The organism is Streptomyces sp. AC558_RSS880 (assembly GCF_019049255.1).
Lineage (GTDB): Bacteria > Actinomycetota > Actinomycetes > Streptomycetales > Streptomycetaceae > Streptomyces.
Genome location: NZ_JAGMUJ010000166.1, coordinates 1 through 57,501 on the forward strand (window position 1 = coordinate 1; position 57,501 = coordinate 57,501).

Sequence of the window (57,501 nt, forward strand, 5' to 3'; positions counted from 1 at the left end):
CTCCCCCTCCCCCACACCCGCCGCCTCCTCACCGAACTGACCCGCTCCTGCCTCCTGGAACAACCCCAGCCCGGCCGGTTCGCCCTGCACGACCTGCTGCGCGACTACGCCACCGAACTCACCCACACCCACGACCACCCCGATCAACGCCACCACGCCACCCTGCGCGTCCTGGACCACTACCTGTTCACCGCCCATGCCGCCAACCGCCTCCTCAAACAGGACACGGAGCCCGGGCGCGACTTCGGCTCCCCGTGTGCGGGCGTCACCCCGGAGGACCTCACCACCGCGGAACAGGCCGACCGCTGGCTCACCGCCGAACACCCGGTGCTCGGCGGCCTGCTGCACACCGCCGTCGATCAGAGGCTGGACCGCCGGATCACCGGGCTGTCCTGGGCGCTGAAGGAGCACCTGAGCCGCCGGGAGTACTGGCCCGAGGCGATCACCGCGCTGACCCCCGGCCTGGAAGTGGCCCGGCGCCGGGGCGACCGCCTGGAGGAAGGCCGCTGCCTGCGCCACATCGGCGGTCTCCACGGCTACCTCGGCCACCAGGAACAGGCCCTGGACCACCTGCGACGCGCCGCCACGCTCTTCGAGGAGATCGACGCAGTGGGCGAACAGGCCCGCGCCCAGTACGGCACGGCGTACGCGCTGTATCTGTTCGGCCGGATCCAGGAGTCCCTGACACCCGCCGAGCGAGCGCTCGCGCTGGCTCGAGCGGCGGGGGACGAGCTGTGGACGGCCGAGTCCCTCAACGAGCTCGCCTGGCTGCACTCCAGCCTGGGCCGGCCCGAGGTGGGCCTCGTGCACTGCGAGGAGGCCCTCGCCCTGTTCCAGCGCCTGAACACCCCGTGGCGGGAGGCGCTCTGCTGGGACAGCCTGGGCTACACCCTCTACCTGCTCGGCCGGTACGAGGAGGCGATCACCTCCTACCGGCGGGCGTTGGAGGAGTTCGAGAGGCTGAGGGACCACAGGAACCTCGTGGGCGCGCTGATGCGCCTGGGCGACACCCGCCTGACCATGGGCGACCGGGAGGCCGCCCGGGCCGACTGGGTCCGCGCGCTCGCCGACGCCGAACGGCAGGCGCTGTCCCACAGCGCCGAACAGGTACGGAACCGGCTCGCCGCCCTGGACGCCGAAGCGGACCCCGCGCCCGTCGCGCCGGAGGGGGCCACCGTCGAGGGAGCGGATTCCGGCTCCGGTGGCTGACGCCGTCGCCCGGTCCGCGGGCCATCGGCGGGCCGCTGCGTCGGCCGTCCGCACACGTCCCGGCCACCGGTGCGCGCCCCCTACGGGAGACGGCATCGTGCGGGACCGCGGGAGCCGGCGGGAACACCGCTCGCCCGGGCCGTCAGCCGCCCTCGCCGGGGGGTGGACGGGGCCGACGCGGTGAGCAAGGCGGGCGGCGGGGAGAACGGCCCTTCCACCAGCGGTGACCGGCAGGACGGCACCGGCACCGGAGGCGCTGTCCCTACGCAGAAACGTACCGCCCGGTAAGCGGCACCGCGGCGGTCGTCCGGGTCACGGTGCGCGCCGTCCACCACTGACACGGGCGCGACGGTCCGTGGGAAAGGAACGCAGACAGGCACGGCAGGGCTGGACGGCGACCGGGGCGAACGGTCCGCCGACCCGGTCGCAGCCGGGGAGCGCGGTGTGCGGGTCTCGGTACGGGGTCCGCTGTTCGTGCACCGCGACGGTACGGCGGTGGATCCGGGGCGGCACAGGCAGCGGCTGCTGCTGATCCGGCTGCTGCTCGCCGGCGGTCACGCGGTGGCCCCGGAGGCTCTGTGCGAGGACCTGTGGCAGGGGCGGTCCCCGGCCCCGGCGATGCCGTCGCCGCACGCGCACGTCAGCGAACTGCGCGCGGTACTGGAGCGACGGCGCGGCTCCGGGCGGTTCGGGACGCTGGTGACCGAACCGGCCGGATACGCCCTGCGGGTACCGCCCGAGGGCCGGGACACGGTGCGTTTCGCCGAGGCGTTCGCACAGACCCGCCGGGAACTCGCCGACTCCCGGGCCGCGGACGCGCTGCGCAGCGTCGAACGGGCACGGGGGATGTGGCGCGGTGCCGTCTCGGCCGACGCCGCCGACCACCCCTTCGTCCGGCCGGAGGCCGCCCGCCTGGAGGACCTGCGGCGGAGCTCCGCCGAACCGCACGCCGCGGCCCTGCTACTGGACGGGCGGTGGCCGCGGCCGAGCGGCTGACCGCCCGTGACCCGCTGCGCGGGACCGGCTGGGCCCTGCTCCTGCGCGTCCTGTACCTGGCGGGCCGCCTCCCCGAGACGCTGCGGCGCTACGAGGAGGTGCGCCGGCTCCTCGCCGGCGCACCTGGCCTCGATCCCGGCCCCCGACTACGCGCCCTGCACGACGGCGTCCTCCGCCACGACCTGCACGGCTTCCTCACCGCCCTCGGCGTCCCCGACCGGTTCGTCCCCGAGGGCACCGCCGCCCGTACCGCCCTGTTCCGCGGTCGCCGTCGTCCCTCCCCGCCGGGACGACGGCGACCGCCGGCTCGGGGCACGCACCGCTGCGGGGACGCCCATGCGCGCGGAAGCGGGGTGCGGGCCGGGTGAACCGAACGTCCTGCTGCCTCGTAGACGTGAGTGAAGCCGGCCCGCGACCGGCTCATGACGGCCCCGGGACATGACCATGGAGCGAACGCTGCCGTAAGTAGATGATCATTTTTTTTCCTTCGGTAATGCGCCGGTGTCCCACCGAAGACGACGCGCCACCTCGACCCGGGCGGGGCAGTGGCGCACACGCACCGTGCCGGCCACCCGCACGCGCCCCGCCGAGGGGAATGGCGGTGACGGCCGCCTTCGTACGTTCGCTCCCAGAAAGACTGCGCTTTGGCCGATCACGACACGCTGAGTGATCCGGTCCGCTGGGCACTGCTCGTCGCGACGGGTGAGAACCTGGTCACGGCCAGCGAGGACGGCGCCTACAACAGCCGGGAGGCGTACGCACAACTGGGGGCCTCACTGAGGTCCCTGAGCACGGAACTGCGGGCGGGGGCCGCCACGGTCGCGGCGTCGCTGCCGGCACAGGTGCGCGACTCCTACCTGCGCACGGTCAAGTCCCTGACCGACGACGGGTCGGACGGCATCCCCGAGATGGTCCGCCACCTGGAGAACATCGCGCAGGGCCGGGTCCGGATCTCGATGGAGATCCGGGAGATGAAGCTCAACGTCTACGCCGAGGCGCTGCGCCTGCTGGCGGAGGTCTCGTTCTACCTGGCGCTGGCGTCGTTCACCGGGGGAACCTCGCTGATGGCGATCGCGGCGATGCGGGCCCGGTTCGTGCTGCGGGTCCTGATCGCCACCCAGGTGCTGACGCACCGGGTGGTGCCGCTGATCGGCGCGCCGCTGGAGGCGCTCGACGAGGCCCTGCAGGGCCTGATGGTGCGGCTGTACCACATCGCCACCGCGCCGGCCGGGCGGGCGCCGTCGGGCGTGGACTGGCGGGCCGTCGGGCAGGACGCGGTGTTCGGCGCCTTCGCCGGCCTGTTCGGCGGACTCATCGGCAGCGCCACCCACGGCGCGGTGGAGTCACTGGCGACGAAGACGTTCAAGGACAGAACCGCGCTGACGCTGCCGCTGCGCTCGCTCAACGAGGGCGTGACCGAGGGCTTCGCCGAGTCACTGGCCGAGTCGGTCTCCATGGGGGTCCTCTTCGGGGCGTGGGTCGCCCCGAGCGTGCTCACGGGCCTGCAGGCCGGCGCGAGCGGGTTCTTCGCCGAGGCCGTGATGGGGAGCGCGCTGCTGGCCGGGAAGGGCCTGCACAAGTTCCTCTTCGCCCCGCCCACCACCACCGCCGGCGCCCGGGGCGCGGCCGAGCCGGGCACCGACACGGGAGCCGTCCAGCAGCCGGACGTAGTGAACTCCCTCTCGGCCCTTCCACCCCTGCCCGACTGGCCCGGCGCCGGCCTGCTGCCCACCGTGAGCACCCCGCCCCCCGCCCTCCCGTACACCCCTCCGCCCGCCGGTCCGCCCTCCACCTACAACACCGCCTCGTCGGCGGTGACACCGGCCGCGGTCGCGCCGGCCTCGCCGGGGACGGAACCGGTACTCATGCCGGGGGCGGAACCGGCGCCGGAGTCGGCGGCCGTCCCGGTGACCCGGGAACCGCTGCCCTCACCGGAACCACCGTCCTCACCCGGGCTGTCGTCGCCAGGACCGGAAACCGTACCGCCGACCACCTCCACGCCCGGGTCGCTGCCGCTGCCCGCCGCGGAACCGCAGCCGCAGGCCACCTCGTACCCGCCGACACCACCGGCACCGCGTGCGCTGCCCGAACCGGATCCGGCGGCGGTGCCCGGTGGGACCCCGGCGGACCCGTCCGGGGCGGCGGCCGGGCAATCGGTGCCGGGCAGCGCTCGGGACGGCCTCACCGCGCCCGGCCCCGCTCCCACACGCGGCGATCCGGCCGTGCCCGGCCCGACGCCCCCAGCACGCGATGATCTGACCGCGGACGGCATTGAGTCCATACTCGGCAACGGCTCCGCGTCCACGACCGTCGCCGAGCCTGCCGTGCCCCCGGCACCCGGGTACGGCACCCCGGCGCCGGAACACCAGGCCCCGGTGACGGACCAGCAGAGTTCGGCACCGCAGCACGGCGCCTCCGTGACGCGGCATCAGGCACCGGTGACGCAGTTCGGCACCCCGGCGCCAGGACACCAGCCCCCGGTGACGGACCAGCTCGGTCCGGTGACGGACCGGCAGAGCGCGGACGGCGCCGGTGTGCCCGGGGACGGACCGGCACACGGCGATGCCGACACGGAGCGGAGGGCACCGGACGCATACCGGCCGCCGTCGGCTGCGGGTGAGCCGGAGGCGACCGACGCGCTCCACGCCACCGCGGGGAACGACGCGCCCGAGACCGTGTCCGCCGGGACGCCGACCGCCGGCCGACCGGCCGGCGGTGACGTGCCCGAGACCGCGCACACCCCCCGGACCGCGCACCAGACGCCCGGCGTCAGCACGGAGTCGGAGACCGCCGGGGCGGAGGCGGCCCGGCCGGCCGGCGCCGGCCGGCCGGCCGAGCACACTCCGCACCCGCTGGACACCCCCCGCACCGAAGCGGCCGGCCCGGCCCCGGACGGCAACACCGGCCGCCGGAGCGACCAGGAAACCCCGACGCCGGTGGCGGCGTCCCCGGAGGGCGACCACCGCGCCGAACCGGCCACCCCCAGCGCCCTTCCGGGACCGGTTCCCGGCGCCGCCGAACCCGCCCGCCCGGCGGAGCGTCAGCGCACCACTCACGCCCGGGCCGCCGCCCTCACCGAAACCGGCACCGACCGGGTCCCGGCCGATGATCCCGGCCGGCCGGAAGGCCTCTCCCCGTCCGGGGCGGACACCCCCCGGAGCACCGCACCCGGCACCGACACCACCCGGACCGCAACGGAAGCCACCGCCTCCGCGACGGACGCCCCGCGCGCCGGGACCGACACCTCACAGACGGCCGGGACCGGCCCGGAAACCGTCCGCACCGAGTCCGCCGGGTTCTCCTCACCCGCCCCCACGACACCGGGCGAACGGCTTGCCACGGACTCCCCCCGGTCCGAGCGGCTGCTGCCCGGCGACCCCACCGCGACCACGCACGTCACCCGCATGAGCGGGAACGGCAGGCTCACGAGCGCCGAGGACGATGCCGCCGCGTCCGCAGACCCCGCCGCACGGGCGGGCGGATCCACCGCGGACGACGCGGTCCCGCGGACCGGCTGGTCCAACAGCGGGAACGGGCTGGACTACTCCCGGCGCATGCCTCCGCGGACCGGCCGGTCCAACGGCGGGAACGGGCTGGACCACTCCCGGCGCATGCCTCCGCGCAGCTCCCGGAACCGGATCGTCCCGCCATCCGGGCGTGACTTCGTGGGCGATCTCCTCGCCGTAGGGGCGGGGCAGGACGCCGAACGGTCATGGATCGCCGACGCGGTCCGGGTCCTGGAAGGGCTGGCACCACCGACCCCGCGCCTATCCGGCTCTTTCCGCCTGTGGATGCCCTCGGTGACGCGGCAGGTGCTGAGCCTGCCCGAGTCCGATCACGTGAACGGGACCGCGGACTACCGGGAGGTCCTGGAGACCGTACGAGAGGCCTCGGCAACCGGTAGGGCCGGGAGCCTGACGGACCTGGCGGTGGTCGCCCTGCGGCGCGCGGGCGCGTTGTCGGACGCGACGCTGGTACGCGATGCCGCCGGGGGCAAGGTCACCGGCCGGAGCTGGAGCGGACGGCTGGCCGGTGGCGAGGTCGACCTCACCGAGGTGTCGCGGGTGCGCTATGACGCCGGCGTGTGGACCGAGGAGCCGGGTAGCCGGGAACCGGCTCCGTGGACCGGCCCGGCCGGCCGTCGGGTGGCCCTGCTGGAGGCAGGGATCTCCCTGCAGCAGCAGCGGTACGGCCTTGAGACCCGGGTGACCCTGGACCTGGGCGGCCGGGATCGGTGGGTGGACACAGCGGTCCTGGCGGAACTGATCCGCCAGGACGATCAGGCCTTCCCGCCGGACGCGGAACTGCTGCTGGCGATACCCGAGGCCGGAGGCCAGGGCGCCGTACTGACACGGCCCCTCGCCGACAGCCTGAACCGGCACGTCTGGTCGCCCACTGCCGGACTGCGACTGACACACGGCGACGACCCCACCGCTCCCCCGTACCTCGCCCTCGCGACCGCCGATCCCCGGCGCATTCCCTGGGGGCAGTGGCTGCACACTCCGCCGAGGCCCGGGCCGCTGCCCGAGTCCCGCAAGCAGAACCGGATGAGACTGATGGACCCGGCGACCGGCCGCTCCGAGGAGGTGCCGTACGGGGCGCTGCGGATCTACCACATGGTGACCGGCGCCGGCAGCCACCAGCCCCATGGCCTGGCATCACATTCTCCGGAGGAGTGGGCGGTGCGGGAAAGCGACTTGCCGACGCTCCACCGTCATGAGCGGTACTACGTGTACGACCCGGCCGGCCAGGTGCCGGTGGCCGCCCGGCCCGCCCCCTGGGCCAAGGCCGTCGCCGCCGGCGTGCCCGTCTTCGTCTTCGCGGCGCACGGCACGCGCTTCGGCACGGTGTCCTGGGCTCTGACGGACGGCCGGGTCATGCACGGTGACACGACGTCGGCCGCGGAGTACCTCAGACAGTGCCCGGATCTGCTGGACCTGAACCGGCAGGCACCCGACGGACACAAGGCCCTGGTCTTCCTCCAGGTGTGCGAGCAGCGGCCCGTGTCCGCCAGGGCGGCCGACCCGCTGGCGGAGCCGGGCCCCGGCCAGGTCTTCAGCACCGCCCTGGGCCACCGTGTCGTCGCCAGCCCCACCGTCATGGGGGTGTTCAGCCTGAAGGAGCAGACGTCGCCGAGTCGTCTCCCCTTCCTCTGGGCCGGTTTCGACGGGTCGCTGCCGCAGATGCGCATCCTCGCTCCGGAACCGGACGACACCGGGCTCGACACCCTCGCCCCTGCCCTCGGGTTCCCTCCAGGCCCCCGCACCCCGCAGGACCGTGCGGTGGTGCGGCGCCTGGTGCGGGCCCTGCGCCTCACCTTCGCCCTGAAGGAAGAGGACACCGTGGTACCGGAGCGGGATCCGGAACTGACCGCCGGGATCGCCGCTCTGGAGGCGCTGCGCCGCGACGACCCCGTCCTGGGCCGCTTCGGGCCGTTCACCCTGGACTTCCTCGACCACGCCACCGACGCCCACGCCCGCCAGCGCGGCCGCACGGACGAGCGGGACCGCACGGAACTGCACCGGGACCTGCTGCGCTCGGCCCACCGGTGGTGGAAGCAGTCACACGAAAAGAGCCGCGGCCCGAACCGGTCCTCCGGCCCCACGAAGGTGACGGCGTTCCTGCCCATGCCGGACGCCTACCGCACCGCCGCATGGTGGGACACCAACGGCGGTGACCTCCTGGTCCGGGACATTCTGCGCCCGGGCACCGGCACACCGGCCGCCGGCGGCGACCAGGACACGGCCGGGGTCACGGCGGAGGACCGGGCACGGGCCTTCTGGTCACTGGTCCGCGCGACGAACGCCGTCCACCGCGCCGCAACAGCCGCCACCGCTGGAAAGACCTCGGACCACAGCGGCCGGCACGACGGCCTGAAGCCCCTGATCGACCGGGTACTGCGCCTGCCCGAGGACACTCCGGTCGACGGAACGGCACGTGACCTGCTCCACACCCGGGTGGCGCAAGCGCTCGCCCACGGATACCCGGACACCGACCCAGCCGCCTGGGCCGCCTGGGACCTCGAACTCGCGGGCGTGCTGGACGCCTCCGAGGAGATTCGCACCGCCGAGGCGCAGCACGTCGGACGGTCCCTTACGGGCACCAGGGTGAAGGCCCTGCAGACCGACGGCTTCGCCACCGAGGCCACGCCCCTCCCCACGCTGCAGCCCCCGTGGGATTCGTCATCGTTCACCCTGTGGGAGGTCGGGGAGATCGGGCCGGACACGGTGCGGGTCGCCATCCCCGGCGGGCACCGGGAAACCTCCCACGACGCCCTCGCCCACCTGATCCACACCCACCTCGAACGGCGGGGAGACCTCCGCCGGCACCTCGTGGTGATCGCACCGGCGGCGGACGAGCGGGCCGCACTCCGGCTGAACCGGACCATCGCCGACATCACCGGTCGGCAGACGTTCATCGAACCCGACGGTTCGCAACTGCGACCGAATGGCTCCGGTTCCGGTCACCTGATCGTCGCGCGGCCCGGAGACCAGGCGGCGACGTCCGCGGACTGGCGGTCCGCGTGGCCGCACCGCCCGCACTTCGACCCGGTCGAGACCTCCCGGCCGCTGGTCCGGCCGCGGCCGGCCGGCCCGGATGCCGAGGGTCGCGCCTTCGACCTGCGAGTCCTGTCGACCGGGGAGACCTGGACGCACGACCTGACGGTCCGGGTGGCGTTCGCACCCGGCCCGGTACCGGAGGTGGAACGGGACGTCCTGTGGCAGCGTGCCGTCGACGGCGTACAGAACCTCTTCAACACCCCCACCCGCACCGTCAGCGGGCGCCGGCTGCACGTGACCCTGGAACGCGTCGGCCCCGACGGCGACGCCCACCTGACGGTCGACCTGACCGGCCCGGACGGCGCACCGCCGATGAACCGGAAGTTGTGGCACACCGACGCCACAGCACAGGAGCTGGCGGTCCGGGTCGGACAACAGCTGGGAATCGACAATGCCGGCGCCTGGTCACCGGACCTCCAGGACATCCCACTGAACGACTTCTACGCCCACCGGCTCCTGACGGTCGATGCCATCCTCCGGCCCGAAGGGGCCCCTTCGGCCCTCGCCGCCCCGCCCACCGCGAACAGCACCACCTACTCCCCGTCCGGCTCCCCGCCGGACACCGGGCCCGACACGGACACGGGTGCGGACAGCGACAGCGACAGCGACGTGGACGCCGCATCGGCCGCGGAAGCTTTCGATGTCGGCGATCTGTTCACCGTGGTCGATCCCGAGGCGGACGCAGTGGCCACGGCGCTGGTCTTCGAGGGCGCCGGGACGGACGCGGACCGGCCGTGGATCGCGTCGGCCGTACGGACGCTGGCAGACCTGTCGCCGCACGGCCCGGAGGACATTCTGGCCCGGGTCGAGGACGCCATGCGCCGGGTGCTGTGCCTGCCCGAGGGCACCGCATTGGACGCCATCGACCACCAGCAGGCCCTGGTGGCGGTGTGGCGTGCGGCAGCCGCCGACCGGGCCGACAGCCTGGCCGAACTGGCCGCGTACTTCCTCGGCCTGGTCGGAGCCCTGTCGGAGGACACTCTGGTACGCGACACCGGCGGACGGCTCACCGGACGGAGCTGGAGTGGACGGCTGACCGACGGTACCGTGCTGGACCCGGCCACGGTGTCACGCGGGGTACGCGACGAGACCACCGGGGGATGGGCGGAGACACCCGGCAGCCGGGGCCCCGCCCCCTGGGCGAACCTGCCGGTGGCGGTGCTGGAGGCCGACGGCGACGAGAGCGGCCTCACCCTCCACCTGGCCGGCCACGACCGCCGGGTGGACGGCGCGGTCCTCGCCGAACTCCTCCGCCACGACCCGCACTTCCCCCAGGACGCGGAAGTGGTCCTGGCGATCCCGCAGGCGGGAGCACTGGGCGCCGTGCTGCCGCGCACCCTCAGCCGGCACCTGGACCGGAACGTGTGGGCACCGACCACCGGGATACTGCTGTTCCGCAGCGGTGGTGCGGGTTCGCCGGCGCATCTTGCCCTGGCGGTCCCCGACCCGGCGCGGGAACCGGCCGGACAGTGGCTGCTGACACGGCCGGACCAGGCGCTCGCCCTGCCCGAGACCGACCAGAGGGCGGGGCAGTGGCTGACGGATTCCGCCACCGGCGCCCGCGAATGGGTACCCGACAGCGCCCTGCTCACCTACACCATGACCACCGGCACCGACCACGCCAGAGCGGGCCACGAATCCACCGGCCGCGCCACGTTCACCCCCGCCGAATGGGCGCGTCACGGACAGCTCACCCCCTACGTGTCCATCCTCCAGGATCACTACGTGTTCGATCCTGCCCTGGACAGGCTGGTGGCCGTGCTTCCTTCGGCGCCCTGGGCCGAAGCACGGGCGGCGGGCGAGGAGGTCTACACCTTCGGCGCGCACGGTACCCGCTTCGGTGTCATCACCTGGCGCCTGCTGGACGGCCGGGAGATGCGGGGAACGACGGCCGACGCGGCGAAGTACGTCACACGGCGGCCGAGCCTGACGGCACTGAACCAGCGGGCGCGGGACGGCAAAGCCCTGATCTTCCTCGAGTCGTGCGAGCAGAGTCCGCTGCCGCCGCGCGGCACCGCCGATCCGCTGCGGACCCCCGGGCCCGGACAGATCTTCGCCAACACCTCCGGCCACCCGACCGTGGCCAACCCCACGTCGTCCGGGTTTTTTGCCTCCGATGACCTGAACACCTCAGGAGAGTCGGAGCATCATCCGGTAATCCTGGCCGGCTTCGACGGGTCGCTGACGGAAAGGGCCCTCTGCGTTCCCGAACCGGACGACGACGAACTGGACGCCCTCGCGCCCGCTTTCCGGTTCCCCCACGGCCCCTACACCCCGCAGGACCGCGCGCAGGTACTGCGCCTGGTACGGGCCCTGCGCATCACCTTCCCCCTGACCACCCGCAAGGCACCACCCCCCGAGCGGGACACGGAACTGGCCGCCGGGATCGGCGCCCTGGAGGCACTGCGCCGCGAGGACCCCCTGCTCGACGAGTACGGGCCGTTCACCCTGGACTTCCTCGACCACGCCACCGACATCTACGCCCGCCGGCACGGCCGCACGGGCGACCAGGACCGCACACAGCTGCGCCGGGACCTGCTGCGCTCGGCCGACCGGTGGTGGAAGCAGTCACACCGCGAGCCCGGCGGGCCCACACCCCCCTCCCTCACGCACCTGATGACGTTCCTGCCCATGCCGGACGCCGCCGGCACCGCCGCCTGGTGGACGGCAAACGGCGCGGACGACCTGGTCCACCGGATCCTGCCCCATACCCCTGGCACACCGGCCGACGACGGCGCCCAGCACCCGGCCGACGACGCCGCGGCATCGAACCGGGCACGAGCCTTCTGGTCCTTGGTCCGCGCCGGAGACGCCATCACCCGCGCCGCAGCCACCGAGGAGACCAAGTCCGGTTCTTCCCGCGGTCCGGGTGCGGACGGCGCGGACGAGTTGGCCCGCCAGGTACTCCACCTGCCCCCCGGCACACCGGTCGACCAGACCATCCGTGACCTGCTGCGCGTCCGGGTCGCCCAGGCACTGGCCGCCGGACACCCCGACACCGACCCGGCCGCATGGGCAGCCCAGGACCTGCTGCTCAGAGGCGTGCTGGACGCCGCCGGGCCGATCCACCACGCCCGGACCCGAGACAGGGTGGGACGTTGTCTGACGGGTCCGCACGTACGGAACTTGGTCACCGCCACGTTCAGTGTCGGCACGTCGCCGTTGCAACAGCCTGCCCCGTGGAACAAGTCGTCCGTCATCGTGTGGGAGGTCGGGGACATCCTGTCCGACACCGTCCGGGTGGGCACTTTCAACGGCATGCGGGAGACTGCCCAGCACGCCCTCGCCCACCTGATCTATGCCGACCTCGAACAAGAGGGTGACCTTTCGCAAGACATTGTGCTGGTGGGCCCGGTGGTCAGCGAAGAGGGCGCAGTGCGGCTGCGACAGGCCGTCGCGGACGTCACCGGCCGGGTGACGCACCTCAGCTCCGCCGGTTCGGCGCTGCGTCCGAACACCGATGGCCGGCACACCATCGAGATCACATCGTCATCCGGGTTCTGGCAGGCGGCGCTGCCGCACCGCCCGCACTTCGACCCCCTGGGGACCGGCCGGCAGCTCTTCCCCTCCCGCACCGTGGGCCCGGACGCGTACGGCCGCACCTTCGACGTGCGAAGGCTTTCCGCCAGGTATGACAGCATTCGCGAACTGACGGTGCGGGTGAAACTGCTGACCGATGCATCACCGGACCCGACGCCGGAAGCCGACGAGGTGTGGCAGCAAGCACTGGCCGGAACGGAGAAACTGTTCAACGCCGCGCGTCACCTCTTCCCCGACCAGGACCGGCTGTACGTGACCCTGGAACGGACCGGCCCGGGCGAGGAGGCCCACCTGGAGGTCCGTCTGGCCTCCCCGGACGGTGGCCCGCCAACGAGCCGGCACCTGTGGCGCACCGACACCGCCCCCGAGGAACTGGCGGTGCAGATCGGCCGGCAGCTCGGACTCGGCGACCACACCACCTGGCAGCCCGGCCCCGACGGCCGGCTGACCGGAGACGACATCAAGCGGCTGGACGACCTCACACGGTCGGACCGCACGGGCGCCCCACAGCCCGTCACGAACCACGCGCCGGCCATCCTCCAGAACCCCAACTCCGCGACGGACCAGGGCGTGGAGGGCTCGGACGGAGACCGGGACACCGGCGCCGGGCGGGCGGACGGGCCATGGCGGGCGGACGGGCCCGGGCCGCAGGACAGCACCGGACCGACGGACGGCCATGGACCGACGAGCAGCGGGGCCGTCACCGATTCGGCCGCCCCCGACGACGCCGCCCCGTGGGCGGACAGCACGTGGCAGACCGGCGGCGAGGCGCCGGACGAAGCCCCGTTGCGGCTGCGCGGCGGCGCCGCCCACTCGGACTCGGACTCGGACGCCGGTTCCCTGCCGTCCGAGGCGGACCTCAACACGTGGTCCGACGACGAGGACGATGACGGGGCGGACCCGGACACCGGCGTCGGGCCGACGGCTGATACCTGGGTTACCGCGGTGGCCGGGGCGCTGATCCTCGGGGGCGCCGGGACGGGTGTGGACCGGCAGTGGATCGCGTCGGCCGTGCGGACGCTGGCGGACCTGTCGCCCCACGGCCCGGTCCCCCAGGAGCGGATCGAGGGCGCCATGCGCCGGGTGCTGTGCCTGCCCGCGGACACAGCACTGACCCCCGCCGACCACCAACAGGCCCTGCAAGCGGTGCGGGACGCGGTGAACGCGCGGCGGGACGGCAGCCTGGCCGAACTGGCCGCGTACTTCCTCACCCGGGCCGGAGCCCTGGCGGAGCGCACGCTGGTCCACGACACCCACGGCAAGGTCATCGGGCGGAGTTGGAGCGGGCGCCTGACCGGCGGCACCCTGCTGGACCCGGCCACCGTCTCACGCGGCACCCACGACGAGAGCACCGGCCAATGGGCGGAGACACCCGGCAGCCGGGGCCCCGCCCCGTGGACGAACCGGCCGGTGGCGGTACTGGAAGCCGACGGCGACGCCTCCCGCCTCACGGTGAACCTGGCCGGCCGCGACCGCCGGGTGGACGCCACCGTCCTGGCCGAACTCCTCCGCCACGACACCGACGTCTTCCCGGGACACACCGAACTGCTCCTCGCCGTCACCGGCCCCGACGGAGCGGGCACGGCACTGCCCCGCACCCTCGCCCGGAACCTGGGCCGCCCGGTGTGGTCACCCACCGCCGGGTTGGAGACGGCGGGAGACGATGGCCCAGGAAAGCCGCTCCACCTCGCCTTCACCGGTGGTGACTCCCGTGAGACGCCGCCGCGCCGGTGGCTGTACACCCCGCCGGGCCCGGCACGGCAGCCGGAGGACGATCCCTGGGCGGGCCAGTGGCTGACCGACCCGGTGACGGGCGTCCAGGAATGGGTGCCGGACAGCGCGCTGCGCACCTACACCGTCGTGCCCGGCGCGGACCACGAACCGCACGGCCACGAATCCGCCGGCATCGCCTCGTTCGACCCGCAGGACTGGGCGGGCCGTGAGCCGGAGATGCGCCAGCTCACCGCCTTTCAGGACTTCCACTTCGTTGATCCCGCCGCGTTCGTGCCGGTCGCAAGCCGGCGTGTCCCGTGGGCCGACGCGCTCAAAGACGGCATCCCGCTGTACATCTTCGCTCTGCACGGCGATCCCCACGGCCGCCTCAGTTGGAACCTGCGCGACGGGCGGACGATGCACGGCGACGCGTGGCAGGCCGGTGCCCAGGTGCGACGGCATCAGGGCCTGGCCGACATGGATGCGCGCGCACCACGAGGCCAGAAAGCCCACGTTCTGCTCGCCGCCTGCCATGCCGGTGGTCCACCGGCCGGGACGTTGGACCCCTTGGAGACACCCGGGCCGGCACAGGACTTCGCCAACGGTTCCGAACGCCGGACCTACGCCAGTTCCACGCCGCCGGGGACGAGCGTCGAATCCCCCGCCGACGAGGAAGCGCCGAGTGTGGGCTTCGCTTTCGCCGACGCCGAATTCGACGGGTCCCTGCGGGGCTGGCAGAGATACGACCCCGAGCCCACGAACGCCGAGCTGGTCACCCTCTCGCGGGCCTTGGGTGTGGAGCCGGTGTCCGCTGCCTCGGTGGGCCCTGTGCCGCCGGCATTGCGTCTGGTGCGGGCGCTGCGACGGGAGTTCGGCCCGCTCGCGGAACGGGACACGGAGTTGATGGCCGGGATCGGCGCGCTGGAGCGGCTGCGGCGTGAGGATCCGGTGCTGAGCGGTACGGGCGCCTTCACCCTTGGCTTCCTCGACGAGGCCGCACACGCATATGCCCGGCAGTCCGGCCGGACGACCGACACCGACCCGGTGGCCTTGCGGCGGGACCTGCTGCACAGCGCCCGCCGCTGGTGGGAAATGTCGCAACGGACACCGGGGCGCCAGCCCCGGCTGACCTCGTATCTGCCGATGCCCGGGGCGTGGGAGGCCTCACAGCAGTGGGCCGACGGCGGCGACCCGCTCGCCCGGGACATCCTGCTTCGCTCCCCGTCGCCGGACGGGACGGCGGCGCCGCTGAGCGAGGCAGACCGGGGGCGGGCATTCTGGTCCCTGGCCCGCGCCGGGACGGCCGTCGCCGAGGCCGCCCAGACCCACGGGCTGGACCGTCTCGCCCGCCGGGTCCTCCATCTCGGCCCGGACGCGGAAACCGCCCCGGACGTGCTCCACACCCTGCGGATCCGGGTGGCGCAGGCCTACGCCGCCGACTACCCGGACACCGACGGCCCGGCCGCATGGGAGGCCCGGGACCTGGAACACCGAGGCGTGCTGGACGCCGCCTCGGACGTTCATGCCGGAGGGCAGACCCTGGGACGCTCGCTGGCGGGCACCGTCACGGCGGACCTGGAGATTTCCGGATTTCGTATCGGCGCTCCGGACAGCCCGAGGCAGCCCGAGGACGCGCCGTGGCAAGGGGAGGAAGTCACCATCGTGGAGGTGGCCGGCGTCGAGGCCGACACCGTGACCGTCCGGCATCCCGGCGGCGAACTGAAGGCCACCCATGAGGCCCTCGCCCAGCTGCTCGCCGCCGACCTGCGACGCGAGGGCGACACCACTACACGCATCGTGCTGGTGGGTCCCGTAAGCAACCGGCACGGCGCGGAACGGCTGGTCCAGGCGGTCGCGGACGTCACCGGCCGCAAGGCGTACGTCGAACCGTCCGGATCGGCCCTGCTGCCCGGCCCGGACGGCCGGCACGTCATCACGGTCGCCCCCGGAACCACCCCAACCCCTGACACGGACCCAGCCACAGCGAACTGGCTGCACAAGCTGCCGCACCGCCCGCATTTCGAGCCCCTGCGCACCACCCGCCGCCTCTTCCCGCCACGAACCGTCGGCCCCGCCTCCGACGCCCGCACCGGATACACCCCCGGCTTCGACATACGCCGCCTGCCCCTGGAGGACACCGGCGTCCGCGAGGCGACCGTCCTGGTGGAACTCACGCCCGCCGACACCGACATCCCCGAGGCGGAACAGGAAGCACTGTGGAACAGGGCGGTCGACGGCGTGGAGGAGCTGTTCAACCGCTCCCCCCACCGCTTCCCCGACGGTGCCCGGCTGCACGTCACCCTCGAACGCGTCGGCCCCGGCCAGGGCGCCCACTTGAAGGTCAAGCCGACCGGCCCGCAGCAAACCCGGGCGGCCGACCAGTGGACCTGGCCCACCGACGCCACCCCCCGCGACCTCGCGGCGCGGATCGGCCTGCAGCTCGGACTCGGCGACGGCACCACCTGGCAGCCCGGCCCCGACGGCATCACCCCGGCCGACCTGGACCGCCTGCAGCAGCTCATCGACCGGTCGCCGGCCCACCAGCCCTCGGAAGACAGCACCGGACCACAGACCGACCCCGAACCGGCGGACGGCCGTGGGCCGTCGGACGGCTGGGCCGACACCGGCTCCGCTGCTCCGGAGGACCACACGGCACCCATCGTCATCATCAGTGCATACAGCCCCCACCCGCCCGCGGACACCCCTCCCTCCACCGGCAGCGACACAGTCGTACCCCCGCTCCTGGGACTACGCGGCGGCGCCGGCCAGGACGACGACGCATCCACCGATACGGACACCGACTCCGATTCCGAAGCTGACGAAGAGTTCTTCGACGCGCTGTCCGACGTGGCCTCGGACGACGAGGCGGACCCGCGCACCGGCGACGAGCCGGATCCCGATCCCTGGGTGGACGCGGTGGTCCGGGACATCGGCCCGATCGGCATGGACGACCGGCGGGTCGCGTCGGCGGTACGGGCGCTGCGCGGAGCCCTGCCCCCAGGTGCCGTCTCCGACGACGGCGCACCCGGGATCGAGGCGGTGGACGGCGCCACGCGGCGGGTGCTCTGCCTGCCGGACGACGCCGCGCTGGAGCCGTCCGACTACCGCGCTGCCTTCGCCGCGGTGCGCCGGGCGGTGGCCACCGGCCGGGCGGACAGCCTGACCCAACTGGCCGCGGCGTACCTCGAACGCTCCGGGGCACTGTTGGAACGGACCCTGGTACGCGATGGCGCCGGAAGCATCGCCGGGCGGAGCTGGACCTGGGAACTGAACCGCGCGATCGACCTGACCGTCGTGTCACGGGCACGGCCCAACGGTGCCGCCGGATGGCGTATGCGCGACGGCACCCTGGGCCCAGCCCCGTGGAGTGACCGTCCGGTGCGCCTGCTGGCGGCCGACGGGGACGCGACGTCGGTGAAGGTGACCCTGGCCGACGGGCTCATCCGCCGGGTGGACGGCGCGGTCCTCGCCGAACTCCTCCGCCACGACCCGCACTTCCCGCAGGGCGCGGAACTGGTCCTGGCGGTGCCGGAGGCGGGGGCACTGGACGCCGTACTGCCGCGCACCCTCAGCCGGGAACTGGACCGGAACGTGTGGGCACCAACCGTGCTGCGGGCGTTCCGCCCCCGGACCCCGCGCTCAAGGGCACATCTGTGCCTCGCCGTCGCCGACCCGGGACGCGAGCCCCAGGGACAGTGGCTGCTGACCCGGCCGGACCACGCGGACCCGCTGCCCGGGACCGACGACGAGAACAGGCAGTGGTTGACGGACCCCGAGACCGGCGTCGGCGCATGGGTACCCGACAGCGCCCTGCACACCTACACCATCGTCAGCGGCACGGACCACGAACCCACCGGCCTCGCCTCGTTCAGCCCCGTCGAGTGGGCGGCATTCGAGAAATCCGACCCGCACCTGCCCGGCTACCGGGAGTACCACCTGGAGGATCCGGCCCTGTACCGGCCGGTGGCCGTCCGGCCCACTCCCTGGGCGGGCGCGGTCGCCGCGGGCATGCCGGTCTTCGTCTTCAGCGCGCACGGCAGCCCTCGCGGCATCGTCTGGCACGTGCGGGGCGGCCGGAACCGGAGCCTGCGCGGAAGCGCGCTGTCCGCGGGCCGGTGGCTGCTGCGGCAGCAAAGCCTGGCGGCGCTGGACCGGCGGGCACCGCAGCACACGAAGGCCCTGATTCTCGTCTCCTCGTGCACACAGAGTCCCCTTCCGCACGGGCCGGTCGATCCGCTGCACACCCCCGGCCCCGGGCAGCTCATCGCCAACGGGGCCGACCACCGTGTCGTGGTCAGCCCCAGAATCACCGGAGCCGCCCTCTCCAAGGTGGCGCCGTCCCAGCGGCACCCGTTCGTCCATGCCGGCTTCGACGGGTCGCTGGAGGGCATGCGGATCTGCGATCCCGAGCCGGACGACGGTGCGCTGGACGCGCTCGCGCCCGCCTTCGGATTCGCTCCGGACTCGTACACGCCGCCGCGCGACCGCGCGACGGTGCTGCGCCTGGTACGGGCCCTGCGGATCACCCTCCCCCCGACGGACTGGGAAGCGCCACCGCCCGAGCGGGACACGGTGCTGGCCGCAGGGATCGGCGCCCTGGAGGCACTGCGGCGCGAAGATCCCGTACTGGGCCGGTTCGGGCCGTTCACCCTGGACTTCCTCGACCACGCCACGGACGCCTACGCCGGCCGGCACGGCCGGACCACCGGCGGAGACCGGGCTGAGCTGCGCCGGGACCTGCTGAACTCGGCCGCCCGGTGGCGGAGTCAGTCCCATGCGATGCCGGGTGATCCCAGGGGCATCACGGCGTTCCTCGACATGCCGGACGCGTCCCGCGCCGCCGAGGATTGGGAGGCCAAGGAGAAGGAAGTCGAGAGAAGAGCGGCCGAGGGCGAGAACCCGGACGAACTCTCAATGGTCCGAAGGATTCTGCCCCGGAACGGCACACCGGCCGGGGACGAAGGTCCGGCCGCAGACGCGGAGACGGACCGGGCACGGGCCTTCTGGTCGCTGGTGCACGCCCGGAGCGCGATCACCCGCGCCGGGGAGGCCGTCACCGGCGCCGGAGAGACCGCGGCCGCTCCCGGCCGTACCAACGGCGTGGACCAGGTGGCCCGCCAGGTACTGCACCTGTACCCGGGAACACCGGTCGACCACGACATACGTCAGCGACTGCGGACTCGGGTGGCGCAGGCCCTCGCACAGGGGTATCCGGACACCGACCCGGCCGCGTGGGCGGCCCAGCACCTGGAAGACCGGGGTGTGCTGGCCCTCGCCGCGGAGATCCGCACCGGTGGCACCTGGCGCGGGCGTTCCCTGGCGGTTGAGGGTGTGTGGGACCTGGTCACCTCGGGCATCGCCGTCGGGACAAGGCCGCAGTCCGTCGCGCCGGTGCCGTGGCGGAGGTCCTTCACCGTATGGGAAGTCGTGGACATCGAGCTGGACACCGTCTACGTCGAAATCCCCGGCAACCTTCAGAAGACCTCCCACCAGGCCCTCGCCCACCTGATCCGCGCCGACCTCGAACGGCGGAACAGTACGGAGCCCGAGATCGTGTTGGTCGGCTCGGTGACCAGCGAAGAAGGCGCGCTGCGGCTGGGGCGGACCGTCGCGGACATCACCGGCCGGATCACGCACATCGAACCCGGCGGCTCCGAATTGCGGAAGTCCAGGTCCGGCCGAGGTGTGATCCACGTACGGCCCGAGGACGCCGCGGCGACGTCGGCGCACTGGCAGACCACGCTGCCCCACCGCCCGCACTTCGACCCCCTGGGGGCCGGCCGGCTGCTGACCTCGGACCGGACCGTCGCCCCGGACAAGTACGGCCGGGGCTTCCTCGTCCATCACCTGCGCGACCCGTGGGACGGCGTCTACGACCTGACCGTCCGGGTACGGCTGGAGCCCGGCGCGGTGCCGGACGCCGAACGGGAAGCGGTGTGGGACCGGGCGGTACAGGGGGTGGGGGAGCTGTTCAACGCGCCACCGCACCACCGCTTCCCCAGGGGTGAGCGGCTCCACGTGACCCTGCGGCGGGTGACCGAACCGGGCGAGGGGGCCGATCTCAGGGTCGAGCTGGCGGGACGTGACGACCGATGGGAGACGGGCCGGCGGATGTGGCGCACCGACGCCACACCCGCGGAACTGGCGGTGCAGATCGGGCGACAGCTTGGGCTGGGCGGCGACGACACCGCCTGGCAACCCGACCCGGACGACCGACTGACCCGGGCCGACATGGAGCTGCTGGGCGATCGCGCGGGCGTCGAACCACCGGACGGCACGGACGTCCCGCGGTCCGTCCAGGAACGGAGCGCCCGATTCGCCCCGGACCCGGATTCCGAGGCCCGTCGGGACGCGGGAGGTCCGGACGGAGGCCGGGACACCGGCACCGGCACCGGGCCCACGGACACCCCATGGCGGGCGGACGGTACCGGGTCGACGGACGGTACCGGGCCGGAGTACGGTCCCCGGCCCTCGAGCGGCGGGGCCGTCACCGACTCGGCCTCTCCCGAGGACCACACGACGACCGTCGTCATCGTCGGCCCCGACGACGCCACCCCGTGGACGGACACCACGCGGCACACCGACGGCGAAGTGTCGGACGGAGCCCCGTTGTGGCCACACGGCGGCGCCGGCGACTCGGAGTCGGACGCCGGCTCCCCGGTGTCCGGGGCGGACCCGGGAACCGGCGTTGGACCGACGGCCGATACCTGGGCCGCCGCGGTGGCCGAGGACCTGATCAACAGCGGCGCCGGGACCGCCAACGGGACCGGCCACCCGGTCGCAGTCAGCCCCACCAGGAGTGGTCACTCCACGATCTTCCCCTGGACGGCCTCACAACCGCTGAGGTACGCCCCGCGTGTCCACGCCCGCTTCGACGGATCGCCGGAGGAGAGGCGCCTCCCCGCTCCCGAACCGGACGACGCCGAGCTGGACGCCCTCGCCCCCGGTTTCGGGGTCGACACGGACCCCGGTGACCCGCTTCGGCACCGCGCGGCGGTGCTGCCCCTGGTACGGGCCCTGCGCATCGTCTTCCCCCTGAGGAACGGGGAGGACCGGCCGCCCGAGCAGGACAAGGACCGGGCCGCCGGGATCGGCGCCCTGGACCGGCTGCGGCGCGAGGACCCGGTACTGGGCCGGTTCGGGGCGTTCACCCTGGACTTCCTCGACCACGCCACCGACGCCTACGCCCGCCGGCACGGCCGGACGGACGAGCGGGACCGCGTGGAACTGTGCCAGGACCTGCTGCGCTCGGCCGAACGGTGGTGGAAGCAGTCGCACGAGGAAACCCACGACGACCCGAGCCGTTCTCCCGGCCCCACGAACCTGACGGCGTTCCTGCACATGCCGGACGTCTACCACACCGCCGCGTGGTGGACGGCCAACGGCGCCGACGCGCTGGTCCGGCGGATCGTCGACCCGAACCGCAGGACGCAGCCCGGTGACGGCGGCCGGGAGCCTGCCGGGGCGGCGGACCGGGCACGGGCCTTCTGGTCGCTGGTCCGCGCCGGGAACGCCGTCGTCCGCGCCGCGGCGGCCACCGCCACCGGCACGACGGACGGCGTGGACGACGTTGCCCGCAGGGTCCTCCACCTGCCCCCGCACACACCGGTCGACCAGGACGTACACCGCCTGCTGCGTATCCGGGTGGCCCAGGCCCTCGCCCACGGGTACCCGGACACCGACCCGGCCGCGTGGGCCGCCTGGGACCTGGAGCGCCGGGGCCTGCTGGACACCGCCGGGCCGGTCCGGGCCGTCGGCACCCGGCGCGAGGTGGGACGTTCCCTGGTGGGTACGGACGCACAGGACCTGATCACCGACATGTTCAGCATCGGCACCTCGGACGTCCGCTGGGAGCAGGCCCCGTGGCGCCGGGCGGTCACCGTGTGGGAGGTCGGGGCGATCTCGCCGGACACCGTCCGGGTCAACGCTCACGATGGTCCGCTGGAGACCTCTCACCGTGCCCTCGCCCACCTGATCCGCGCCGACCTCGAACAACACGGCGACAACGCGAGAGACATCGTGCTGGTGGGCCCGGCGGCCGACGAAGCGGGCGCGCTGCGGCTGCGCCGGGCGCTCGCGGACATCACCGGCCGGGTGGCATACGTCGACCCCGCCGGCTCGGCCCTGCTTCCGGTGGACGGCGGCGGACACACCGTCAACGTCGGGCCGCTCTTCGCCGGCTGGCGTGTCACGCTGCCGGACCGCCCGCACTTCGACCCCGTCGAGGTCGGCCGGCGACTGTTCCCGCCGCTCACCGTGGGCCCGGACCAGTACGGCAGCGGCTTCGATCTGCGTCTCCTGGAAACCGAGCGGGACACCGTGCGTGACCTGACGGTGCGGGTGAGGCTGAGCCCGGTGGCACCGGACAGGGAACGGGAAGCCGACGGGGTGTGGCGGCGGGCGGTGGCCGGGACGGAGGAGCTGTTCAACGCCGCGCGTCACCTCCTCCCCGACCGGACCCGGCTGCATGTGACCGTGGAACGGGCCGGGCCGGACGAGGATGCCCACCTGGACGTCCGTCTGGCGCCCCCGGACGTTTCCGGGGGGACGAGCCGGCACCTGTGGCGCACCGACGCCACCCCCGCGGAACTGGCGGTGCGGATCGGCCGGCAGCTCGGACTGGGCGGAGACCGGCTCTGGCAGCCCGGGCGAAACGGCCGGCTGACCCGGGCCGACCTGGACCGCCTGGCCACCCTCGCCTCGGCCGTACCGGCGAGTACCACGACACCGGGCACCGCGGCACCGTAGTGCCGCGGTCTCACGTACCGGCCCCGTGCCGCGGGCGCCGTCGGACGCGGCCCGGGCCGCGCCGCAGGAACGGAGCCGATCCGTGACGATCATCCTCGGTACGTCCCGACTCCTCTCAGGAGCCGACGGAAGAAGCGCCTTGCCGCGGCCGGGACGGCGCCTGCGGGCGGCGGCACGGGCCTGCCCCAGCAGACGGACGCGGAGTGCGAGTGTTCCTCGGGCAGCTACCCGTCATGGATCGCCGAGACGTACAAGCCGGCCGTGTTCAAGGACGTCACCTGCGGCGGCGCCACCACGCGCTCGCTGTGGGACAAGGAGGGATCGGCCGCGCCGCAGGTCGACGCCCTCACCCAGGACACCGACCTGGTGACCGTCACGCTCGGCGGCAACGACCTCGGCTTCTCCGACGTGCTCACCACGTGCGTCCTGGCCGGGCTCACCACCCGGGAGGGAACTCCCTGCCGGGACAAGGCGGTCAAGGACGTGGACGCGGGCTTCGCGAGGCTGAACACGCGTCTGCCCGACATGATCACCGACATCAAGCGGCGCAGCCCCAAGGCGCATGTCGTCGTGGTCGGGTACCCCAACCCGTTCCCCGCCGACGGGAGCACCTGCGGCTCCTCCGTGCCCCTGGCCAAGGGCGACGTCACCTGGCTCCACCAGACCACGAACCGGCTGAACCTCCTGCCGGAGATGGCGGCCTACACCAAGCAGGCCGAGTTCGTCGGCGCTTCCTCCCTGTTCCGGGGCAGGGACATGTGCCGGCCCTCGTCCAAGCAGTGGATCAATCCGCTGCTGCCGCAGACGCCCGGCTCCGCCCACCCCGACGCCGTCGGACACCTGATGACGGCCCACCAGGTGTACGAGCGGCTCGGCAAGTAGTCACCGTTCGCCGGCTCCGCCGGGTCGCACGACCACTCCGGCCCGGCGGGGCGGGGCCCGGCCGACAGGGCGATGCCCCGGGCTGCTCGAGCTGTCCGGGGCCTGCCGCTGCGCGAGCGCGGGTGTTGTGCGCGATGTTCCCCCGTAAGACCTGGTCAGGCGTGTGAAAATCTTGGTTCGGGTGCTTGGGGGACCGCGGACGGAACACACGAGGGGCGGCCCTCACGCGGGATGTCCGTCCGCCTGTTGCGTGGTCACCAGTCCGACCTTCCGCCAGTCGGCCACCCATGCCTCCATCGCGGCACGAACCGCCACCACGTCGAACGACCACTCGTGAGCCAGCCGCTCGGCGGCGGAGGCGAGGTCCCCGTCGTACTCGCGCAGGACGATCCACATCGCGGTGGCCACGGGGGTGTACACGTGCCGTTCCTTACTCCGGGGGGACGACAGCGTCATCTCCCCCTCTCGCGACAGGGCCGCCCGCACTCCGCTTTCCACGATGACGCGCATGCCGTCTCAGCCTCCGTCCCAGGGTCCGCCACCCGGTGAACGGGATCGGGTGCCGCGTGGTTCACCCCGTCGGACGACGGGACATTCCGCTGCACGGATTCCCGCCCGCCTTCCCGGGACGGACGGGCCTCCGGGGAGATCAGTTCGTGGCGTCGAGGGCTTCGTAGACGTGCCGGATGTAGCTGTGCGTGCGCTCCGAGCCGAGGATTCCGGTACCCAGCCGGTTCATCGTGTACGCGAACGTGATGCGCCGGTCGAGGTCCATCATGACGACCGAACCGCCCCAGCCGACCCAGAAACAGATCGCTCCGGTGGGCATGCCCGGCATCGTCCTGGGGTCGGCGAGCGCGTAGCCGACGCCCCAGCGCACGGGAACGCCCAGGAACAGGTCCACTCCGTCGGCCTGTACGTCGAAGATCTTGTCCACGGTGTCCGGGGAGAGCAGCCGGTGGCCGTTCGCCTCGCCGCGTCGTGAGATCACGGAGAGGGCGCGGGCCATGCCGCGTGCGTTGCCGTGTCCGTTGACGGCTCCGAGTTCGGCGCGGCGCCACCGCGGGGTGTCGACGTGCTCGTCCCGGGCGGGGCTTCCGAGCATCGTCCTGGTGAGGACCGCGTCGGGATCGAGACCGGCCGGTACCGCGGAGATCTGCGACGGCGACACCAGCGCGGCGATACGCGGCCAGTCGGCTTCCCGCGCGCCGATCTGGACGTCGGCGTCCAACGGTCCGGCGATCTCGGTGTCGACGAACTCGGTCAGGGTACGGCCGCTGACCCGCCGGACGAGCTCTCCCACGAGCTGTCCCTGGGTCTGCATGTGATAGCCCGAGGCGGTCCCCGGCTTCCACCAGGGCGCCTGTGCGGCCAGCCGGGCGCTCGCCGTCGGCCAGTCGTACAGGTCGTCCATGGTGAAGGGCTGCTGCCAGCCGGAGAGCCCCGAGGTGTGTGCCAGGACGTGCCGCACCTCGATGTCCTGCTTGCCCTGGGCGGCGAATTCGGGCCAGTACTCCGCGACCGGGCGGTGGAGGTCCAGCGCTCCCCGGTCGACGAGGACGAGGGCCGCCAGGCTGCTGAGGGTCTTGGTGGTCGACCACAGGCTGACCAGTGTGTCCCGGCTCCACGGAACGGCCCGTGCCTCGTCGGCGTGGCCACCCCATAGGTCGACTTCCATGACGCCGTCGACGTCGACGGCGATCGACGCCCCCAGCTCCTCGCCGGACTCGAGGTGCGCTGCCAGTGCTGCCCGGACCGGCTCGAAACGGGCAGTACTGGTTCCTTCGACGGTGACCATGGTTTTCCCTACTGTGGAAGACATCCGCTCGACCACTCAACGGGACGACCGGTGCCTCGGTTCACCGTCGTGGCAGCTCAAATGCCTGTTCCAGGCGCTGTCACGTTGGCTGAGCGGGTGGGATGATCTTCTGGTTGATCGTGTTGGAGAGGGCTGTTCCGTGGGGGCCGTGTCGCCGTCGTCCAAGGGGCACCTGGACGAGGTCTTCATCAAGATCAATGGGGAGCAGAAGTATCTGTGGCGGGCGGTCGACCAGGACGGCATGGTGCTGGACATCCTGGTGCAGAGCCGCCGGGACAAGGCCGCGGCCAGGCGCTTCTCGCGCAGGCTGATGAAGAAGACCCGCACGGCGCCGCGGGTGATCGTCACCGGCAAGCTCCGCTGCTACGGCGCGGCCCACCGCGAGGTCATGCCCTCCGTCGAGCACCGCTCCCACAAGGGCCTGACCAACAGGGCGGAGAACAGCCACCAGCCCACCAGGCAGCGCGAACGGGCGATGAAAGGCTTCCGCGGCGCCGGCGCAGCCCAGCGGTTCCTGTCCGCGTTCAGCGGCATCTCACCCCACTTCCGGCCCCACCGCCACCGGCTGTCCGCACACGACTACCGCGCCGAAATGACCGTCCGCTTCGCCATCTGGGAGCAGATCACCCGCGCCGCCGGCCCCTCCACCACGGCCTGAGCACAACCCGGAACCAGGCTCCACCACACCACGACGCACCATCAGACACCTACCCACCCAACAACGTGACAGCGCCCCGCTGACGCATCCAGCCTCCGTCCGCTTGCTGCGGAACGGGTCCTCTTCAGGCTTCGGGGGTTCCAGTCCCAGGTATTCGCACGCGGCCGCGAACTCGTAAGCCTTCACCCTGGATCCACCGCGCGATAGTCGGTCTGTGTGCGAGGGAATGAGAAGAGGTACCCGCTGACCTGGGATGATGGGAGTTCCGGGCAAACGGTCAACATTCAGTGGCACAGGACCGCCCGCTCACCTTGTCGGTGGCATGGCGTAATCTTCACGCATTCGCCACACGCACCCCTGGTCACGCGCGGCTCCGGCGCGGCCACCCGGAGCGGTGGCACCTCATCGATCTTCGTACCGGGGGGTCCGAAATCACCGTGCGCAGACGCACTCTCACGGCCGCCACCACGCTGGCGCTCGTCTTCAGCTCGGTGGCGCTTTGCGCCACACCGGCCTCGGCCGACTCCAGCAGGCCGCTCGCGGTCTGGGACGCGCAGGACACCGTCGTCGACGGCCCGCATCAGCGGGTGTATCTCAGTGACAGCTACAACAACCGGATCGTCGTCACCGACTACACCGGAAAAGTCACCGCCACCCTGACCGGGCTGCCGCAGATCCGGGACCTGGAGCTGAGCCCGGACGCCACGACGCTGTACGCCGCGGTCGAGGGGGCCGACGAGATCGTCGCCTTCGACACGGCGACCCTCCGGCGGACCGCCGCGTATCCGACGGGGGAGAAGACCGCCCCGTCCCGCCTGGTCCTCGCCGACGGCAGGCTCTGGTTCGGCTACGGGGACCAGTGGGACTCCGACCTCGGCGCCGTCGATCTGACGGCCGAGACCCCGACCGTGACGCTGGGCCTCGCGGCCGGACACGACTTCGCGTCCACGCCGCGGCTGTACGCCGACCCGGACAACCCGGGGATCCTGCTCGCCCTCGACGCCGGCATCAGCTCCGGCCCGATCATCGTCTACGACATCTCGACCGGCACACCGGCCATCCGGGTCTCCGCGAACAAGGGAGGCTTCTACAACGACGCCGATCTCACCCCGGACGGCCGCAACGTCGTCGTGGCGGGGCCCGGCAGACGGGCGCTCACCGAGTACCGCCTCTCCGACCTGGCGGAGGTGCGCACCTACCCGGTTGCCTCCGAACCGGAGACGGTCGCCGTCGCCGAGGACGGCACGGTCGCGGCCACCGTCCTGGACACCGACGACCTCGGTGACACCTACGTTTTCAGCGGCGACGACCCCACACGCCCGCCCAGCATCCGGAACCTGTCGCACAGTTGGATGCCCTGGGGTGGGCACTCCACGGACTGGTCACACGACGGCGGCACGCTGTTCGTGCTGACCGGCTCGGCCGACGCCATGCAGTTCAACACCGTCGACGCGCCGCGCAAGTACGTCGCCACGCTGAAGGCCGACGCCCCCGCCACGGCGACCCGGGGCAAGTCCCTCACCGTCAAGGGCAGTCTCACCTCCGGCCTGGCCCTGCCCGCCGGGACGCCGCTGACCGTCACCCGCACCGACCTGGAGTCGCCGGAGGGGAAGTCTCTCGGCACCAAGACACTCGGCGCCGGCGGCAAGTTCTCCTTCACGGACACCCCGCCGGCCGGCGGTTCCGTGAAGTACACGGTGACCTACGCGGGCGACGCGGCGCACACCGCGGCGACCGTCTCCGACACGGTCGCCGTCTCGCGCGCGACCCCGGCCCTGACCCTGAACAACAACGGCAAGGTGTACGCCCACGGCACCGACGTCGCCTTCGCCGCCCACCTCGGCACCACGTACAAGAACCGCTCCGTCGAGATCTGGGCCGACCCCTTCGGCGCCGACAAGCCGAAGAAGCTGGTCAAGACCGGCAAGGTCAACAAGAACGGCAACCTCTGGGTCACCCTCGATATGAGCCGTGACACCACCCTCACGGCGGTCTTCAAGGGCGACGCCCGCTACGCCCCGAGGACAGTCAAGGCCACGGCCTACGCCAAGGTGAAGGTCTCCACGGCCCTCACCAAGCACTACAAGACCGGCAAGATCGGCGGCACGACGTACTACTACTTCCACAAGAACACCGACGCCATCGCCACCACGACGATGACCTACTACAAGGGCCGCAAGCACAAGCTGCAGCTCCAGGTCTACTCGGGCGGCAAGTGGTACGACAGCGGAGCCGAGTACTTCGCCCTCGGCACCAGCGGAAAGTCGGTGGTTAACCTCGGCCACACGGGCGAGTCCGGCATCCGCGCGCGGGTCCGCTCCTCGTACATCAACGACAGCTCCGGGGACTCGGTGAACTCCACCACGCACGGAGCCTGGAAATACTTCTACTTCTCCAACTGACCGGCCGCTGCGGGCCGCCGCCCCTCCCCCCGGGGCGCCGGCCCGCGGGGGTGCCGTCGACGCGCGCAGCACCGGCCGGGCCGGCAGCCGCGTCGCCACGGTGCGGCCGCGGCCGGCGAGGAGGTCGAGCAGCCGGGTCACGGCGAGCGCCCCGGCCTCCTCCGGCGGCACGTCCAGCGCGGTGACCGGCGGGGTCGGCATCGCTGACGTTGATGGCAGCCCCTGCTCATCACCGGCGCCTCGCAGGCACCCGGCGGGGCCAGATCCTGTGGGGCGGGCCATCGGGTCCGGGCCCGTCAGGCAGCGCGGGATGCTGAGGGGCAGGGTGGGGTCCTGGGTCCGGCGGGCGGGGGGTGCCTCTTTGGGTTTCGTCAAGCTGTAGCCGGGGTGGGTGGCTGGTAGAAGGTGCCGTCTCGGAGCATCGCGAAGAGGACGTCGATGCGGCGTCGGGCGAGTGCGACGAGGGCTGCGACGTGGTGTTTCCCCTCGCGGCGTTTTCGGTCGTAGTAAGAGGTCGTCTTCTCCGACAGCCTCTACCGGCTGCTGCCGTTCCTGGAGCGCCTGAGCGAGACCCGGCAGGCCGAACTCGAACTGGACGGCGGCGACGGCCTCGGTGAGCTGAACCTCGTACGCCGGGCGTTTGGCGAGGAGATCCTGCCGCTGTGGCAGTGGAAGCCCGGCTCGGTCGTCACCGACGGCGACCGTGTCGCGGAGATCCGCCTCGGTCAGCAGTACCTCACCCTCGCCCTGCGCACCGACGTGGACGGCGAGGGCGACGTCGGGTTCGACGTGCTGGTGCCGTGCCCGCACGACGACGAATGCACCGGCCGGGCGTGGGTGCCCGCCTACAGCGTCACCTGCCTGTTCCGCGCGCTCAACGGCGACCTGGACGACGACGAGGACATCGTCTGCACCGTCCACGGCGGTTTCGACAACGTCGACCAGGAGGCAGACGACCACGCCCTGCACGCCCTGCACGAGACTGCCAGGAGCGTGTGATGGCCCACCGTGAAATCAGCGCGCAGCCGGACCGGACGGACTGGCAGCTCGCCCAGGAGTACCTGCATCGCGCCCGATACGCCGACAGCGCCCGCCTCGCCGAACTGTTCACCGACGAGGAAGTCGCACGGGCCACCACGTACCTGGCCGCCCAGCATCCCGACGCGGACCGGCTGACCGCCATCGAGGCCCGGCTGAAGGCCGTTCCAGGAGGCTGGCGGCAGAGGGGCGGCGACATCGGCGTCATCGAGGACGGCGACGGACGACCTGTCGCCGTCCTCGGCACCGAGTGGCTCACGCAGCAGTTGCGGCGGGCGTGGGCGCAGCTGGACAGGCTGCGGGACCGGATCGACAACGCCGGAAGCCTCATGCGCATCCACCACGTCGCCACGGCCATCGACTACGTCCCCGGCTCGAGGGAGACGGAATGAAAGCCCAGCCGCCGCACCCGCACCCGCTCAGCCCGGCCGACCTCCCGGCCGGAGACGACTGGTGGCACGGCTGCCGGGAGTGCCACCTCCCGATTCAGGGCGGGGCCGCCGGCCTCGCCGCGCACCGCCGCACTGTCCACACCAGCGCCAGAGACCCCCGGCGCCCCATCACGATCCAGCTCGACTTCTGACAAGGAGGCCTCATGGCCACCCAGACCCGGACCGACACCTTCGCCGCGCTCCGCGACTGCTTCGCCACCGACCTCGCCGCCCTCATCGGCGACCAGGCGCCGCGCAGGACCACCCCGAACGCCTTCATCGACCTGGCCGAAGAAGTCCGCGACGTCCTCGCCGCGTCCAGCATCGGCAACTGGAGGGAAGCCAGCGAGGAACTGGACCACGCCGTCGGCCACCTCACCGACGCACTGACCAGCACGGACGGCGACCAGGCTTCGCTCCTGGCCTGGGCGCGCACCCACCTGCGCGACGGCATCGCGACAGCCAGCTGATCCCCGCTCCGAGTTGAGCGCACTCTGTGCCGCCCCGACCCCGCACCCGCCGGGGCCGGGGCGGTCGCAGTGGCCCCTCAACCACGAGCAGCGAGAGGAGATGGGTCGTCATGCCGCACCGCGAGGTCTATGAGGTCGACGTCCCGATACACCACACCAGCAACCCGGCCCTGCGGGGAATTGTGACTGAGCACCATAGGTGGCCAGTCTGAGCATCGCAGTTGGCCACGCCGTCTGACCTGCTCAAGTACTTCGCAGCCGTGGCAGGTTCACAGTCCCCGCCGTCACAACCCAGCGCGTCTCGAGGGCGTTACCCAGCCGCTCGCTGATCGATCACCTTTTCGCGCATCAGTTCCTCCAACTCCGTGTCCGACAGTGGGTGCAGCGTGTTCAGGAGATGACGCAGGCCGGGTTCGTCCAGCATCTTGCTGCTGACCGCGACCTCAGCGTTGCGGTAGCGGCGGGTGAGGGTGATGACGCCGCCGGGGAAATGGCGGAGCGTACGCATTTCGCCGTGCCCGTCCACCGTGCAGGTCACGTTCTTCTCCGCGGGTTTGGGGCATTGGGGTTTCGGCGTGAGTGGCGAGCGCACCGCGAGGGCCACGTACGCGTCCTGTCGAACGGAGTGGTACTCGACGTAGAAGGAGGCGGGGCCGACCTCGGCACGAGCTACTCGCATGCCAGGCGGCGTAGCGATCACGTACAGCAGTTCCGGATGCTCCCGGTATCGTGCGACCTCCGCTGCGTGCTGGCGCTGTCGCGACTGCGTCGGGCCGATGAAGCCTCCGTAGACCACCGCGGCGGCGAGGGCGGCCACCGCCCCGAGCCTCACCCACCGGTTTGGTACGAAGAACGCTGCAGCCACCGCGTACGGCACCCCCGTCAGCGCGACCCGGGTACCAGCGCTCCCCAGGTCAACGTCCCCGCTGTAGGCGGCCAGACCTGCCAGGACGCCGAGCGTGCCCAGGACGAACACCAGGACCGCCCAGCCGAGCCGCTGCGACACGGAGCCGCACAGCGGCACCACGGTCCGCGCCGGTATGCCCGTTGTGGCCAGCAGGCCCACCGTCAGCGGCACACCCAACGCGAGGGCCAGCACCACCGCCCCGGCCCCACCGCCCCAAGCCGTCACCAGCAGCCAGAAGCCGAGCGTCGGCACCGCGGCAGCCATCGTCGCCCAGACCAGGAAGAGATGCAGGGCCGTCCGCGCCCCTCTGCTGCTCGTCACACCGCGGAGCCTGCCAGCCAGTGTCCTGACACACATGAGTTTTTCTACTCAGTACGCCCTTTCCACTCTGCGGAAGGCGACGCCCGCCCTCGCCGAGGGTCCGTCACCACATGGAACCAGCTGGCCGACTGGGGCGCTCAGCGTGGCCAGCTATCGCGCTGAGTGGCCAACTACGGCGCTCGGTGTGCGACACGAAGTCGCTCCATGTAAGTAAGGACAGCCACGTGAAGGAGGTACCGATCGGCTGAACTTCGGGCCAGTGTCCAAGGCCCGTCCCCGCGCCCCCATGCGTTGCTGGTAACGGCGAGGTGTGAAGCGGAGCGTTCAAGCCCAAGGGCACCTCGGCCATCGAGGAGCAACAGGCGAGGGGAAGGCTGGACGGGCGAACGTAAGTGAACCCTCGATGATGCCCCGTGACGCTAAGACCGCGTCGATGGCGTGTTGGCGGCGGTCACAGGACCCGGTGCTGCAAGGCACCAAGCGACCTCCGGGTAACTGAGCTCGGAGGGAGGACACCGCTGGTCCCGGGGTAGAGGGGGCGCCCACCCCAGCCGCGTCTTACGGGTGCGGAACGTGGAAACCCCGACGGGGTCCAAGCCTCGGCTTGGTAGGTCGACCGCAAGGAAGGCTGAAGTCCCCGGCGGGAGAAGGAAGATCCAAGAAGCGAAGGCCGGCGGGCCGAAAGGCCAGAGGAAACCGGGAGATTGGGACCTTCACCCGCTCTCACATAACTCGCCGGATACGGGCCCTGGTGGCCCGGCCCGAAAGGGTGCCCACGTGGATCGGGTGAGCCTTTGAAGTCACCACTGCAAGGACGCTCGAACCGAGGGACAAGTTAGACACCGGAGGCGAACATGGAGATCGCGACACCTGTCGTGACGTCCGCGTCTGCGGTGAACGGACCCGAGGACGGCTTACTCGACTGGCACGGCACCGACTGGGCCACCTGCGAGGAGAACGTACGGCGGCTGAGGCAGAGGATCTTCAAGGCAACGCAGGACGGGGACCTCAAAAGGGTCCGCAACTTGCAGAAGCTCATGCTGCGAAGCCGCAGTAACACGCTGATCAGCGTGAAGCGGGTGACGCAACAGAGCAGTGGTCGCCGGACCGCTGGCATCGATGGGGAACGGGCCCTCACGCCGAAGGCGAGAGGCACGCTGGCGGCCGAGATCCATCGGTCGTCGAAGCCCTGGAAGGCCAGGCCGGTCAAACGAGTGTTCATCCCGAAGAGCAACGGGAAACAGCGACCACTCGGCATCCCGGTCATCCGCGACCGGGTTCTCCAGGCCCGCGTGAAGAACGCGCTGGAACCCGAGTGGGAAGCGCGGTTCGAGCCGAGGTCTTATGGCTTCCGGCCCGGCCGCAGCTGCCAGGACGCGATATCCGCGATCTTTTGGACGGTGAAGGGCAAGAACCCGAAGCGTCTGTGGGTCCTGGACGCGGACCTGTCGGCTGCGTTCGACCGCATCGATCACACCCACCTCATGACCATGCTCGGCCAGTTCCCTGCCAGGGATCTGATCCGCGGCTGGCTGAAGGCGGGCGTGATCGACCGCGGCCGGTTCGCACCGACCGAGGAGGGCACTCCACAAGGCGGTGTGATCAGCCCGCTGTTGCTGAACGTTACTCTGCACGGACTGGAACAAGCCGCAGGGTGCCAATACACGGTGCGGGCCGGGCGCGAGCCCGGCGCGAAGCCAGGCACCCCGGTGCTGGTGAGATACGCCGATGACTTCGTCGTGCTCTGTCACGACGAGGAACAGGTGCACCAGGTCAGGGCCCGGCTGGAGGACTGGCTGGAACCGAGGGGGCTTCGCTTCAACGAGGAGAAGCCCCAGGTCGTCCACCTCGATATGGGGTTCGACTTCCTCGGTTTCACCGTCCGCCGGACGGGCGGCAAGCTGATCATCAAGCCGAGCACAGCGGCTTGCGCGAGGCTCCGGGCGCGACTGCGGTCCGAGGTGAGGGCCCTGCACGGGTCCAATGCCGAGGCCGTGTTGCGCAGGCTGATCCCGATCGTTCGCGGTTGGGCTGCCTACTACCGGGCGGTGGCATCCACGACGACGTTCGCGTCGCTGGATCACTACATGTGGCGGTTGACCTCCAAATGAACCAGACGAAGCCACCGCAACAAGTCGAGGCACTGGGTAGTGGACCGGTACTTCGGCCAGTTCCACCCGTCCCGGCGAGACCGGTGGGTGTTCGGCGACCGCGACAGCGGGGCCTTCCTCATCAAGTTCACCTGGACCGGCATCGTCCGACACCAGCTCGTCAAGGGCGGAGCGTCCCCGGACGATCCTGCTCTGATCGAATACTGGCGGGACCGCCGCCACAGGAAAGCGCCGCCGCCGATGGACAGGACGAGTCTTCTCCTGGCGGTCCGGCAGCAGGGGCTCTGCCCTCTCTGCAAGCAGGCGCTGATCGTCGGAGCCGAGTACGAACCGGACAGCCCACGCGAGTGGATCAACTGGTTCGCGGCCTCGAAGAAGATGCTCCACAAGCATCACTTCACCTACCGGCGAGACGGCGGCACGGACGAGCGGAACAACCTTCGCCTCGTGCACTCCGAATGCCACCGCCAGCACCACGCTGGCGACGGCAAACGGCCCACATAACCCTGCTGACCTGCGAAGCCCTCGTGGCTTGCTTGAGCCGGATGCGGGGAAAGCTCGCACGTCCGGTTCTGAGGGGGCCGGGGATCAGCAATGGTCTCCGGCTACCCGACCACAACGACTCGAAGCTTGACGTCGACTTCACCCCGCTCCGTGAGCAGGGTCTGATCGCCGCCGGCCTCGGTCAGGCCGCTTGACCCAACGTTCTCGTCTACGCGGCCGCCCGATCGGGATGCGGGTCGGCTATGGGGTGGTCCGCAGAAAGCCGACGACAGCCTCCTTCTCCATGTCGATACCCTGCTCGATCTGAGGCGGGACAGGTTCGAACGCATCCACCTGGATGGAGCGCGCGCCGGAGCCACGGGTCCAAGTGGCGATGGCCAGGCCGTCTGCGATGACGGTGGGCCGGATGAGGCCGCCTCCTGGCCAGACGTGGGCCTGGTGGAGAGCGGGGACGGACACCTCGCGGGTGCGGTAGCCGATCAGGTAGTTGTCGTAGGCGGGCAGCATGCGAACGTCCGGGGTGTCAGACGAGCCTGGGAGTTCTTTCACCCGCCCGGCGAGCATGGTCAACGTGCCGTACTCGGTGATCGCGCCCGATTCCGCCAGCATTTTCCAGGCCCTGCGAGCCCAGGTGACCGGCAGCCCGGACCAGGCGGCGAAGTCCTCCAAGGTGGCGGGGGCGTGCGCGGCCAGGTAGCGGCGGGCCAGCTCGGCGAGGACAGCGTCGCCCTCCCACCCGAAGCGCCCGGTGGTGGGCAGCCAGTCGTTGAGCAGTACATAGGTGGCCTCACCGGTGCGCTGTGGGCCGTGGCAGAGGACGCCGGTGAGTGCTGCGTGGCGGATCAGGTGGAAAGGCGCCTGCCCGTCCGGCGGAATACCGAGGGTGGTGAGGTGCTCGGTCAGCTCGGCCCGGGTGAGTGGTCCGTGCGCGGCAAGAGCGTGCCGGATGAGATGGTCGGCGCGCTGGCGCAGAGCGTCGTCCAGGCCCAGCTGCTGGTAGCGGCGGTTGGTTGCGGCAAGGATCCGCGGGGACAGCAACGGCAACACCCAGCGGGCGTCGTCGCTGGGAATGGTGTGCAGGGTGCCGCGCATGTACCAGCCGCGGACGATGCTCCGCTCTTTCTCGTATGCCGTGCGGATGGCCCGGGCGGTGATGTCCCGACCGCGTACGCGGATGCCCAGGTCGGAGGCTGTGGCGTCCTGGGCCTGGATGGCGAAGACCCGTTGGACGACCGCCTCGGCAGAGTCCTCCCGTGCTCCGCCGGCCAGGGCCTGGGCGTGGGCCCGCAGCCGGCGGACGCTCTCGTGGTCAAGCATCGGGCTGTGCCGCTCAGCCAGGGCGGTCAGGAGACGGCCTTGTCGAGGATGTCGGCGAGTTCGATGGGCGCGGACAGCATCGGCCAGTGCCCGGTGGGCAGGTCGAAGCGCCGCCACGGCGGCTGGTTCAGGTAGGCCAGCATCGGCACCCCGGCATCCAGCAGCCCCGTGAAGTCATGGCACGCGACCAGGACACGGTCCACACCGGGACCGGGCTCGGCCGGGCCGGTAAGACGCTGGGCGTAGGTGCCGAACGGCTGAGGGGTGGCACGCGAGCGCAGAGCGTCCCGCTGGCCCTCATCGAGCCCGTCGAGGCTGCTGGACAAGCCCAGGACCTCAAACGGCGGCATCGGCAGCCGCCACCCGTCACCGGAAGCGGAGACCTGGTGACGAAGCTGGTCCGCTGCCTGCGGTGGCATGAGGTCCAGCATGCACATACCCGCGGCGAACGGGGCGCTGTCCACATAGACCACGCGCTCCAGCCGGTCACCGAGACGTCCGGCTGCCCCGGTCACCGGAGCAGCCGCATAGCTGTGGGCGACCAGCGTGACGTCGCGTAGATCGTTCCGCTCGACGAAGCCGGTGATGTCCGCGATGTGCGTGTCCAGGTCCGTCTCGGGTCCGCCCTGGTCCGCGTGCTCGGCCAGGCCCGTCAGTGTCAGCGGCAGCGCCGCGTGCCCGCGCTCGCGCAGAGCGCGGGCAGTGTCTTCCCAGGCCCACGCCCCGAGCCAGGCACCGGGAACGAGTACGAAGGTGGTCATGTGATCTCCCAGAAGTAGGTGCTGCGGGGAGCGTAAGGTCGATACAGGACAGAATCCGCCCTGAAATGCCGAGTGATCCATGTCGCATCCCCTCACCCGCGTGCTGACCCTGCTGGAACTCCTCCAGTCCAACGCCCGGCTCACCGGGGCGGAGCTGGCAGACCGCCTGGACACCGACGTCCGCACCGTGCGCCGCTACACGGCCCACCTTCGCGACTTGGGTATCCCCGTAGAGGCCGAACGCGGCCGCTACGGCGGCTACCGACTAGCCCGCGGCTACCGCATGCCACCTCTGGTCCTCACCAATGACGAGGCCCTCGCCGTCGTTCTCGGCCTGCTCGCGGCAGAACGTCTGGGCATGGGCACTGCCGCGCCGGCCAGTGCCGGTGCCTTGGCCAAGATCGAGCGGGTGCTTCCGCACGCCCTGCGCGAACCGCTCACCGCCATGCGGGAGACCCTGTCCTTCACCGCCAACGCCGTGATCGGGCAGGTACCCGGAACCGGCGTTCTGCTGGCACTGGCCCAGGCCTCCCGCGCCCACACGACCGTCGGTATCAGCCACCAGTCCTGGCGCCAGGAACACACCGAACGCGACATCGACCCATACGGCGTGGTCTTTCACACCGGCCGCTGGTACGTCGTCGGCCACGACCACCTCCGCGACAGCCTGCGTACCTTCCGCATCGACCGCATCACCTCCGTCACCTCCCGAGCCGACAGCTTCACCGCACCCGACGGCTTCGACCCCGTGGCCCACCTGACCTCGACCCTCGCTCAGGGGCCCTACCGCTGGCAGGTCGAGGTGACGATCCATGGCCCCCTCGATGAGATCGCTCGCCGGCTACCTCGCTCAGCGGTGACCCTCACCGCCCAGCCCACCGGCGTCCTGATGCACGCACGGGCAGAACGGCTTGACGGGATGGCCCACATGCTCGCCTCCCTGGAATGGCCCTTCACCATCCACCATCCCGACGAACTACGGCAGGCGCTCAAGAATCTGGCCGCCCAGCTCACCGCAGCCGCCCAGCGGGCACCGGAAGAACTACCGCGGTAAATGCCGGATTTACTGCGGCAGAGCCCCTACGGTGATCACCGCGACCTGCGGCGGACCAATCCAGCCGCCGGGGCGAGATGTACGCATTTACTGCGACAGTGCCGGAAGGGCGGGGCGGCGTGACGATCGAACCGGCGACCGAGCTCGGGAGCGGGGGGGGCGCACTTCGGTTGCCGCGCGCTCGGGTCGTGCCCCTGTCCGCCCCGCCGTCGTCGTACACCGCGGCGGTCGAGCGCTACCTCACTGGCGCGGGCATCGCGAAGTCCTCCGCGCGGATCTACCGGATCTCGCTGACGACGTGGGGATGGATGCTCACCGGCGAACCCGCGCCGACCGGACCTCCCTGCCGAGGCGCGAAGCCGCCCGTCTTCCCCGTCGCCGCGATCGACGACCCGGCGCTGCCGGAGGTCCTGGCCGAGCTGGCCGCCGCGCGGGCGGACGAGATGGACGCCGACACCGTCAACCGGGAACTGTCCATCGCACGCAAGGCGATCGGCTGGTGGCAACACCAGGGCTGGATCGACGGAGACCCGACGATCGGCATCGAGCGGCGGCCGGCACCGCCGGACCGCACCAAGGCTCTCGCGGAGAACCAGATCACCGCCCTGTGGCGCCTCGACGTCGCACTGCGGGAGAAGACCCAATGGAAGATGCTCTACGAGTCCGCCGCACGGGCCGACGAGGTGTTGTGCCTCAACGTGGAAGACCTCTACCCACAGGGCAAGCGCGGCAGGATCACCGCCAAGGGCGGGGCGACCGAGTGGATTCACTGGCAGTCCGGCACCGCCCAGCTGCTGCCCCGCCTCATCGCCCGCCGCACCCGCGGCCCGCTGTTCCTCACCGACCGCAAGGCCCCGGCCGGAACCCCGACACTCGACGTGTGCCCGGAGACCGGCCGGGCCCGGCTTTCCGCCGGGCCCGGCTTTCCTATCGCCGGGCTGAGGAGATCTTCGAGGAGAACACCCGGCTGCTGGCCAACCCCCTCGTCTCATCCGACGACATCGAGGACCTGGACGGCTGGACGCTTCACCGGCTACGTCACAGTGCCCTGACACACGACGCGGAGGACGGCACCTCTACCCCGATGCTGCTGGCCCGCTCCCGCCACGCCTCCGTCCGCTCCCTGGAGCGGTACGCCCGTCCCGGCGTCGACTCGGTAGCCCGGCACGTCGCCGAACGCGACCCCGCTGCACGCCGCCGCACGTAAATCCGAGCAGATCAGGGCTTCAAGATCATCCCGTTGCCCCTTTGGCGCGTATCTCGGTCACACCCCTTCGTGGCCATCAACCGCGTGGACTCCAGGAAGTCCTCAGGCCCCATCTTCAGTCCAGATGCATGGCCACATAGACAGGGTCGTTATACGGCAACCGCTTGGGTTGGCTGTCCTCCGGCTCCTCTTCCGGTCCTGCTGCGTCACCGGTCGGGTCGTTCCGCTGTCCGGGCAGCGCCGAAGAGGGCTCTGTCGTCTTCTTGCCGCCGTTCAGTGTCCGGCGCTTCTGCACTGAGGCGCCCGTAGTGTCTGCCGTCTCGGAACCGCCGGATGGTTTGTTGTCCGTGGACAACGAACTCGGCTGCTGACTTGTCTGTGGGCGATGGGTTGCGTCCTGGGAAGTGGTGTACGGGTTCCCACCTGATCCGGGCGTTTGGCTCGGCGTCGGAGTGAGTGTCCGGATATGAGAACGGCCACCGGCTGATCTTTCAAGACGACCAAGTCTTCGAAGGAGATCAGCACGATGACCGCACCCGACAGTCTGCCCCTGCACACCCTCGCGGAAGACAATCTCGCCTCGGCGAGTCCGGATCTGCTGCGCGCGATGGTCAAGACGTTCGCCGACGCGCTCATGTCGGCGGAGGCCGACGCCCTCTGCAACGCCGAGTACGGGCAGGTCAGCGAGGAACGCGTCAACCATCGCAACGGCTACCGTCCGCGCGAGTGGGACACCCGCGCCGGGACCGTCGAACTCGCCGTTCCCAAGCTGAGGCAGGGCAGCTACTTCCCGCACTGGCTCCTGGAACGCCGCCGCCGGGCCGAACAGGCCCTGATCTCGGTGGTCGCCACCGCCTACCTCCTCGGCGTCTCCACTCGCCAAGTGGAGAAGCTCGCCGAGTCCCTCGGGGTGACGCAGCTGTCGAAGTCCCAGGTCAGTGCGATGGCCAAGCACCTGGACGAGCAGGTCGCCGCCTTCCGCAACCGGCCCCTGGACGCCGGTCCGTACTCGTTCGTCCGGGTCGACGCGCTCACGCAGAAGGTCCGCGAGGGCGGTCGCATCGTCAACGTCCACGCCCTGATCGCGGTCGGCGTCAACGCCGACGGACACCGCGAGATCCTCGGCATCGACGTCGCCACCGCCGAGGACGGCGCCCGGCCGGCTGGCCTTCCTGCGTTCCCTGATCGCCCGCGGCCTGTCCGGCGTCCAACTCGTCATCTCCGACGCCCACGTCGGCCTCGTCGACGCGATCGGCGCGGTGCTGCCCGGCGCCTCCTGGCAGCGCTGTCGCACCCTCCCCCACGCCCTGAACGGGCGCGGGCGGTACCCCCATCGCGAGGAACTTGCTGAGCCAGGTGCCGAAGTCGGCCCAGCCGTGGGTGGCGACCCTGTTGCGGACGGTCTTCGAACAGCCCGACACCGACGCGGTGAAGGCCCAGATGGCACACGTCCTGGACGCCCTGGAGGCCAAGTTTCCCAAAGCGGCAGCCCACTTGGACGCCGCTCAGCACGACCTGCTGGCCTTCACCGCCTTCCCGTGGGAGATCTGGCGGCAGATCTGGTCGAACAACCCACAGGAGCGGCTGAACAAGGAGATCCGCCGCCGCACCGACGTGGTCGGCATCTTCCCCGACCGCACCGCCGTCATCCGCCTCGTCGGCGCGGTCCTGGCCGAACAGAACGACGAGTGGACCGAAGCCCGCCGCTACATGGGCCGCGACCTCCTCGCCAAGGCCCGACTCCACCCGATCGAGTCAGAAACCGACGACACCACCCCGCCCACCGAACTCACCGCACAGCCTCAAACGAGATCACCGAGTGGCCGTCGATACACCACTCCAGCGGACGTGACCCTGGGCGGCCATGGCCCGGTAGTCCGGGCTGCCCGCCCACCAGCGGAACCGCCCGCATCGCCACTGTCACCGCTCCTGTCCCAGGTCGATGTGGTCCGGGGATGACATCAACCCGGTGCCTTCGTGGCTCACCGGCGCCCGCCGAACTCCCAGTGGTAGACCTCGATGTCCGCATACCGGTCCGGATTCAGGAGGGCTCGTGCCGTGTCCGGATCCGGGGCCCTGAGCAGCACCGCCGTACCCAGCCAGGTGTCGCCGTCGTCGGACAGCAGCGGCCCGTACGCGACCAGTTCGTCCTGGTCGGGCGGCAGGGCAAGGCCGGCGGCCGGGCCCTCGCCGAGGCCGAGCACCAGGTAGCGGTTGCCACCGCTTGGGCCACCGGGGAAATCCCACATGGTGCGCCCCAGCACGTTGCGCCAGCGGCGCAGCAGCACGTCCCGGTACGCGCCGGCCTGGTAGTTGGGCTCATCGAAGGCGAACGCGCGGGCGGCGGCGGGATCGGGCAGGTCGACGATGTGCACGCTGCCGGTGGGTGTTTCACCGTCATCGGCGAAGGTCGGGCCGCGAGCGATCAGCTCTTTCGCGTACCGGTCCATGTAGGACCAATGCTCCTCCAGCAACTCCTCGCGTAACGCGAGGGAGCCAGGCCGATCACGGTGGTAGCAGAAGAACTCCATGACCACAGACCCTTCCTTACCGAGGACACCCCCTCAACTGGCTTTTGGCAACGATGAGCCCGCTCTCCAAACAAGGCAACATCCCGTGTAACGGCGTAGCCATCACGCCGCGCCCTCACAACCAAGTGGCATGCCAACACGGCTGCTCTGCAGCCGAGTGACAGAAACAGCGTCCGGCGCCGGCATCCCCAGCTCAGGACGACCCACAGCCCACGGGCGAGGCAGGTAGCCCTCCTGGCGCGGTATGCGGGCGAAGCTGTTCCCCGGCAATGGCGGCGGCCGTCAGCGCCGTGCTGCGCCAACGGAGCCGGAGACTGGCCGCGTACTGGTCGTCCTCCTGAACGAGCGGGCACCACAGGATCTGCAACAGGTCGGTGCCACGGGGAAGTCAAGGCCGGGCACATCCCCTGCATACAGCTGGACTACCGGGATCATCGTGACCGGCTCCGGCCCTACGGACGCGTCGAGCGGCTTGTAGTGGTCCGGATCGGCGCACATCGACCAGGGCTCGTCGGCTGGCCACAGCAACGCCCCCTGGTAGAACTGTCCGGCTGCCCGGCCCGGGGGGGGAGAGCTGGGTGACCTCGCGCGCCATACCGATCAGGCCCCGGAAGGACTGCCTCGACATCGAATCGAAGGGAAGTGGAGCCAGCGGCCGGGGCGGCTGGTGGCCTGGGCGGTGTCCTGCTGCGTGCGCCCTGACAGCATGGCGTCTCCCGCTGCCGGTGGTCGTAGCGCTGCCGAGCCCAGCCCTCGCCCCGACTCCCGTTGCACCCCGTTCAGCCCGTCGGCGACAGGCCCGCCACATACTGACGCTATCCGGGAGTTCGCATGCCCAAAGCCCGTCCTATGACGGCACTCCGAACATGACGCACACGTACGGCACCTGGACTGCCAGATCAGCGACATGTCATACACGACAGCATTCGGTAAAACGGACGCCGCCACCAGCAGTCCGGCCGCCAGCGCCCACCGCCGCCGCACGCCGCCACCGTTCCTTCTCCGCGAAACGAGTCATGCCTCCCCCTGTCGTCCGCCGCGGTGCAGTGGTGTGGCAACGGCTCCCGCGGCCGGCCGGTCGGCCGGGCCCGTGCGGGAGTTCCGGAACTGTCAGGAAGAACGGTTTCGGGGGTGTTTCGGTTCGCGGCGGGGTGCCGCGCACCGCACGGATCCGCCATCGCGCCCTCACCGTACGTACCCGGGCCGCCCCCGGGCGGCTCCTCCGCGCGGCACCGGAAGGCTTTCGTCCACTTTTCCGGTTGCCTGTCGGAGCCCCGTCAAAAGTAATGCGACGACGGGTGAACCCTCAGGTGGGGGCCTTCGTCCTACGAGATGGGCAGCGGCTTCGGCCACTCACCGCCCGAACTGCACAGACTGGATGAAGGACATTCACATGAAGCGCTCGCTCAAGCGAGTCCTGGTCGCGGCCGGCTCGACCGCGGCTCTCGCGGTCAGCCTCCCCGTCAGCACCGCCGCCGCGATCAACACGGCGCCCTGCGGCGACCGGAACGACCTGGTCAAGATCGAGTACTACAACGGGGGGAGCTCGGTCTGCTACGCCAACGCGGGCTCCATGAACGTCAACATCCCCGAGGTCTACCGGGTCTCGACCGGCAACAACAACGTCATCTTCAGGACGAACGTGGGCACCGAGATCGTGGGGAAGTGGAAGACCAAGAGGGTGGTCGAACCCGGTACGACCATGACCAGCCTGCATATCCTCTGACGCGTCCACGCGTTCGGGACACGGCACCGAAGAAGCGGGGTCCCGCGGCTCAGGCCGCGGGACCCCGCTCCGCTTCCCCCACCCGCCCACAGGGCCGAACATAATCCCTCCGCCGGAAGGAGGGCCGGGGCATGATGGAGCCACGTCCAGGTCCTGCGGGTGTGGCCGCGCCGGGAACGAGCGCCCGGTGTTCCGGGTCCGGACCGCGCTGCCCTCCTGCCGCCGCGGGCCCCTCACCGTATCCGCGGACGTGGTGGTCCCGGACCTCGGGCCGGCCGTGCCGTCGCAGCGCGCGGGGCGGTCCGCGCCCCGCCCCGCTTCCGTCTCCTTCAGCTGACCCCCGTCCCGCGCCACGGGTGCGGAGAGGGATCACGCGCGCCCGCCGGGAGGGCCCTGAACAGCGCGCCCTCTCCCGCCTCCGCCGACGGACGACGGGGAGGACAGATGTCCCTGCTTGACGTTTTCAGCCGACGTGTTCCGGTCCTGGGACGGGGCGACCGGTCCGGCGGGACGCCGAGTGCCGGCCGGTCCCGCGACGCGCGGGACGACAGCCGCGAGGAGGCCCCCTGTCGGCAGCCCCGGGGCCGCCCCTGCCCCTGCGCCGGCGGCCCGGCCGGGGAGGGGCAGTACGGGACGCCGCCGTGCGGCTCGACGCCGCCGGGATCAGGCTGGTTCGCGAGAACTGGGAGTACATCGAGCCCTTCATCGGGTGAGCCGCGGCCGGTCCCGTCCCCGCCTCAGGGGAGGGGACCGGTCACGCCCGTCCGCCGGGAGGCGAGCCCTCCCACCGCCCCGCCCCGCGTCAGGACACCGCCTCAGGACACCGCCGCCGGAGTCACCGGAGCAGCCGCGGTGGCCGGAGCCGCCGCCAGGGCCGTGGGGCAGACCACGGGGGTGCCGTGCACACGGCTGTCCATCCCGAGGTCGTCGTACTTCTTGTCGATGTCGGCGATCTGGCGCTCTGGCTCTGTCGATGACGAGGAGCAGCGTTTCTCGGGCAGTTCGGGAGGCGTTGCCCGCGTCGAGTATCGATGGCTTCGGACCGCAGCTCGGTGCCGGCCGGCGAAACGCCGTGTGCCGCTCGGACGCGGCTCGGGACAAAAGCGCTGGCTACAGGCGCAGGTGGCGGCCGTCGTCCTGCCGTTGCCGAGTGTCGGTGGATGCCTCCCGCTCTCGTCGACATCGAGATCCGAGCCCGGTGAGGGCATCCCGAGGTCGTCGACAACTGCTGTCGTCTGACGTCGACAAGGCCACGCAGCAGCACCACGCCGTCGACCTCCTCGAGCGGAGCCGTGCCGGACGGCCGCCCGGCACGGCCGTCCGCGGTGTCACGTGCCGGCGCGCCGCCGCCGCGCCGGGAGAAGAGGGTGGCCCACCGGCACATGCGTCGCTCTCCCCCGTGCAGCCGCCGGCCGCCGTCCTCGCACCGCGCCGGTGGTCTGCTCGCTCATCGTCTCCTCACGGGCCTCAACTCGCTCGGCGGGTCCCGAGCCGCCCTGGTCGCCCGGCCCGGAACCTCCCGCCTCCGCCGTCCCTCCCCCGGAGCGTCACCTGCTCCCCGGTGGTGCGCCGGTGCTCCCCGGTGGTGCGCCGGGCACCATGGCGGGAACGGACGGAAGACGGGGGACCGGCACGGGCCGTGAGGAACGGCTCGGGCACAAGGGGGAGTGCAGCGGCCCGGCGCCGCCTCCGGCCCGCACGGGCCATCGGACGGGGGCACTGCGCCGCTCACGGAGTGCCGCCCCCATCCCGTCTACGACGAGGGAACCGGATCGGTTCACGGCGCTCGCGGTGTTTCCCCGGCGAGCGCCCCGCGCCGGGGAAACACCGCGAGCGCGGGATCACGACGCGGGGCCGCCGTCCCGGCGGGGGCCGGGATCGCGACGGGCCTGGTCACGAGGTCGCGACGGGGGGCATGGGCCGGGTGATCGTCGGGAGCGGTCGGGGGGTCCCGGCGGACGTGGCAAGCGGTCCGGGGGTGACCGCCTCCACGTCCCGTACCACCACCGCCCGCCAGCGGTCGCCGGCCGGGGTCAGCAGCACCGTGAGGCCGGACGACGCCCCCGGCGCCCGCGGACCGGCCCCTTCACGCCCGGCGAACACGACCCGGCAGCCGAGCCTGCGGCCGAGCAGGCCCGCCACCGTCTCACCGGCCGGACCGCCCTGCCGGCACACCTGCAGCCAGTACCGCTGCGCGATGGTCAGCGGGACATCGGAACCGACCGCCACACTCCCGCCCGTGAGGACCGCCTGCACCTCCACGCGCCGGTCGAACGGCACACCCGCCGCCCGGAGTTCGTCGAGAGTCACCGGGCCGCCGTCCGCAAGCGGTTCCGCCCCGGCCGGTACGTCCGCGTCGGTGATCACTCCGCCGGCCCACGCCCGCAGCGCCCCGGGGTCCGGGGGGACGGGCGCGGCCGGGTCCATGCCGAGTTCCCGGCCCACCTCCGCGGTCAGCAGCCCCGGTTCGCCGCGGGCCACCGCCACCAGCAGCGCCGCCGCCGGGTCGTCCCCCTCGCCGTGGCCCCCGACGTACGGTTCGGCGGCGTCGCCGTCTCCGCTCTGCGCTCCGTCGTACGGTCCGCCGGTCCCTCCCGCGGGCCACCCGGGTTCCCCTGTACCCCCGGAGCCCCTGATGTCCCCTTCCCGTGTTTCGGACGTCCGCTCCGCTTCCCCCGACCGCTCCTCGCCCTGCGCCACCGGGGGCGGCGGAGCCAGGACCGCCGGACCGGCGTCGCCGTCCTCGGCGAACAGCTCGGGCGCCGCGTCCGCCACGCCGTCGGCGAGGGTCTCGCCGTCCGGGGCGAGCGGGAGTTTGGCGTACAGCGCGTGCGGGACGTCCACGCTGAGGGTGCCGCCGGGCCCGGCGATCACCAGGCGGGCGTCGACGCGGTAGTGGCGGAAGCGGCGCACGCTCTCCTTGTTGCTCTCATGGGTCTCGCCGAGTTTGCTCTCGTGCTTCTCCCCGTCCTCCACGCCGATCAGTTCGAACGGCGCCCGCTCGGTCATCCGGACGTCGCCGTGGGCGGCGCCGCCCTCCGGGCCCAGCGCGAGATGCCAGCCGGAGGAGCGTTCCCCGCTCGCCTTGACGGCGTGCTCGTCCTGGCGGTACCGCCGGGCCTTGTACTTCCCCGTGCCCTCCTGACCCGGGATCAGAGGATGTGCGGCGGTGGGTTCGAGACCCACGACGACGGTGGTGTCCCCGACCGGCACCACGTACCTGCCGGCCAGCAGGTCGCCTATGTTCGCCCGCAGCATGCCCTCGCCGGTGTAGTGCCGGTACAGCAGTTCGGGCAGGGTGCCGGGGACCGGTCCGGGCGGGGGCGCCGGGGGCCCTTCGGCGGCCGGGCCGGAAGCGGTGTACCCGGAGCGGTGGCGGGCGGCCAGGGGGATCCAGTGGGCGGCCACCGTGGCGGCGGGGACCGCCCAGGGGTGCAGGGCGTCGGCCAGTGCCCGGGGGACGTGCCGCATCGGGGCCGCGGCCGGGGTGGTGCCGTCGCCGGGCAGCAGGCGTGGGATGCCGTACGGACGGCGTGGATCCGGCACCGGGGCGGCCCGGTCCGTCGGCACCGTCAGTTCGGCGGGGACCAGCAGGCGTACGTCGCCCTCGACGCGGGGACCGCCGTCGGCGTCGCTGTCCGCGTACCAGACCCAGGGGCGGGCCGCGTACCACAGGCGTTCGACGCCGTCGGTGCCGAGCATCCGGCCGGCCGTCAGCAGCGCCCGCTTGGTCCAGCGGACCGGCGCCTCGACCAGCGCCGGCGGCTCGCTGCTCATGCCCATCTCGATCCGGAACCGCATCGGCAGGGTGAGTTCGTGGGCGGTTCCCTTGGTGGAGGTGCGCTGGATGTCCTTGACGTCGTGCTCGTCCGCCGTGCCCCGGCCGGACTTCCTCCGGTACCCCGCGGCCAGTTCGCCGCCGACGTGCCGGTGGCCGGACGTGACGGCCTGCGCCCGGAGGTCGAAACCGATGCTCCCCTCCGTGTCGGACGAGGTCCCCGTCTCCTCCTTGAGCACCCCCTCGCTGCGCAGGGTCAGGGCCACGTCGGGGCGCGGCCGGTCGCCGGTCTGCGGGAGGTGGACACCGGTGACGTTGATCCACAGGTAGCCGGTGGAGCCGAACAGGCCGGGCACCGGCAGCCAGCGCCGCACCCCCGAGGTGATCAGCAGGGGGTGCTGGGCCTCCAGCCGGTGCGAGGCGTAACTGCCGCGCAGCGTGCGGGTCAGCAGGTCGGGCCGGTCGCCCGCCGGGTCGTCCCGCAGCACGCCACGGGCGCGGAGCATGGCGCGGATCCCGTCCAGCACCTGGTCCGCGCGCAGCAGTTCGGGATGCGCGACGCCCGTGAGCATGGCCGGGTGGGGGACGGTACGCGCCTCGGGCGGGCGGGGGGCGGGCACGGCCGGGACCGACGGGCCGGCGGGCGACGGCTCCGGGGCCGACGGGTCCCCGGGCACCGCCTCCGGTGCCTCCGGGGCCGCCGGGGGCTCCGCACCGGCCCCGGGCCCGGTGTCCGCCGGGCCGTCGGTCACCGGCGGGAGCAGGTCCGTCATCCGGCGTTCCGGTACCAGCAGGTCGAGGGCGTCGGTGACCGCCAGGTAACGGGTCTTCTCCTCGCGCCTGCGTCCCCGCCAGCGCACGGCGGTGACCTCGAAGACCGGGGTGGCCCGCACGGTGTGCGTGGTTCCCCCGTAGGTGGCCCGGGTGATCATGACGTTGCCGAGCTTGCGCTTGCGGTCCTCGGACCAGCCGCGCCGGTAGCCGAAGGGGAAGAAGAACGTCAGGCGGCCGGCCGGGCCCGCGTGCCCGTCGTCGTGTGCGGCGGCGGTGCCGGAGCCCCCGCCGGACTCATGGGCGGCCGGCCGGCTGCCGATCCGCAGTTGCGGGCCTGCCAGCCCGGACAGTCCGACGCCCCAGTGGGTGTCGGTGCCGGTCTCGTGGAAGCCGCCGGCCTGGAGGTAGTGCTCGATCTCCGCCTCGCCGGCGGCCGGCCCGAGGTCGTCGGGCCGTACGGCGGTCAGCCGCAGCCGGATCGCCTGCTTGAACCCGTCGCGCTCAGGCAGGTCGATCACGTGGCCGCCCTCCGTGTCGGCCAGGTCGGCGATCTCGGCGGCGAGTTCGGTGGCCGTCGTGCCGTCGCGCAGCGCGTCCGGCCAGTTCCGCCAGTCGGCGGCCCACTCCCGGGCCCGCTGCGGCGCCATCCCGCCCAGCAGGGCGTGCAGATACGCCGCCAGCCGGGGCAGTTCGGGGATGTCGAGGAAGACGGGATAGATCCCCGAGGTACCGCCGCGCGCGAAGTCGACCCGCCGCAGGCCGTCCTGCGGCGGTGTGGCGCCGATGTGGTGCGACCCCGCGGCGGCGAGCCGCGCGGGGGTGGGCGGGACGGCGGGGACGTGCACGTGCGGTACGTCGACCAGGGCGACCAGTTCACCGGGGCGGTCGATCCACCACTCGTCCGCCGTCCCCGGGCCGTCGCGGTCGGGCCGGCTCAGCGACAGTTCGTAGACGATGTCGTAGGTGTGCGTGTCCACCGGGCCGACGGTCTCGGTGCGGCGGTAGGCCTTGGCGGTGCCGGACAGCTCGTGCTTGACGGCCCGGCCGCCGCTCCCCGTCACCCGGAAGGCGCCGAGCTGGAGCCGCAGCCAGTGGCGGAAGCCGAGGCGGGCCGCGCCGCCGCCGCCGAGTTCCAGGGACCACTTCTGCTTGCGGTGACCTGCGGCCGTGCGTTCGCTGATCAGCCGCGCGTTGATGGTCCTCGGGTACGCCGCCGGCAGGCCGGCCGGGTCGTCGTGCCGCTCCCGCAGATGGGCGCGGACCCCGACGCGGTAGCGGCGGCCGTCCACGGTGACCTCCCGGGTGAAGCCGCGCAGCAGTCCCGGCAGATCGCCCTCCAGCGCCGGGGTGCCGAAGAACTGGGCGAGGTCCCGGTCCGTCGTCGCCCAGTCGGCGTGCCGGGCCCGGGGACCGAGGTCCTTGCCGATCGCCCAGCGGAGCTGCTCCAGCACCAGCTCCGAGCCCGGCAGGCCGACGAGCATGCCGAAGCCCTGCCCCCGCCGCAGGGCCAGGGCGAGCGGTTCGCGGGGGTGCGGCGGCGACAGCGGGGCGTCCAGCCGCGCCGGGCGGGTGGTCACGCGTACCGGGTCCGTGCCGGAGGCGCGCAGCAGGGCCCGCACCCACGGGTGGGCGTCCACCGGTCCGGGCGGCGACGCCTGCGGGAGTGAGGGCCGCTGCTGGTCCTGACGCGGACGCGGCGGGCCCGGGAGGGCCGGCGCGCCCAGCAGGTGGTGTTCGAACCCGGCCGCCTGCGGCTGCGGCATCCCGAGCTCGCCGGGGACGGTGACGGTGACCGGGGGAATCGTGTGCGTGGGCGACTCGGTGGTCACCGTCAGCCGCAGCCTGGTGCGGTACCGGGCCTGTTCGGTCCTGGTGGTCAGTACGGTGTGCGAGGAGGTCTGCGCGGTCAGGCCGTGGCCGTCGGAACGTTCCGACATGCCGCGCAGGCCGAATGCCGGGAAGACGCCCTGCCGGGTGTGTCCGCCTCCCGGGTGGCCGGACGCGCCGTGCCCCGGTGTCCCGTCACCGGACGCCGGGTGGCCGCCTCCCTCGGTCAGGCCCAGCACACTGAAGAAGAAGCCCAGGCCGCCGCGGCTGTGGCCCTCCTTCTTGCGCTGTTCCGACCGGCCGCCGCCCAGGTCGTCGCGGACTCCGACGCCGCCGGTGGTGCCGAGGTACTGCACGGCCTCGATCTCCGCCCGGATCCGGAAGTGCCCGCGGAAGGACCTCTCGGTGGTCTCCCCGGCGCGCGTGGTGTTGGTGAGGTCGCCGGAGGTCAGCAGCCAGCGGCCCCGGTTGAGCACCGACGTCTCGTTGAGGGTGGTCTGGACCTGTTCCATGATCTGCTGGACGGTCCCGGCGCGCAGCCGGGCGGCCCGCAGGGCGCGCATCAGCCCGGCGACCGCCGCCGTGGTGTCCAGGGCGTTGAGGACGACGTGCGCCCGTGGGGGACGCGGGGCGGGTCCGCCGGGATCCGGCCCGGTGGCGGGGGCAGCGGGCGGGGGCGCCGCGGCGTCCGGGCGCGGCGCGCCGGGCGCGGTGTACTCGGCGGGCAGGTTGAGGACCAGCGTCCGGGGGGTCACGACGTCGTGCGGGAGTTCCTCGCCGTCGACGAAGATCCTGATCTGGAGATCGGCGTCGAAACCGGTGGTGGCCCCGATGAACGGTTTGCGGCTGGAGATGACGCTGCGGCCCCACTTGCGGACCTGTTTGCGCGAGGTGCCCGCGCTCACGGCCGGCAGGCCGGGCAGGATCGCGGCGGCGGAGCCGGAGGAGACCCCGATCGCACCGAGCAGCGTCGCCTCCAGCCCGTGCGCGACCTCGTGGGACGTCTCGCCCCCGGTCGAGGTGGCGGCGAAGCCCACCGCGTACTCGCGCACCTCCGCCTTCTCCGGGGCGGGCCGGGGGCGTGGCCGGGCGGGCCGGGGACGCAGCCACACCAGCCGGCCGTCCACCACCAGCGTCCGGCCCTTGGCGAGCAGTTCGTCCCACTCCCGGGGACCGCCGGTCAGGAGCAGGTCGCGCAGGGCGGGCCGGAGCCCGACGAGCAGGGCCTCACCGGCGCCGCCCGCGCGGCGCAGCGCGCCGGTGATCTCCTGGGCCCAGTGGGTCGCCCGGTGCCCGGGCGGCGGATCGGCCATCTCCACGAAGGCGATGCCCAGCGCGCCCTCGTTCAGGTACCAGGGGGCCTCGGGCGCCGGTGACGGCTCGGGTGCGGCGGTGGCCGAAGGCGGCGGCGCGTCCGGAGTCCCGGCGACCCCGGACACCGTCTCCGGCCCGGGGCCGGAGACGGTGAGCACCCGGGCGTTCCCCGGCGGCCCGGCCGCCGCCCGTTCCGCGGGCGGAACGACCGCGGGCTCCGGGCCGTCGTCCTCCCCGCCCCGGCCGGTCCCCAGGTCCGGCCCCGGGTGCACCAGCACCGGCTCGGCGTACCGGCCGGGTTCGGAGACGTAGACGCGCGGTGCCGGTGGTGCGGGCACCCCGGCAGGCCGCCCGGCCGCTCCGGCATCTCCCCCGGTGGGCCGCAGCGGCGGACCGGCCGCCCGGTGGGCGCTCATCGTGCGGACCCGCTCGGCCGCCCAGACGCCGTCCCCGGGACCGGCGTCCGTGGTGGTCCGGGCGGTCGTGGTGGCGGCGGCCGGAACCGCCCGCCCGGAGTTGAACTGCGACGGGTCGGCGAACGCCGACACCTCCTCGTCGCCCACGGTGTCGGTGACCGCGTCCCGACCGTCACCGGCACGCGCCAGAGCCGGGGGGCGCGGGACGTCGGCGGTGACGACCGTGGCTGTCGGTCCCTCTCCACGCACCGCGCCGACCGCGGCTCCGCCCTCGATCAGGCTCCACAGCCGGTCCAGATCGGCCGGGGTCAGCCCGTCCGGGCCGGGCGTCCAGGTGTCGCCGTCGCCGAGTCCCAGCTGTCTGCCGATCTGCACCGCCAGCTCGCCGGGCGGGGCGTCGGCCCTCCACCGGTGCCGGGTCGTCGGCCGGCCGTCATCACGGCCGACCGGTTCCACCCGCAGGTGGGCGCCCTGACCCGCCCCGACCCGCTCCACGGTCACATGCAGCCGGCTACTGTCGGGGAAGCGATGACCGGGCCGGTTGAACAGCTCGTCCACGCCCTCCTCCACCCGCTGCCACAAGGCCTCCAGCTCCGTGGCCGGCACCGTCCCCGGGCCGAACTCCACGTCGACCGTCAGGTCCTCGACGCCGTGTATCTCGATGGGCAGGTCACGCCGGTCGAAGCCGCGGTCCTGTCCGGTCCGGCTGCTCCTCTCCGGGCCCACCCTGCGGGGCATGACGACCAGCCGGGTGATGCGCAGGGGGTGGAAGTGCGGGCGGCGGGGCAGCAGGCTCGTCCAGGGCTCGCCCTCGGCCGTCGGCGAGCCCTGGGCGCCGGCGGCCGCGGTGATCATGTGCCGGCCGTCCCGGTCCGCGAGCAGCGCCGAACCGGCCTGGTTGATGTGCGCCATCCGGCCGGTGACATCCGCCGTCGCCTGCGCGAGGCGTTCCGCGCCCTGCCGGTCCGCCACCGGTCCCACCAGCACGATCTCCTTGACCTTACCGCCCTTCAGGACGGCGGCGATCAGGTGGGCGAGGGCCTCGTGGGTGGTCTTCATGGAGCCGCCCCGGGCACGGACGACGACGGTGTCGGCCCTGATGTCGGCGACCTCCACGACGGTGAAGGAGTGCCGCCACAGCCGGACACCGGTCGGCCGGAGTGCGCCCGGCCCGCCGACGGCGATTCCCTCGGTGTTCAGCTCGCGCACCACCGTGCCCGCCAGGGAGAGTCCCCTATGGGTCCCGTCGCCGGCCAGGATCAGCTCTGCCACCTTGAGTACGCCACGATGCTTCAGGTCGTAGCCCGCCCACGCCGCCGGACCGGCGTCCGGATAGCCGTGGGCGTACGCCTGCGACGCCCGTATCCACAGATCCCGCTGTACGGAGGCGTCCACCACCGTGTCGTCGGCCAGGTGCAGCGCCGCGCGGGCGACCTGGTCAGGACCGTACGTCTGCGCGGCGCCGACGATGGCCGCTCGGGCGCGGACCAGGGACCAGAAGGCCCGCGTCCGGTCGGTGTCCGCCATGGCGCCCGGCGCCCCGCCCTGCCCCTGGTGCAGGACCAGCCGGGTCAGCACGTCCCCGCCGGTGTCCCTCCACTCCTGCGACGTCGAGGACATCGGCATGTACGAGGTGAGAGCCCTCGCACCCGTCAGATCCGGTGAACGCACCCACTGCGTCGCGGCGTTCAGCAGACCCCGCCGCAGTGCCACCGGGTCGGTGCCCTGCGCCACCTGGTAGTGACGGGCGAACGCCTCGGCGGCGGCGTCGAAGAAGTCCATGGTGAAAGGTCCGTGGACGCTCAGCTCCGGGACGGCACACCGCAGCCGCTCCAGCGCCCCGATCCCCACCACCCATTCGCGGTTGCGCTCCGCCAGCGGACCGAACGCCCTTCGCAGCGCCCGCACCAGACGCAGCGCCGACGGCACCGGCCGCACCGCCCCCTCCAGTGCCCGTACGGGCACCGCCCCCTCCGGTGTCTGTACGGGCGGCTTCACCTTCATCACCTGCGCGAGAGCGCGCAGCTCCGCGCCCTTGGGTTCGGGATCGAACGTCCGCCATTCGTCCAGCGCCCCGTCGAACCCGGCGTCGATGGAGGAATGCGTCCACTTCCCCACGTCGATGCCACTGACGGGGGTGGGAGCGGCCAGCACGCGGTGCCCCACCGCGTTGGCGAGCTCCTGTGCCGGAGCGGGCGTCAGGAGCGGATCGGCCGTACCGGCCCGCAGCGCGCCTTGGTAGCAGGGCTGCAGCAGCACCACGGTCCGGTGTTCTTTGGGTGCCCGTCGGTTCAGGTCCATGAAACTCGGACGCCGACTGATCCAGGCACCCGCCTGCCACGGGTCACCGTGCAGCGTACGGCCGTCCGTCAGAGACCAGAAGATACGGCCGTGGCGGTCGCCGTGCGCCATGAACTCGTAGACGGGTGTGCCCTGGGCCACCAGGTCTGCCCAGGGTGCGCGCCGGATGGCCACGGGCGCCCTTGTGACCGGATCCGCGAAGACGTACGTCATCGCCGCGGCGGTGATCGGAGCGACCGCTTCCCACAACTTCCACTCCTGTGGGCCGACCGAGGCCCGGCCAGTGGAACGGTGGTCCGCCGATCTTTTCTCATGGGGCACCACGGGATAGGTGCGCAGTTTTCCGTCCGGCACCCACTCCTCGTTGTCATCGGTGTCCCTGAGCCACTGTCCGGCCATGTTGTCGTGCTCGGGAAGCGGCCCGAGGCCGGGCGGCGTGAGCAGCCAGTTGCCCCATGGCGTCACTGCCGGATCGTCCTTGGCCAGGGCGAGGTGAACCGGCGCGCCGGGGTTTTCGGGGTCGGTCAGGGCCAGATCCGCGCTCGGTGCCCACACCGGCGCCCCCAGCGCACCGGCGAGGGTCCGCGGCAGCAGGGCGCCCCCTGCGCCGGCTTCCGGCAGCGCCAGCAGAATCTCCGCGTCCGGCGGGAACCCCGGGTCCTGTTGCTGGTCCCGCCGCAGCAGTTCGGCCAGGACCAAGCCGTCCACCCAATGGGCGTTGTCGTCGTCCAGCCTCACCTTCACCCGGTCCGCGTCGCCGTCCGCCAGGAGCAGACGGACCGGCCGTCCCGCCCAGGGAGCCTGCCTCCGGCTGCCCCGCGCACCGTGCTTGTCCCCGTTGATGTCGACGCTCAGCCGCGACACCACGCCCAGGTCCACCGCACCCGGCGGGTCCTCCCGCCAGGTGCGGCCCACGACCCGCCCCGCCGAGTCCCGGACCAGCGTCGCCTCCGACAGCGCGCCCCCGCGTTCCAGGAAGAACACCGCCAGCTCCATCAGGCTCGCGGCCCGCCCCTCCCCCACCGCCTCCTGGACCACGTCCAGAACCGTCTCGTACTCCTCGCTCTCCAGGTCGAAGTTTTCGTCCAGGGACAGCACCCGCCGGGTCGCCTCGTCCATCCGGTCCATGTCGAACGGGCCGTCCGGCAACAGGCCGCGCAACACCCCCACCGCGGACAGCATCCGCGGCCGCTCCTCCTCGTCTTCGAGGAGCTGGTCGACCACCGCCTCCACGTCACTGTGAACGCCACCCCCGTCGGTGTCCGAGATCACCGTTTCGGTGTCCGAGATCACCGAATCCGAATCGGAGAAGTCCGCGTATCTCTCACGTCCCGAGTTGAAGAGCGACGGGTCGGCGAGGGCCGTCTCCGTCACCGCTGGCGGCGTCCGGGGCATCACGGTGCCGTTCCCCGACCGGTCCCCGGCGGTCCCGGAGGCCGCCGGGACCGGGGCGGGGGTGAGGTGCCCGGCCGCCGCACGGCCAGCGGGGGGTGACGGGGTCGTGGACACGGTCGCGGTGTCCGGTCGGGCGAGGCGGGTGAGGGCGTCGGTGAGGGTGTCACCGGGGTGTGAGGCCCGGTGCCGCTCCAGCAGCCGGGACAGCTCCCGCGAGGTGAGCGGGCCGGCGTCGGCGGTGTTGCCGGTCAGGCGGGTGTTCTCCCAGGCCATCGCCCCGCGCATGAGGGTTTCGAGCTCCGCCTTGCGGGCGGAGTCCCAGCCCAGGTCCGCGCCCGCCTCCCGGCGGATCGCCCGCAGCCAGCGCCGCGCCCGCTCGGCCGGCCGGTCGGCACCCCGGGCCAGCCCCGCCCGCCGCGCCAGCGCCTCCAGCTCCACCGGCCCCGGCTCCGGATAGAAGACCAACTCCTTGTGCTCGGGCTCCTTCAGACTGTCCGCCATCCCGATCCGGGCCGGCCTGCCCGCCGACGGCCCCACCAACGCCACCTCACCGGTGTAGGCGTCTATCACATAACCACTGGACGTGGCCGCTTCCTGCCCGAACGGCACCCGCTCCAGCGGATCTCCCCCCTCCGGCCGCGCCCCGCCACCACAGGCCAGCAACCGCACCCGGGCACCAGGCCCCAACCGCACCAGACTCGGCCGATGCCGCAGCAGCCGGCCCAGGCCGCGTCCGTCGGTCAGCCCGGTCCGGCCATCGGGCAACGGCAGTTCCACACCCCGCGGACCGATGTGCAGGGCGACGGTGTAATCCGCCTCCGGCCCCTCCAGTTCCTCCAGCGGCCCCTCCCGGCCCTCCACCGGATCCCAGATCACCTGGTGCCGCACCGCCGGCAGATGCCGGTAATGCTCCCGCCGGCGTTCCATGTCCTGCTCGGAGAACCACGCCCGCCCACCACCCGTCCCGGCACCGTTCCTGCCCGGCAACGGTGTCGAAAGCAGCACCTCACCACCGGTCAACGCCGCGAACACCGACTCCTCCGCCGACGACGGCACCTGGGCGGGCGGTGGCACCAGCGACGACACGACGGGCACGGCAGGCGCGGCAGGCGCGTTGGACGACGGGGTGGGCGCCGGGGAAGCACCGACGGACGGCCCGTCGGACGAGGGCGCCTGGACGGTGGGCGCGTCGGACGAAGACACGTCGGCGGGAAGCGTGCCGGCGGTGACTGCGCCGGTGGACGGCGCCTGCGCAGAGGAGACCGCCTGGACAGAGGGCGCGTCGGAGGAGAGAACCGGAACAACCCCGCCACCGGCCACCGTCCCGGCGGCCGGCAGCACAGAACCCGTCCCGCCGTCCCGCGCGGTGTCCTCGAAATCCCCGGCCGGCCCGGCCACCACGTCGGGCGAGGCAGCCGAAGACGGCACGGCACCCCGGAAACCCGCCGGGGACAAACTCCCGTTCCCGGCGGGAAGGTCCGGCGAGAGCGCGGCGGACGGCACCGGCAGGGCGACCGCATCGAAACCCGTATCCCCCGGTGCCGGCCCGGCGGCCGGCGCGGCGACCCCTTCCCGGCCGCCGACGGGAACACCGTCGCCGGTGAGAGCGGCGAAGACGTCCGGCGCGGTGGCCGAACGCTCCGGCTCGGAATAGTCGGTGTCCACGGAAGTCACCGACGCCGTGTCGCTGACGTCGCTGTCCCACACCGACGAGACGACGGACTCGGCGTCGTCCGAGAAGTCGCCGTCCACGAATACCGCGTCGGCCGTGAACGCGTCGTCGACCGTGCCTGCCACTGCACCGGCCGCCGAGCCGGTGTCCGCCGCCCGGCCGATGGACACCTGACCGGACGTCACGTCGGGCCGTGTCCCCGGCACCACACCGGTGTCACTCACCGCCCATGACGCAGAACCGGCAACCGGTACCACCGGCACCGCCGACGACGCCGGTGTCGACACCGGCGTCGACACCGGGGCGGCGCCCGGTACCGGAGCGGGCACGGCGGGCGTGGACGCCGGAAACGGCGCGGTCCCGGCGGGCGACGTCCCGGGAAGTGCCGTCGGAGGAGGGAGAGGGCTGACGGTGGAGGGCGGAAGGGCACTGGCAGCCGCGGCGGGGGGTGGGGTGGGGCTGACGGTGGGCGGGGGGACAAAGGCCGCGGCGGGCGGCAGGGACCCGGCCGCCACGGCCGGCTCCAGCCCCGCACCCACACCCGGCAGCCTCTCCAGCACCCCCAACCCGTTCACCCCACCCACAGCACCGGCACCCACACCGGCACCCGCACCGACACCGTCACGAACGGAGGCATAGCCGCCGCCACCCGAAACGAACACCCACTTGTGCAACCCCTTGCCCACCCCCACCGCACCCACCAGCACCAACGTCACCGTCACCGCCGACAAACCCGCCTGACCCGCCGTCTGCACACTGAACACCCACCGCCCCTCCAACACCCCCACCGCGAACATCCCCCCCAAAGACTCCGCACCCCCCTCCACCACACCCGCATGCACCGACCGCAGCGGCACCGCGAAAACCAGCCGCTCCTTGAACACCTTCCTCTCCACCCGGTCCACCACCCCCCGCGTGGCACCCCCCAACACCTCACCGAACAACCCCGCGAACGCACCGAACAACGCGTCCTGACCCACCCGCGACCAATCCACCCCCGACGGCCGCGCCACCACCGGCCCCGACGCCATCGTCAGCAACCGCGCCGCCAACGACTGCAACGCCTCCTCCAACGCCTCCAACGGCGCCCCCACCAACGGCACCACCGAATGCGACAAC

General features: G+C 72.3%; 19 protein-coding genes and 6 pseudogenes. 16 read left to right on the plus strand and 9 right to left on the minus strand.

Translation table 11 applies throughout. The annotated features are described in order from the left end of the window. From KUM38_RS38825 to KUM38_RS38845, 4 genes and pseudogenes are all read left to right on the plus strand, one after another. Positions 1–1,209: tetratricopeptide repeat protein (locus KUM38_RS38825; protein WP_217136867.1), on the plus strand; the 1,209-nt coding region annotated here is incomplete at its 5' end. A 618-nt stretch (positions 1,210–1,827) separates the two neighbouring features. Then, positions 1,828–2,573: pseudogene (locus KUM38_RS42615) on the plus strand (BTAD domain-containing putative transcriptional regulator). A 276-nt stretch (positions 2,574–2,849) separates the two neighbouring features. Next, a complete protein-coding gene (locus KUM38_RS38840; RefSeq protein ID WP_217136870.1) occupies positions 2,850–22,766 on the plus strand; it encodes a lonely Cys domain-containing protein in 19,917 nt (6,638 codons plus the stop codon). 180 nt (positions 22,767–22,946) lie between these two features. Next, the gene (locus tag KUM38_RS38845; protein WP_254398438.1) at positions 22,947–23,648 is read left to right on the plus strand and encodes an SGNH/GDSL hydrolase family protein; all 702 of its coding nucleotides are present in this window, start codon (positions 22,947–22,949) and stop codon (positions 23,646–23,648) included. A 222-nt stretch (positions 23,649–23,870) separates the two neighbouring features. Here the strand turns inward: KUM38_RS38845 and KUM38_RS38850 are convergent, their stop codons facing one another. Together KUM38_RS38850 and KUM38_RS38855 are read right to left on the minus strand one after the other, a co-directional pair. Further along, on the minus strand, positions 23,871–24,068 hold the full coding sequence (locus KUM38_RS38850; RefSeq protein ID WP_217136871.1) for a hypothetical protein: 198 nt from the start codon (positions 24,066–24,068) through the stop codon (positions 23,871–23,873). Positions 24,069–24,297: 229 nt separating this feature from the next. Beyond that, complete coding sequence (locus KUM38_RS38855) at positions 24,298–25,446, minus strand: serine hydrolase (RefSeq protein ID WP_217136872.1); 1,149 nt, start codon at positions 25,444–25,446, stop codon at positions 24,298–24,300. Positions 25,447–25,621: 175 nt separating this feature from the next. Here KUM38_RS38855 and KUM38_RS38860 point away from each other — a divergent pair. Together KUM38_RS38860 and KUM38_RS38865 are read left to right on the plus strand one after the other, a co-directional pair. Beyond that, positions 25,622–26,125, plus strand: a pseudogene (locus tag KUM38_RS38860) (transposase); the annotation flags it as partial. A gap of 437 nt (positions 26,126–26,562) precedes the next feature. Beyond that, positions 26,563–28,527 carry an Ig-like domain repeat protein gene (locus tag KUM38_RS38865; protein WP_217136873.1) on the plus strand — a complete coding sequence of 655 codons (1,965 nt, stop codon included), beginning with the start codon at positions 26,563–26,565 and terminating at the stop codon, positions 28,525–28,527. Between the two features lie 371 nt (positions 28,528–28,898). On the opposite strand, the pseudogene KUM38_RS38870 reads toward KUM38_RS38865, so the two are convergent. Then, positions 28,899–29,039: pseudogene (locus KUM38_RS38870) on the minus strand (IS110 family transposase); the annotation flags it as partial. A gap of 1 nt (position 29,040) precedes the next feature. Between KUM38_RS38870 and KUM38_RS38875 the strand changes: the two are divergent. The 4 genes and pseudogenes from KUM38_RS38875 to KUM38_RS38890 all read left to right on the plus strand — a co-directional run. Continuing rightward, positions 29,041–29,526 (plus strand): annotated as a pseudogene (locus KUM38_RS38875) (ATP/GTP-binding protein); the annotation flags it as partial. Beyond that, positions 29,526–29,957 (plus strand): hypothetical protein, encoded by a 432-nt coding sequence (locus KUM38_RS38880; RefSeq protein WP_217136874.1) that lies wholly within the window; start codon positions 29,526–29,528, stop codon positions 29,955–29,957. The pseudogene KUM38_RS38875 and the gene KUM38_RS38880, both read left to right, overlap by 1 nt. After that, positions 29,954–30,148 (plus strand): hypothetical protein, encoded by a 195-nt coding sequence (locus tag KUM38_RS38885; protein ID WP_217136875.1) that lies wholly within the window; start codon positions 29,954–29,956, stop codon positions 30,146–30,148. The genes KUM38_RS38880 and KUM38_RS38885 overlap by 4 nt, the downstream gene beginning before the upstream one ends. 12 nt (positions 30,149–30,160) lie before the next feature. Further along, a complete protein-coding gene (locus KUM38_RS38890; RefSeq protein WP_217136876.1) occupies positions 30,161–30,466 on the plus strand; it encodes a hypothetical protein in 306 nt (101 codons plus the stop codon). A 310-nt stretch (positions 30,467–30,776) separates the two neighbouring features. On the opposite strand, the gene KUM38_RS38895 is transcribed toward KUM38_RS38890, so the two are convergent. Then, positions 30,777–31,694 carry a hypothetical protein gene (locus tag KUM38_RS38895; protein WP_217136877.1) on the minus strand — a complete coding sequence of 306 codons (918 nt, stop codon included), beginning with the start codon at positions 31,692–31,694 and terminating at the stop codon, positions 30,777–30,779. A gap of 854 nt (positions 31,695–32,548) precedes the next feature. Here KUM38_RS38895 and ltrA point away from each other — a divergent pair. After that, a pseudogene (gene ltrA, locus KUM38_RS38900) lies at positions 32,549–34,309 on the plus strand (group II intron reverse transcriptase/maturase). Between the two features lie 240 nt (positions 34,310–34,549). Here the strand turns inward: ltrA and KUM38_RS38905 are convergent. Further along, the gene (locus KUM38_RS38905; RefSeq protein ID WP_217136878.1) at positions 34,550–35,626 is read right to left on the minus strand and encodes a winged helix DNA-binding domain-containing protein; all 1,077 of its coding nucleotides are present in this window, start codon (positions 35,624–35,626) and stop codon (positions 34,550–34,552) included. A gap of 26 nt (positions 35,627–35,652) precedes the next feature. Then, positions 35,653–36,387: an alpha/beta fold hydrolase gene (locus tag KUM38_RS38910; RefSeq protein WP_217136879.1), complete on the minus strand. Its 735-nt coding sequence runs from the start codon at positions 36,385–36,387 to the stop codon at positions 35,653–35,655. A gap of 79 nt (positions 36,388–36,466) precedes the next feature. On the opposite strand from KUM38_RS38910, the gene KUM38_RS38915 reads away from it, so the two are divergent. The 3 genes from KUM38_RS38915 (at position 36,467) to KUM38_RS42620 (ending at position 38,648) form a co-directional block, all read left to right on the plus strand. Next, entirely contained in the window at positions 36,467–37,441 is a 975-nt protein-coding gene (locus KUM38_RS38915) for a YafY family protein (protein ID WP_217136880.1), read from the plus strand. A gap of 188 nt (positions 37,442–37,629) precedes the next feature. After that, on the plus strand, positions 37,630–38,493 hold the full coding sequence (locus KUM38_RS38920; protein ID WP_254398437.1) for a site-specific recombinase: 864 nt from the start codon (positions 37,630–37,632) through the stop codon (positions 38,491–38,493). 32 nt (positions 38,494–38,525) lie between these two features. Continuing rightward, the gene (locus KUM38_RS42620) at positions 38,526–38,648 is read left to right on the plus strand and encodes a hypothetical protein (protein WP_051956616.1); all 123 of its coding nucleotides are present in this window, start codon (positions 38,526–38,528) and stop codon (positions 38,646–38,648) included. A 115-nt stretch (positions 38,649–38,763) separates the two neighbouring features. On the opposite strand, the gene KUM38_RS38925 is transcribed toward KUM38_RS42620, so the two are convergent. Further along, on the minus strand, positions 38,764–38,943 hold the full coding sequence (locus KUM38_RS38925; RefSeq protein WP_217136881.1) for a hypothetical protein: 180 nt from the start codon (positions 38,941–38,943) through the stop codon (positions 38,764–38,766). A 231-nt stretch (positions 38,944–39,174) separates the two neighbouring features. Between KUM38_RS38925 and KUM38_RS38930 the strand changes: the two are divergent. Further along, a pseudogene (locus tag KUM38_RS38930) lies at positions 39,175–40,448 on the plus strand (IS256 family transposase); the annotation flags it as partial. Between the two features lie 182 nt (positions 40,449–40,630). On the opposite strand, the gene KUM38_RS38935 reads toward KUM38_RS38930, so the two are convergent. Continuing rightward, a complete protein-coding gene (locus tag KUM38_RS38935; protein WP_217136885.1) occupies positions 40,631–41,179 on the minus strand; it encodes a YciI family protein in 549 nt (182 codons plus the stop codon). 1,393 nt (positions 41,180–42,572) lie between these two features. On the opposite strand from KUM38_RS38935, the gene KUM38_RS38940 reads away from it, so the two are divergent. Continuing rightward, the gene (locus KUM38_RS38940) at positions 42,573–42,905 is read left to right on the plus strand and encodes a beta/gamma crystallin domain-containing protein (protein ID WP_217136882.1); all 333 of its coding nucleotides are present in this window, start codon (positions 42,573–42,575) and stop codon (positions 42,903–42,905) included. Between the two features lie 1,893 nt (positions 42,906–44,798). Here KUM38_RS38940 and KUM38_RS38945 read toward each other — a convergent pair. Further along, positions 44,799–56,606, minus strand: coding sequence for a lonely Cys domain-containing protein (locus KUM38_RS38945; RefSeq protein ID WP_217136883.1), 11,808 nt, complete (start codon positions 56,604–56,606; stop codon positions 44,799–44,801). Between the last annotated feature and the right edge of the window lie 895 nt (positions 56,607–57,501).

Coding starts and splice junctions, on each gene's coding strand:
- KUM38_RS38880 (WP_217136874.1), top strand. CDS start 29,526: ATGGCCCACCGTGAAATCAGCGCGCAGCCGGACCGGACGGACTGGCAG.
- KUM38_RS42620 (WP_051956616.1), top strand. CDS start 38,526: ATGCTGCTGGCCCGCTCCCGCCACGCCTCCGTCCGCTCCCTGGAGCGG.
- KUM38_RS38915 (WP_217136880.1), top strand. CDS start 36,467: ATGTCGCATCCCCTCACCCGCGTGCTGACCCTGCTGGAACTCCTCCAG.
- KUM38_RS38885 (WP_217136875.1), top strand. CDS start 29,954: ATGAAAGCCCAGCCGCCGCACCCGCACCCGCTCAGCCCGGCCGACCTC.
- KUM38_RS38940 (WP_217136882.1), top strand. CDS start 42,573: ATGAAGCGCTCGCTCAAGCGAGTCCTGGTCGCGGCCGGCTCGACCGCG.
- KUM38_RS38905 (WP_217136878.1), bottom strand. CDS start 35,626: ATGCTTGACCACGAGAGCGTCCGCCGGCTGCGGGCCCACGCCCAGGCC.
- KUM38_RS38935 (WP_217136885.1), bottom strand. CDS start 41,179: ATGGAGTTCTTCTGCTACCACCGTGATCGGCCTGGCTCCCTCGCGTTA.
- KUM38_RS38910 (WP_217136879.1), bottom strand. CDS start 36,387: ATGACCACCTTCGTACTCGTTCCCGGTGCCTGGCTCGGGGCGTGGGCC.
- KUM38_RS38855 (WP_217136872.1), bottom strand. CDS start 25,446: ATGGTCACCGTCGAAGGAACCAGTACTGCCCGTTTCGAGCCGGTCCGG.
- KUM38_RS38890 (WP_217136876.1), top strand. CDS start 30,161: ATGGCCACCCAGACCCGGACCGACACCTTCGCCGCGCTCCGCGACTGC.